This window comes from Lentzea sp. NPDC055074 (assembly GCF_053608005.1).
This window is the reverse complement of the sequence record NZ_JBSGUQ010000032.1, coordinates 1-57,671: the sequence shown is the minus strand read 5'-3', so window position 1 is coordinate 57,671 and position 57,671 is coordinate 1. Positions and strand designations below refer to the sequence as shown.

The window sequence follows — 57,671 nt, the reverse complement described above, 5'->3', positions numbered from 1 at the left end:
TCCGAAGTACGGGCCTCCCTCGAACGCCCTGGTGTGCTCGTAGTTCAGGTTCACCGCGCCGAACACCGGTGCCTCGGCGGGCCCCAGTCCCCTCCTGCCGGTGTGGCGGTCGTCCTTGTCCCGCCTCCACCTCGGGTAGTTGTAGCCCCGCGCGAGATTGGTGTTGACCTGCGTCCACACCGCGAAACCGGGGTCGGACCGCAGCAGGGCGCGCAGGTGGCGGAGCTGGAAGGGCCTCCGGCTCTCGGCAGCGCGTGCCGTGGCCAGCACGCCCAGCGCGGTCGCGTGCAGTCCCCGCAACCGCAGGGCTTCCGGGCTGCCCGGTTCCACCTCCTCCAGCTCGTCGCGCAGGCGATCGACCTCGAACCGCAGCGCGCGGAGGTCGTACTCCGGGTGGTGCAGCGCGTCCAGGCTCTCCGCGTTCACGACCCGCATCGCGACCAGCGCGGCGGGCAGGTACTCGGCACCGTCCTCCAGCAGTGTTGCCGCGGTGTGCTCGTCACCGAAGAAAGTGCTGCTGTGGAAGGAGATTGTCACCGGCGCGGTCTCGAACCACTCCTCCGCGCGCCGGAGCACGCGGGCCGCCGTCGCGGTGTCCACGCCTCCGAGCACCGGTCGCAGGAGCTCGACCAGCTCGTCCCTGCGCTGCTGCCCGGTGGGCGTCGACCGGACGCGCCGCACGTGGTCGTACTGGGCCGCGGTCAGGCCCGGCGCCGTCACGGATCCGGGCGGTGGCACGGTGCCCGGCGGGTGCAGCCGGCCGCGGGCGAGCACGAGGTCGGTGTCCGTGAACGGGACCGGGTGGTCGGGCTCGGCCCTCGCCACGTCGTCACCGGGAACGGGAGCCTGCCGGTGCGCGGGCCGCCGCGTCGCGGCCAGATCGGTCATCTCGGCGAACTTCGCCACCGCGAAGTCGCTGAGCACGCGGTCGAGCGAGGTGGCGGGAGCACCGTCCTCCCTCGTGCGCACGACCCGTTCGAAGTAGTCGGTCGAGATCTCGCCCGGCAGCTCCGCGAGCCAGAAGTTCCCCTCCGCGTCCGGGTCCCGGTGCACCTCTCCCCGCTCCACCTCGTCGGAGGTGTAGGACAGCATCTCGGCCTCGTACCGGCGTTGCAGCAGGTCCACGACCACCGGAACGTCGAGCCCGGCGCGTTCGGCGACCGCGTCGATCCGCGTGAACGCGGCCGGCAGGTCGATGTCACCGTGCAGGAACGCGGTCAGGGGGTCGTCCGACACCAGCGCGACCGCCACCCGCACCGCCTGCGGCGTCCCCAGCGAAGCCTGGTGCGCGGTGAGGATCCGGCGGGCGATCACGGGACGCAGCAACGGGTCGTTGAACGACTCGGCGACCGCTCTCGCCACGTTCTCGGTCACGGCGGCGAGCTGGAGTGCCTCGCGGTGCACGGGATCGCGGAGGGCGCGGAAACCCGTGCGGACGCCGTCGCCGGAGCCCGCCTGTCTGCCCGCCAGCACGTCGAGGACCCGCACGACGTGCTCACGCACGGACTGCTGCTGCCAGATCCTCACGTCGAGGGCGTCGAGCACGAGCCGTGCCACCGGGATCTCGCCGCGCACGAGGTGGAACACGGCTCCTTCCCTGGACGACGCGGGGTCGTCCGGCTCGGGCGGTGCGACGTCGTCCAGCACCTCCGGTGTGGTGAGCTCGACGTCGTGCCCGGTGGCCCACTCGGCGAGCCGTTCCGGTGTGAGCAGCACGGGGTGGGTGCCCTGCCCGTCGTCCACGAGGAACAGCGGGCCGGAGGCACCCGGCACCGCCCGCAGGCGCGTCACGTGGCCGTGCACGAGGATCTCTGCACCGTCCGTCCGCGCGAGCGCCTGCCAGAACCCGTCCCGCTGCCGGGGTGTCGCGAGGTGCGCGGACAGCGGCCCGTCGGCGAACCTTTCGCCATGGCGAGCGAGTTGTGTGGCGATCGCGCCGCGCGTGCCCGCGGCGGTTCCGATGGCCGCCAGCTTCCGCATCTGCTCGTGCACCTGCTCGGCGACCTCGCGCCAGTCGTCGACCACTCTCGGGTCCGACGGGTCGTAGCGCACCAGGTCGACCGCACGCCGTTCGACGTGGCCGAGCTCGTCCAGCACCTCGGCTACGGCGTCACGGCCGTGCCGCGCCCCGGCCGCCCTCGCGGCGGTTCTCGCGAGGTGCAACGACGTCGCCGGCGTGCTCCCGCCCGTCTCGCCGTGCTCCGCGGCGGCGAACATCGACTCGGCCACCGTCGCACGCCGGGTCACCAGCGCGACGAACACCGGGCTGTGGAGCACGGCGTCACGCGCCTGCGGGCTGAGGTTCACGAGCCCGAGGTGGGCGAGGCGCACCGGCAGCGAGGCGGCGGCCGGCACGAAGAGCCCTCGCAGGGCCGAACCGGGCGCCGTGAACGGGTCCGTCTGGCCGGTCACCGCCGACGTCAACTCGGCGAGCAGCGCCGTGAGCCCGGCCGCGGTGATCGGCCGGATCTCCTGGCGGTCCACCTCCGTCCCACCGCCGTCCCGCACGAAGACCACCCGCTGCCGGACGGGCACCAGCGCCGCCGCGAGCACGGCGTCCTGGACGACGTCGCGCGCCTGCCGCACGACCGCCTGGTCGCCCTCGAACTCCGCGAGCGCGGTGTCCAGCGCGACCAGCTGTGCGCGGATGTCCTGCGGAAGCTCGTGACGCTCCAGCGCGCCCGTCCTCGCCAGCACGCCGTACTCGGCGACCGTGTGGCGCACGGCCTCGTCCGGGAGCTCCAGGTGGGACAGTCCGGCGAACGCCGACAGATGGCCCGCGGTGACCTCGTCGACGAGCGCGGCCTCCGGCGAGGTGCTCGCGGTCGAGGACTCGCCCGCGGACCGAACCGCCTCGGGCCGGGAGTCCCGCGCACCTCCCACCAGCCCGGTCAGCCGGGTGATGCCGAGGTAGCGGACCAGCTTCGGCACGAGCGCTCCGGCCGCGTCCGGCCCCTGCCTTCGCAGGGTGTGCGCGACCACGTCCCTGGCCTCGTCGAGCTTGCGCTGGAGCTCCAGCTGCTCGGGGGTGCGGGTCTCCGCGCCGATGAACAGCAGCCCGGCGGGTGAGGGCACCATGCCGATGACCGTGCGCGTCAGCTCGGTGTGGTCGTCCTCGGCCAGCTTGCCGAGGAACCTGCGGGCCGCCGCGACGCGGTCGGCCCACTCGACCGCGGACGGCGGGTCGCCGAGCGGGTCCGGGTCCGGCGCCGGTTCCGGCAGGCGGCCGAGGACGTCCCGCACGCGCTGGTCCGCGTCGCTCCTCTGCTGTTCCGACTGCGCTGACGCGAGCTCCTCGCGCGCGGCGAGCAGGTCCGTCCACTCCGGACTGTCGCGCGCCAGGTCCACCGCGGCCAGGACGACGTCGCTCGTCAATGGCGCACCCGGCTGCGGGGTGCGCCGGTCCGTGGTGACCGGGATGCCGTGCGCCGCGGCGAAGGTCTCCACACGGGCGCGGACGTCGTCCGGCAGGTCTGCCGGCGGCAGGGACAGCTCGGCCACGTCGCGGTCGAACCGCAGCCCGCCGAAGACGTGCGTCTCCAAGAAGAGGAACCCCTGCGGTGTGATGCCTTCGAGGCCCAGCGCGTTGCGCAGCACGGCCTCGACCATCTCGTTCCTACCCGCGAGGTACATGTCGTGCAGCAGGTCGGAGAGGTGGATCCTGGGGACGCCGCTCGAGTTCACCGAGTAGTAGGCGCGCTGCCTGATGTCCTGGCGCAGCAGCAGGTGGCTCTCGCCGTAGTACTGGGCCCCCTCGAACGCCCTGGTCTGCCGGTAGTTGAGGTTCACCGCGCCGAACACGGCGTTCTCCCCCGGCACGAAGCCCTTCCTGCCGGTCGCCAGGTCGTCCTTGTCCCGCCGCCACCTCGGGTAGTTGTCGCCCCGGTACGGATCGGTGTTCGCCTGCGTCCAGAACTTCAGCGACGGGTCGGACTCCCGCAACGCCGCGAGGTACCGCGCCTTGCTCGGCCTGCGCGACTCGGCCTGCTCGGCGGACCGCAGCGTGGCCCTGGCCCTGAGCAGTCGCTGCCACGTGCCGGTCGTCACCGCCATGTCCCCGGCGTACCAGGCATCGGCGTAGGCCGTCTCCAGGCGCGCGGCCTCTGCGCGCAGCACGTCCAGGTCGTGCTCGGGCTCGTCGAACGACGTGCCGGCGTCAACGTGCCGCACACCGAGCCGCGAGGCGGGGAGGTACTCGGCACCGCTCGCCGTGAGCGACTCCGCCTTGTGGTCGCTGCCGAACAGGGTGCGCGCGGCGAAGGAGATGGTGATCGGCGCCGTCGCGAACCACTGCTCCGCGCGGGCCAGCACCCGCGCCGCCGTGCCGGCGTCGACCACGCCCAGCGTGTGCTGCAGCCACCAGACGACCTCGGCGCGACGCTGTTCGTCGGGCGGCGCCGACCGGACCTCCTTCAGCCGCTGGTGCTGTTTCGCCGTCATGGCCGCGGCCCTCGGGATGCCGGGGGGAGCGATCGCGTCGTCCGCCGTCCGCAGGCGGTCCGCTGATCCCGTCAGGTCGTCGTCGCCGAACCCGATCGGCTGCCGCGAGCGTCGCGCGACCTCCGGGTCGGCCGGCGGGGACGGCTCGGCGGTGTCGCCGTGCGAGACCAGGTCGCGCAGGGCGGCGATCCGTGCCGCCGCCTCGTCGGTCAGGGTGAGGTCGAGCGTGGTGCCGGGCCAGGCGGGACTCTCCGGCTGCCGCACCACGCGCCGGTAGTACTCGGGCGAGATCTCCCCCGGCAGGTCCGCCAACCCGAAGTTGCTGGTCGTGTCCGGGTCGGGGTTCAGCACCCCGTGGGCCACCTCGTTCTCCGTGTAGGAGAGCATCTCCGCCTCGTAGCGCCACGCCAGCAGCTCGACGGTCTCCTGCGGCGTGAGTCCCGCACGTTCGGCGATCTCGGCGACCCGCGCCGCCGCGGCGGCCTCGTCGATCCCGCCCCGCAGCAGGGCGTCCAGCGGATCGTCCGACACCAGAGCGGCGGCGACGCGCACGACCTCGGGCGAGCCGAGGTCGTCGGCGTGCGCGGTGATGATCCTGCGGGCGAACAACGAGGTGAGCACCGGGTCGTTGAACGACTCGGCGGCCACGCGTGCCACGACTCCGGCCACGACGGCGAGTTTCAGCGCCTCGGCGTGCGCGGAGGGCTTCGTGCCGCCGGACCGTTGTGCCGGGTCCGGCAGGTCCGCCTGCCTCCTCGCGACCCTCCCGTCCAGGACGTCCAGTCCCCGCACCGCGTGCAGGTGCGCGGTCTGGCCCTGCCGGATCAGCGCCTCGTCGTCGAACACCTGCCGCGCCAGCGGTATGGCGAGAACGCGGTCGAGCACGTCGCGCTGCTCGGGCGCGTTCGTCTCCTCCTCCTGGCCGTGCACCTCGGCCGCCGACGACGACTCACCACGTTCTCCCTCCACAGTGGATTTCTCCACAGTGGACTCCTCGTGCGGCCTGACGCCGCCGAGACCGAGGGCACGGGTGCGCCGGAGGTCGAACCGCTGCCGCAGTTCCGCGCCGCGTTCCTCGGCGACCTCACGCCCGTGCTGCACGAACGTGTGCGCCACCACCGCTCGGACCTCGTCGACGAGCTGTTCCCGGTCGAGCTGCTCGCGCGTCTGCCGTCCGATGAACAGCGAGCCGTCCGGCGGTGGCACGATCCGCCGCGCCTCGGCCTCCGCCCTGGCCCGGTCGGCGACGGGCAGGCGGGGCAACAGGTCGAGCGCCGAGTCGACTTCGGCTAGCCAGGCCTCGGACAGGTCGTCGGCCTCGCTCGCGAAGGGGCGTTGGTAGATCCGCACGCCGTCGCCGGTGACCGTCACGCCGGGCGCGGTGAACGTCTCCGGGTCCGGCTGGGCCGGTTCGTCGGTGCCGTCGGTGGACACCGATCCCGTCTCCAGCTCCAGCCGCAGTCCCGTGATCGGCTCGCCGTCCGCGTCGAGCACGAGCGCGTACACGCCGAACATGGCCGGGTGGACGTGTCCCTCGGCGGGCTCGACGGTGCCGAACTGCGGGTCGACGACGTAGACGGTCCCGTTGTGGTTGACGAGGTTCCAGGCGTGCCCGTTGCCGCTCACGGCGTCGCCGAGCACCAGGGCGCCCGCGCCGTGACCGGCCTCCCGCAGCGCGCCGATCACCTGGGCGAGCGCGCTCGGACCGCGGCCCACCCACTCCGGGTGGTGGCCGAGGTTCTCGCGGACCATCTCGTACTGGACCTTGGCCCCGAGCTCCACCACGCCCGCGCCCGCCGTGCGCGGCCGTCCCCGCCACGTCTCGAGGAACGCGATCGCGCAGTCCACGCAGTTCTCCAGCCGTCCCGGCTGGCCCAGCACCGAGCCGTTGATCAGGCGGGCGAACGTGCCCGGCTCGGCGAACCGGGTGCCGGGCGGGACGGTCGAGTGAAGCAGGTCGGTCAGCGCCCGCGGCGCCGGGTCGAGTTCCGGGGTGAAGGCTTCGGTCATCTGCTCGGCCGCGGTGTGGCCGTAGCGCGACGAGTCCGCCCAGCCCGGTTGCCGGAACAGGGCGAAGTCGCGCGAGGTGTCCGAGAGCTCCGAGCCGGAGGACACCGTCTCCTCGTCCTCGTCCAGCCCGGAGTCGACGCCGTGGTCGACGGCGAAGTCGGCGACGGCCTGCCGCGCCTGCCGTCGCCCGAGCACGTCGGTCCAGAACGCGGCGACGTCGCGCAGCTCCTGGTCCGCCGGGCTGCCGAGCGCGTCCGCCACCCGCGCGGCACCGTCGTCACCGCTGGTGAACATCAGGTCGCCGACCCGGTCCGGGTCCAGCCGGGCGAGGTGGGCGCGTGCGCCGGCGACGACGTCGTCCCACGCCGGGGTGAGGTCGTGGGTGACTCCCGCGCCGAGGTCGGCGGCCAGCCGGTCGCGCCACCCGTCGTCCGCGGCCTGGAAGTGGTCGTGGAACAGGCGGCGCCGCGACGGCGTCATGGCTCCGGACAGTTCCGCGAACAGCTTCCTGCCCTCGGCGGTGAGCGAACCGTGCCAGGCGTCGAACCGCGCGCGGGTCCGCGCGTCCCCACGCGCCGTGTCCATCCACGGTGGACTGAACGAGGAGGCGTCCGCGATCACGAGCTCGGCCCGGACGGGCCCGTAGCTGAACTCCGGCATGACCGGGACCTCCGACAGGTCCCACTCCACGAGCCGGTTCGGGTCGCCGTCGGACAGCTCCACGCCGTGCGCGGCCGTCCACTGCGCCACCGTCAAAGGCTCTGCGGGGCTGACGGCCGGGTCCAGCACGAGAAGGCCGTCCGGCGCTGTGCTGACGGGCACCGCGAGCGCGGTGTGCGTCCGCTCGCCCACCAGGAACACGCGCTTCACCCCGGTCACCCCGGCGTCGGTGAGGGCGTTCAGCCACAGGTGTGCGTCCGCGTCCGAGTCGGTTCCCGTGACCGGTGTCGCGGCGAGCCTCGCGAGATGGGCGGACGCCTCGGGTGGCGCCGACCGCGCGGTGGCCCCGGAGGGGGTGCCGCCGGAAGGCTGGGCGGTGCGCCGCGACGAGGACCGGACGGCCCGGCTGAACCTGCTGAACGGCCCCCGGTAGCCGGTGAGGCCGTGGACGTCCCTGAGTTCGGCGGCCAGGTCGACGGCGGCCTGCCGGCCGCGGGCGTGGTGCTCACCCGCCACCACGGCTCGGATGTCGTCGTGCAGCCTGACCCGCTCTTGCTCCGCAGGGGTCCGCCAGCGGCCCTGTGGTCTGGGTGGCGACGGCACCAGCTTGCGCACGGCATGGTCCACTTCGTCGTACAGGTCCGCCTGGACGGTGGTCCGGGTGTACCGGCTGCGCGAGTCATCGGCCTGCTGTCTCAGCTCTTCAGGCGACCACGTCGACGCGACCGTGGTACGCGGGGTGCGGCGCGGCGCACCGGTCGAGCGCCCCTGGTTCACGCCGTGGCCGGACGAGGTGCCCCCGCGCGAAGTGGTCCCGTGCGAAGCACCGCCCTGCGAGGTGCCCGGGAGGGTGTGCGCGCCACCAGACCCGACCGGGTTGCGCACGATCGTGAACGACGCGGGCGCGGTCCCCGGCGCCGCGACCGGACGAGGCGCGGCACCGGACCCGACCGCCTTGCGCCGGATCAGGCCGGCTGCGGGCGGCGGAGGAGGTGGGGGCGGAGGGAGCGGCGGGGGCGCGGTCGAGAGGCCGAGCGCCACCTCTTCCTGGAACTGCAGCGCGGCGACCTCCGCCGCGTGCCGCTCCCTCGCCTGCCACCAGTCGAGCTCCGCGGTCTGCAGGGCGGCCTGCGTCGCGTTCTCCTGCTCCAGCGCGGTGATGTACGCCGACACCAGCCCGTCGGTACCGGCCGCCGTGAGCGTCGCGCGAAGGGCGGTGCGCTGGTTCCTCGCGGTGGTCAGGCGGACCCGGGCCTGCTCCAAGTCGGTGAGCCTCGACGTGGACTCGGCCGGCGCGGCGCCCGGCGTCGTCCTCGCGCGCTCGTACTGGCCGAGCAGGATGTTGTACGCCCTCCTGCCCAGCTTGACCTTCAGGTCGAGTTCCCTCAGCAGGTTCGCGTCGGCGAGCATCGCCGTGTCGAGTGCGCGTTCGCGGGTGCGGAGCTCCGCGGTCGCTCCGAGCGCGGCTTTCTCCGCGTCCACCCACGCCTTGCCCTTCGCGGCCAGGTCGGTGGTGGCGGTGACGAGGGTCGCGGACAGCGTCGTGCCGGTCATGGTGGCGGCTTCGGTGTCCGACATCCGCAGGGCGTACGCGTCGTCGACGCGCACGTCCTGGTAGCTCACCAGGTCGCGGTGCAGCAGGGACTTCCTGCGCCTGGCGACGAACCGGAACTCGACGTCCGCGAGCACGGCGCGCGTGACCTCGTCCTTGGTGCTGTGCGCGGAGCCCAGCACCGGGTCGGACACCGACGACTTGTCGGACCTCTCGCCCGCCAGCTGTTCCGCGGAGGGGCCGGTGAAGTTGGTGCGCTGGTGCTGGGCCGTGCCCGCCCGGTCCTCGAACGCGCCGCGCAACGGCGGCGGCGCACCCGCAGGCTGGCTCGCCGTGTTCGACTCGCCACCGGTGCCGAACGGCGCCGTCTCGATGACCTCGAACTCACCGCCGGTCTTGAGCTCGACCTTCTCCTCGGTGGTGTCCTTGCGGCCCGAGGTGACCTCGACGTTCGCGCTGGTGCTCGCGAACCGGGGCCTCTCCGGCAGGCGGAGGTGGATCTCGAGGTCCCTGGCCAGGTTCCTCGGCAGCGGGAGCTTGAACGTGCCGTCGGCGCCCGCGGACAACGCCGCGCGCAGGCTCGCCGGGGTGATGGCGGCCTTGATCGCCCGCTGGACCTTGGGCGTGATCTTGACGCCGGAGTGCTCGAGCACCTCCTTCGCGTGGGTGTGCAGGGCCTCCACGTCACCGAAGAAGTGCTCCGCCCAGAAGGTGCCGAGACCGGGCAGCTGCTGCGCGGGCGTTCCCGGGGTCACCGTGGTGCGCCAGGTCGTGAGATCGGCCTTGCCGAGCCTGCCCCTGCGCACGCCGCTCGCCGGCTGGTGGTGGCCCAGGCGTCCGCCGGACTTCGGCTTCGGCAGCGACTCCTCGGCGATCTTGGTGAGGTCGACGTCCTGCGTCTGCGTCACCTCGGCCAGAGCCTTGCCGTGCCGCCGGATCCGCACGGTCACGTCCAGCTGCCCGCGGTGGACGGCGGCAGGACCCTTCAGGGAGGCGGAGTGCGTGTACTCGGACCCGGTCTCGACGGTCTTCTTGCGGTCGCGGATCCCCTTGACGAACTCGACGCCGAGCCCGGCACCGATCTGTCCCTGCGCCCGGCCGTTCTCCGTCGCGGGCCCCTGCCTCTCCCGGATGGCGAGCGCCGGACGGGCGGAGGCGATGAGGGTGAGCAACGCCCGCACCCTGCTCTTGACCGTCTCGCCCCCGAGCTTCGCGGTCACCGACACCTTGAGCTCGGACAGGTTCTTGACCTCTCCGCGGTCGGGGGTCGCGGTCAGGTTCGCGTCCACGGTGAGCTCGTAGGTGCGGCCACTGGTCCTGTCCTCGAGCCGGATCGCCATCGTGGTGTCACCGTTGAGGAGGCTGTTCATCATCCGGTTCGGGTCGGACAGGAACGCCTTGATCTCGGCGATGTTGGGGTTCTTCTGGTCGAGCGTGCTGTCGGGCAGCAACCGGTCCGCCAGGTCCTTGCCCACGTCCGGGTGGGCGGCGAGCTTCATCCGCAGGACGTCGATCGTGGCGGTGAGGTCGATCGGCGCGAGGACACCGCCGAGCCCGAGCGACGGTTTGGTTGTCTCCCCCGGCCGCAACGACCGCGGCGGTTCGACGCTCGTGACGAGGTCCGGCGTCCTGGGAGCGGGTGTGGTCGCCGCGCCGGTGCTCAGCTCGGCGAACTGGTCCTCGGTGAGCCACACCAGCATCGACTCGGGGAGGTCCAGCACCTCCCCCGCCGTCCTGGAGGGATCGGGCTTCGCGGCACCGAAGCTCAGGTTGCCCTTGTGCTGGGCCTCGGCGACGACGGTGGCCTCGACGTCGAGACGGGCCAGCACCATGCGCTGCGGCCCCGTGCCGACCTTGAGCTTCTCCCCGCTCTCCAGCTGGTCGGACTTCGCGTTGCCGCGCGTGATCCCGTACGGCACCGCGACGAGCACGAAGACACCGCGCGCGCCGACCTCGTTCACACCGCCCGCGGCCGGCGTGTACTGGCGCTGGGTCAGCACCGGCACCGCGACCACGTAGGCCCTGAGCTGATCGGTCGTGCCACCGCCGCCCACGGTCTTGTTCGAGCCCTCGAGCTCCTTGACCTGTTCCTGGAACTCCTCCGCGGTGACCTGACGGGCCGACAGCTTCGGCTTGAACGACACGCCCAGCGACGCGAACAGGTCCTCGGACCGCCGCTCGTACTTGAGCTCGCCGGAGTCGATGACCGTGGTGCGGTTGAACAACCTGGCATCGCTCTTGAGCGCCTCCGGCGAGAGGCGGGCGTTGATCGCCTGCGCGATGGCCTCGTTGCGGGACTTCACGATCGGGTCGTCGTCGGAGGCGTCCCCCAGCACGTCCGCGGCGGACCGCTGGAGGTCCTCCGCTCCGGTGAAGGACACCACCTCGACGTCGTCGAACGACCGCGGCATCGCGGGTGGCAGCGCGTGCGGCTTCAGGGCCAGTCCCGCCAGCGGCCGGGTCGGTGCCGGCACCGGTGCCACGTGCGGGGCCGCCGCGGGGCCGACGTCGGAGAGCAGCACCTCGGGCACCAGGATCCGCGCGTCGATGGGCGGCAGCGTCGTCGAGGCGAGGTTCTGGGTGGCCGGTGCGTGCCTGCCGCGGCGGCCGAAGCTGAGCTTGCGGATCTTCTTGTTGTGCCGCTGCCGGTACTCGACGTCGCCGGTGATCGTGACGGTCGCCTTGAACTGGCGCACCTGGTGGTCACCCAGTTTGCCGTCCTGCTTCAGCGTGTCGCCCTTGCGGCGGCTGGTGGAGCGCTTGCCCTCGATCGTCTGCGCGACCTCGGAGGTCCAGGCCCGCGCGCCGCGGACACCGAGCAACAGGACGCCGAACGGTGTGGTGGTCGCGGGCTGGCCCCCGAACGGGGCGAGGGTGCGCCCCTGCGGCCCCGTGCCGAGCTCGATCTGCCTCTGCTGCTTGTTCTCCAGGCTGATCACGTCGTTGTTCTTGTAGATGCCGACCACCTCGTCCGCGGTGAGCACCGGGCCTTCCTCGAGGTTGCCGACCGAGGCCTTGAGCACGACGGTGACGTCCCGTTCGTGCGTCCAGCCCTCCTGCTTGAGCGGAATGGCGAGGCCGGGCCCGGCCATGTGTTCGACCAGGAGCGTCAGTTCCGCGTCGGACAGGGCGTCGGACAGCTTGGCGCCGGTGGCGAGCGCCTCGGCGACCTTCCCGGTCAGCTTGCCCTTGTCGATGTCGGGACTGCCGAACCTCTGGACGAGCCGCTGCTTGTTCTCCTTGCGGTGCGCCAGGTGCTGGGCGAACTTCTTGCGGTCGAGGTATCGGCCCTTCTGGACGGGGTGCTTGGCCAGCAGGTCCGTGAACGCCTTGTCGACGATGCCGCCGCTGTCGAACTCCAGCGTTCCCAGCAGCGCCTGTCCGTTCTCGAACTCGGAGGGCCCCTGCTTGGTCCTTGCCCCGTCGGTGACGAAGGCCGGGGCCGGGGCCGTCCTCGTCACGATCCCGGCGTCCTCCGCGTCCTGCTTGCCCGTCCACTGATGGACGCCGACGGCACCGTCGAGTGTCCACGGCGTGGTGGTGCCGAGCCGCCGGACCTGGATGTCGTACACCAGCTCGTAGCGCACGACCTCGCCCTTGACGTCCAAGCCCTGCTTCACCGCCGACGACCGCGTGAACTTGGAGGAGGCCGTCTTGTCGACGGCCGCGTTCCCCGTGAGGCCACCGGCGACGAGCGTGGCGGGAGCGATGTCGGCACCGCCGCCGACGAACCCGCCGAGGCCCACGCCCCGCGACACGCTCGACTCCCCGGAGTGCTCGTAGTGCTGGTGCTGCTTGGAGGTCAGCTTCCTGGTCTGCGTCGAGTCGGTCACCTTGACCCAGCGGGCGACCGCGCGCATCTGCACCTCGGTGGTCTTCGGCAGCAGCTCGAAGCCACCTCTGTTGCGGCCCTTGAAGAGCGGGTCCGACGTGACCCAGCCGTGTTCAGGGTCCGCTCCGCTGTGGACGGCCATCTTGGGGAGGTTCGACGCGATCTTGCTCTCGCCGAGGAACTCGTTGAGCGCACCGCGCCCGTCGGTGCCGACCGCCGTCGCCTTGCGGTAGTCCTTGCCCAGCAACGTGATGACCTGGTCGGCGAACGGGGGCGGCTGCGCTGTCCCCGGCGCGTTGTGCCTCTTGACCACGACCGCCTCGACGACCCGGACCCTGGGCGGGGCGGCGTTCACCTGCGTGACGTTCTGCCTGGCCAGCTCGGCGGTGCGCTGGGCCGCCGGGGTCCGTCCCGCACTGATGTCGTCGTCGACGGAGTTCAGCGTGCTGAGGGCTCCGGACGTGACCAGCAGGTCCTTCGACACCGCGAGCCCGACGCGGGCGGTGTCCGCCGTCAGCACGGTCGAGTTGTCCGGCTTGACCAGCCTGAAGTCCACCCGCACGGCCACGTCGACCTCGACCGGCTTGTCGAAGTCCATCGAGGACGAGCTGCCGAGCTCCCGCTTGCGCTCGCCCTTGTCGTCCTCGTCGGGCGACACCTGGATGCGCGGGATCGCCTGCACCACCAGGCCCGGCAACGCGCTGCCCTGCACCGTCGGCACGATCGACCCGGTGCGCTTGGTGCTCGCGGCCTCCTCGGTGGTCCGCTTGTGCTTGCCCTTCGCGGTGAGGTCGTAGTCACCGTCGGCCTCGACCGTGAGGTCGTCCCACCGGAAGGTCGACTTCACCTGGAGCTCGTGGTACTTCCCGTCGCCCTTGAGGGTGAGGCGCAGGCCGCCGTCCGCCAGCGTGTCCCCCACCGACACCTTCAGCCTCGCGACCGCCTCGTCGACGCCCTCCCACTTCTTGACCTCCGGCGCGAGCCTCCCGAGCTGCCGCAGGAGGTCCACCGCGTTGCCCCGCACCTCGGTCGCCTGCTTCGAGAGGCCGAGTGACCGGCTCTCGGTCAGGTACTCGGGCAGGGCGTTGCGCACGTCGTCGGGTGTCGTCGTGCCCGTGTAGACCTTCGGCGAGGGCGTGCCGGCGGGCAGCTCCGGCGTCACCGTGTCGTCCGCGTACAGCGACTGGTCCCGGCTTCCCGTGCCGGTGTCGTCGATGCCGATGGTGCGTGCCAGCACGTCGACGTAGCGCTGGGGCATCCGGATGTCGTCCTGGGGTTCCAGGTCACCGTCCTGCCCGCGCACGACATGACGCCCCATGAGCGTGCCCTCGACGTCGATCGCTTGTGGACGGTTGCCGTACTCCTCCACGAGCCCGACCATGTGCCCGAACTCGTGGGCGGTGAACGCGGCGAACTGCCCTGGCCGCCAGTGGTTCTGGTCGACCTCGGCCTCGGGGTCGAGGTGCACGACGTGGTGCACCGGGTCGTTCTCGCCCGCCTGCAGGATCCGGAACCGGAGCAGCTCACCGTTGCGCAGCCTCAGGTCCGGCCGGTTGAAGAACTCGTCCACCGCGTGCTGGGCGTCCTCCACGGCCTGGTGCCGGACCTCGGCGCTCTGCCGGTGCTCCGGGTCGACGTCGACGAACACCGTGACCTCGACGACGTCGTCGTCACCCTGCCGCGCGCGCCGCACCTCGAAGGCGGAGCGGACCGGCGCGGGCCAGCCGGGCGCGACCTGGGTGCGGCCTCGCTGCTGGGCGGGGACCTTCGCGAGCTCGTCGCGCGGGTAGCCGTTCTGGGGCGTTGCCGGGGCGGGGGTGCTCTGGTGGGCGGGAACGCTGTCCACCTCGCGGGTCAGGGGCAGGCGGTGGCTCAGCGGCTCGGTCGCGGGATTGGTCGCGGGCTCGGCCGGGGGTTGCGTGGTGACCTCGGCCGGGGGCGTCGTCTGCTCCGTCACGGGGAACTCGAAGCGCGGCGCCTCGACGGAGGTCGGCACCACCGTGTTGGCCCGGGCGTCGAGGTCGGGCCGAGTCCCCGCGCCCGACTGGGCCACGGGACTGATCTCCACGGCGTCCCTGCCAGTGCCGTTGGGCCCGCTCACCGGCTGCGGCTGCGGACCGACCGGCGCAGCGGAACCCTGCGTCACATCGCTGAAAGGCGGCTCGACCGTCAGCGGAACGTTCCCGCGCACATCGGAGACAGGAGAGATCCCGCCCGGCAGAGGTGATCCCGTGGTCTCCGGCCGTGCCGGCGCGTGCGCGACCGGTTGTGGCGGCGGCGCCGTCGTGTCGGCGGAACCGTCGGCGGGCGACTGGTTCGTGAAGTTCCCGTTCACCGGGGTCGGCGGCACCTCGACAGGCCGGTGTCCCGGCACCTGCCCGCCGGGTGGGTCACCGTCCGACAACACACCGTCCGACAGCACCCCGCCCGGCGGGTGCGGCACGGGCTGGTGCGTCTCGGGAACTCCACCGAGCGACCTGTCCGTGTGCGGCGAGTCCACCCCCAGGACCTCCCCGGCGGGTGGGTTCACACCCGGCACCTCGATGCCTGGCTGCTGCGTCACCGGCACCTCGACACCCGGCTGCTGTACCGGCACCTCAGCGCCCGGCTGCTGCACCACCGGCACCTCGACGTCCGCGAGTTCCTGTCCCGGCCGCACGACGCCCTGCACCTCGTGCTCCTGTCGTGGCGGCGGGTCCACCACCGGCACGACACCGCCGACGTCGACTCCGTCCGACGTGCGCGGGCCGGAGAACCGGTCACCGAGCACCTGGTCGCCTGGGTCTCGCGGTCCTGGCGTGGTCAGCACAGGTCCGTTGTGCGTCAACGGCTTGTCCAGCGCCAGCGGCACCGGCGGGATCACCACCCCGCCGGACCCGTGATCACCACCGAGATAGTCCACACCGGACTCGACGTCGGAGAGATCGCCCACGGGGGGCGGGAGATCAGTGGTGGGCGGAACGACGTCGCCCTCGACCGAGCTCGGCACCTCCCGCACGGGAGGGTCACCCACACCGCCGTCGATCCCGCCGACCTCGTCGTCGCCACCGCCAATGTCGTCGCCACCGCCGAAGTCGTCGCCACCACTGAAGTCGTCGTCACCGCCGAACCCGCCCCGCCCGCCGTCGGTCTCCCCGTGCGGCCCGCCCTCGAACTCACCACCGACCTCGTCGTCGGGCCCGTCGTCGAACCCGCCGCCAGGACCGCCTCCCTCTCCCCCGTCAGACCCGCCTCCCCGCGGTCCCGGCGTCACGGGCGGGGTGAAGGCGTCGAGATCGGGCAGCGTCACATCGCTGTTGACGATCGAGTCGATCTTGTCCCCGATGTCGTCGAACCCCTTCTGCACGCCGCCGCTGAAGGTGCCGCCGATCGCGCCGAAGCCCGCGTCGCTGAGGTCTCCTCCGGTGGCACCGGCGACGCCCAGCCCGACGATGCCCTCCGCGAAACCTTCGGTGATGCCGTGGAAGAGCATCGTGTTCTCGAACTTGGGCGCGTACTTGGCGCCGGTGAGGTGCGCGACCGAGATGAGGCCTCCGGCCGCCATGCCGGCGATGCCGCTGATCACGGTGCTCATCTCGTCCCAGGACTTGCGGTTGCCCTCGATGAACTGGGTGATCTGCACCAGCGCGTCCTGCGCGATCTCGCTCGCGCCCTCTTCGAGGATCTGCCTCAGCACGAGCACCCACGCGCCCAGCCGGTCGAAGATCTCCTTGATCGCCACGCGGGCACCCGTGACGAACGACGGCACGAGCGGCGCCGTGAACGGGCTCGCCAGCGCCCAGATGATCGACGCCGCGAAGAACGCGATCTCCAGCATCATCGAGTAGTTCGAGGACTCGACGTTCAGCGCGAGGTTCTCGAGCGATCCCGCCTGGTTCTCCGCGAGTGCCGCCAGCGCGGGGCCGTGCACGGTCAGCTGGTCGACGTTGCGGCGGAACGCGCTGCCCACGTCGCCGCCGATCGCCTCCTCGATGACCGCCGCCGCGGTGTCGAGGGTGTAGAGCAGCTCCTGCAGCGTGACGCCGTTCTGCCGCCAGGTGTCGGCCAGGTCGCGGGCCGCCGCCACGTCGACGCGCGGGGCCTTCTGGCCCACCACGAGGATCCAGAGCCAGTCGAACGTGGGATCGAACTGGATGTCCATCCCGTCGGACGAACCCGCGACCGCATCGCCGTCATCTGACATACCGGTCCCCGGACGCCCTTCGGTGGTGGGTGAGCAAGCTGGTCGGACGAACGCCGGTCAGGACCGGCGCGGCTCGCCGTCGGGATCCGGTGGACTGTCGGGCTCGTCCACCACGAGGGACTGCCCCGCGGCCGGGATCGGCACGTCGACCGTGACGAGCGTCGCCGGAACGGCCTCGACACGCTCTCCCAGGGTGGCCACCAGCATCGGCGAGGCGCGCTGGGGCTCCGCCCAGTTGGGCAGCGCCTCCCCGCGAGGTCCGGGCGTGAGCAGCTCACCGGGCTCGGACCCCAGCTCCGCGGGAACCAGCGGGCTGAGGGGCTCCGCCGGTTCGGACCACTGCATCGCGAGCGACAACCGGCGGAGCTCGCCGGGAACTTCTTGCTGTGGGGCGACATCGCGCTCGACCGTGAACATCATCGCCGTGGAGAGCGGGGTCTCCTCCTGCGGAGGAACGGCGTCCCGTCTCGTCGCCACCCTCATCGCCCTGGTGGCCCTCGGCTGGTCGACCGGCCCCTCCTGCTGGGGATCCGGCCCACCGAGGTACGGCTTGGGCCGCGGCAGCGGCTCGTCGTCCTCGCCGCCGGCGCCCCTGTCGTTGAACAGCAGGGCACCGAAGCCGATCTGCTCGGCCGCGTCCTCGGTGCCGCTGCAGAGCTGCGCGTACAGGAGCACGCTCTGGGCGAGGGTCTGCCCGGCGGTGGACAGGCTGTTCGCGAAGTCCAGAAAGGCGGTGGCACCTTTGACGTAGCCGGGTTCGAACTTCTCCCAGGGGTCGTCGGGGTCTCCGACGAGCGGCCGGTAGGTCACGATGTCGCTGTTGCCGGAGGCGAAGGTGCTGATGTGATCGGCGATCTCCTGCAACAGGGCCGCGCCCCGGTGCTGGGCCTCGGTGTCGACCTCGAGGTGACCGCTGAGGCCGGGGTAGCTCTCCGGTGCGGGCAGCCCGCCTCCCTGCGGGTCGCCGCCGCCGGAGTCGCCGCCCGTGTTCGGTTTCGTGGACACGACGTCACCTCCTCGTCTCGCGCTGGGTGGCCTTCAGCACCGCCTGGAGGTCGAGGTCGCCCGAGAACATCTTCTGCGCGTCGACCCCCTCGGGGAGCGTGGGCGCCACGATGGCGGCGGCCTGGCCCGCGGCCTGCTGCTGCGCGTCGGTGATGGTCCTGACGATCGCCGCGGAGAGCTCCGCGGGAGTCAGGCGCTTGTAGGCACTGCTGGGGAACTTCACGTCCCGCACGACACCGCCGTGCCCCACGGTCACCGTCACGACCTGGCGCGGTGAAGTCGCGCTGCAGGAGATCTCCCGCAGGCGCCGCTGAGTCTCCTGCAGTTCGGCGAACTGCTCGCGGTACTGCGCCACGAGGCGTTCGAGCTGTTCCGAGCGCGGACCCGACACGTGCCCTCCCCACCAGCCGCCGGCGTTGGACCGGTGCAACAGGAGTACAAGGCACGCGGAAGCCTCCGATCAACGCCGCAGGTGGGGAAACAGGGTGGACGTGAAGACACCCCTGCCTCATCACCCCGGAGTGCGGCGCGCACCCGGCCGCCCGTCAGGCTCCCGTGCTGCACTGGGCACATCCCGCCGAACAGGAGGTGACACCGGTGACTTCCCCTCTCCGCGCACTGGAGGAGACGGCGAACTGGTACCGCGACCAGATGGCGTGGCCGGTCGTGGTCACCGGCGACGAGGTCGTCCTGCCGCTCGGCAGGGGCGTGGTGGCGCTGGACGTGCCCTCCGACCTCGCCGGCAAGGTGCGCACGCGTCTAGAACGGCTGCACGGCAACGACTTCTGCACCCCCGTGTTGCTGCTGACCGCGGGCGAGCAGGCCCGCGCGGTGTTCCTCGCCGCGGCGGACGACGTCGTGCTCGGCCAGTTCCAGATGCCGCACGGTGTGCGCTACCTGGGGGCGGAGACCGCACTCGTGCTGCCCGCCCGCGGGATGACCGCAGGCAGGCACTGGCCGTGGTTGCGCGCCCCGGATCCCGGCGACCGCTGGCTCTTCTCCGCGGCGGCGGTGCTCGCCGCGGTCAAGGACTCCGCTCCGCGCCAGTATCGATCCTCTGTGGACAGTACAAGCAGGTCACCGGCGAGCAGGCGTTTGCTCATCGGGTGACGGAGAAGGGGCGGCGCGCTCTCCCCCGCGCCGCCCCGCCCCGCCCCGCGACAGCAGCCGGGAACGGGCCCGAGGATGGTTGCTGCCGAGTGAGCGTTCGGCGATCGGTCATACTCCTCGGGCACCGGGTGCGGGCGAGCCGCGCCAGCACGCGCCTCACCTCGACCGGAACCCACTCACCGGCGTCCGTCCAAGATGGACTGTGATGTGGACCGGACGGGCAATGTCCGCCGGATTTCGGGCACCGAGCGCCGACGGCGGCTTGCCTCCGCCATCCCGCCGTCGCACCGTTGACCGCAGTCACGACGGACAACGGGGCAGCACGGACCGATGCGGGAACCTGAGCGCAGGGCGTTCGAGAACAAGGTCGTCGCGCTCGTCAACACGATGCGCGGGCGGCGGGGCCTGACGGCGCTCGCCACCGACGACCGGTTGCGCAGCTCGTCGCGCAGGCACTGCGCCGACATGGCCGCCCGCCGGGTTCTCGCGCACCGGCTGCCCGGCGGCCCGAGCCCCTTCGACCGCATGGCCGCGGAGGGATTCCCCGCTCCCGCTGGGGAGAACGTCGCGTTCGGCCAGGAGACGCCGGCGCGGGTGGTGGAGGCCTGGCTGCGCAGCCGGCCCCACCGCGCGAACATCCTGCACCCCGGTTTCCGGGTCATCGGTGTCGGCGTGCTGCGCACCACCGACGGCCACTGGTGGACCCAGAACTTCGGCTACTGATGCGGACCGTCACAGCCTGACGGTCTCGGCCCCCGCCAGTTCCACCGTCGCGGAGCCCACCGCGACCCGCACGACCCCGTTCGCCAGCGCGGTGACCGCGTGGTCCGCGCGCGACACCGGGCCGCACACCATCCCGCCCCACGTGTCCAGCACCGTGCGCAGGCCCGACCGGTCCTCCAGACACACGCCGTCCGCCCACAGCAACGCGGTGCCCTCGTCCTCGAACGGGCTGACGCTGACCTCGAGGATGCCGTCGACGGTGCGGGCGGCGGTCACGGTGCTCGCCCCCGTCATCACCCTGCCGTCCGGCGTCACGTACCAGTCCTCGTCGACCGCGCCCACCCGCACGCGGTCCTCCTTCACGACGAAGTCCTTGCCGTCCCAGAGGACGCGCACGTCCTGACGACAGATCACGCGGAGCCGTCCCAGGTCCGCGACCGCTTCGAGCACGCCGTCGGACCACCACACGCGGATGCCGGGGAAGGCGATTTCCAGCACGCCTCCCGTCCACGTGGCGTCCAGCACGGCACCGCACCCGGCGCAGGGTTCCGCGGCTGCCGGACCTCCTGCCGCCGACAGGGTGCTGTGCCGGCAGGGCACGACCTGGAGCGCGCCGGTGCGGCTGTCCCACACGACCGCCGTGGCCGCGCCGCCCACAGGTTCGAGCACGACCAGCGACGCGGAGGCCGTGACCCGCCAGCCCGACTCGACGCACCAGACGTCGAACCCGGCGGGCGAGACCTCGGCTCTGCCCGCCGCGCCGCTGATCACGGTCCTCCCGACGTCGGGGGCGAGCGCGAACGTGGTGGCGCCACAGCGCACCTCGGCGTGCCCGGCGGAGGTCACCCGCGCGTCCACGTCACCGAGGACCTGCACGCGGGACGTTCCGCCGCCGACCTGGGCGAGCGTCTCCCGCCCACCCGCGCGGACACGCACCTCGTGGGTCGCCTGGCGGTAGACGGCCTCGCTGTCCGCGCCGACCGTCTCGACACACACGTCGAACTCGCGCCGCCACACCTCGATCAACGGGGTCCGCACCCGGATGCCCGCATCGGCGAAGTGGACCAAGAGGTCGCCCGCCGGCGAGGCGGGGACCGGCTCGTCCGGCGACGTCGAAGTCATCTGGATTGCTCCCCACACGGACCAGGGCTGGTCAGGGCCACGCTACTGACGGAAGGAGGGTGTGCGAAGGTCAGGACCGATCCTCACACCGATCGGCCACCGTTAGGTGTTCCAACGGGCGGCAGGAGCGTCCGTCCGGGCGTCTCAGTTGGCGCGATCGGCCACGGACCACCACGCGGACGTCCTCAAGGAGTCTCTCCCGCACACAGCGGGAATCACGTCGTCAACGCAATCCGGAAGCGATACGAGACAAACTCCTTAAGAAAGCATTAAATAAGTGGGCTCGTTTCCCAATGGGCTCCCCGGGACGCCGCCGCCCACTTCGGTCGCGACACCCCCAACACTCTCCTCAGATCAACACGATCAAGAACTCACCTGCACAAACACCCTCATACTCGACACAGCGAGAGCGCACGGAACGCCCGGCAATAGCCGTCCGGCCGAGGAGAACAAAGTTTCCAGAAGGACCGGCAGGTTTGCGTTCCCCCCAAAGCTGCCGCCCCGGACTCCTGGCGACCGGAGACATCGCGATGTTTTCTATTCGCATGACTTCGCACCTCGCCTGGCCGAGCGACCCGCACCGGTCAGCCACCCTCGCCCAGGCCCGCCGGACGAGCATCCGCTTGTCCGTCCAGGCAACGGACCCCCTGGTCTCCACGGGCCTGGTCGCGATGCTCCGCTCCACACCGGGCCTAGACCTCGTCGACGACGTCACCGACGCGGACGTGATCGTCGCCGTGCCCGAGGCCGACCTCCACACCATCCTCACCAAGGCCGCCGCCCGGCTCGTGCTGATCGCCGACGACCTCCGGCAGTCCGAGCTGTGGACCGCGATCGAGCACGGACTGATCGTGCTGGTGTCACGGGCCGAGGCGACGAACCGGGCACGGCTGCTGCGCGCGATCGGCGACGCGCACGACGGTCGCGGCGACCTGCCGGCCCACCAACTCGGCATGGTCCTGCAGGGCCTCAAACACCTGCAGGAGAACACCCTCGCCCCGCGCGACCTGACGTTCAGCGGCCTGTCCCCGCGCGAGACCGAGGTCATCCGCATGCTCGCGGAGGGCAAGGACACCGGGGAGATCGCCGAGCAGCTGATCTACTCCGAACGCACCGTGAAGAACGTGCTGCACAACATGCTCAGCAGGCTCAACCTCCGCAACCGCACACACGCCGTCGCCTACGCCCTGCGCCACGGCCTGATCTGATCACGGCAGGTCGGCGACCGAGTCGAGGACGGCGCCGGGCCCAGCCGCGCGTTCACCTTCGGCCGCAGCTGCGAGGTCGCGCTGCACGGCTGCCACGACCAGTAGCGACGATTGGCGCGCCCCGGCGGTGACCGGAGCCGTCACGGCCCTGCTGACGCTGACGGCGGTGGCGATCCTCAGCAACGACCTGACAGGCCTCTGGACGGCACTGACGATCGCCAACCTGCTCGTCGCGGCGAGCCAAGCCCTCGCCTTCCGCGGGGAGAGCACACGTCTGCACTCCACCCGAAGAGAGACCAGCGGGCCTGCCTCGAAAGGCAGACCCGCCGGGCAGTGGCGCGTCAACTCACTTCGCGGGAAGATCCCGCACCTTCGAGTCCTGCAGCCAGCACGCGAACTTGTGGTCGACGACGGCCTCACGGGTGTAGATCCCTGGGCAGAAGGACCCGCGGTTCATCAGTTCGGCCCGCACCCGCTTGCCGCCCTCGTAGTACAGGAACACGCCGCTCTTGCTACCCCAGGGCACGTCGAACTTCTCCCCGGTGACCTCCTCGACGTAGCCGGAGTCGGCACCGTCGAGGTCGACGACGTACAGCTCGTCCCAGTCCCACGAGGTGAACTCGCTGAACGGACGGGGCTTCTCCGCCTTCTCGCCGACGAACGTGCGCACCGCCGAGTCGAGATCGGCGTTCGTGTCGACGGCAATGCCGCCGCCACATCCCGCCAGTAGCAACAAGGCCACGGCCAGCAGACCAACGATCCGCACACGGACCTCCTCCCGACAGGCTGCATGGCAGCTGCGAGGGTGCCACACCGCGTCTCACGGGAGTCGCGGATTCGTCGAGCCGGTGACGGCCCCCGGAACCGAGACACATCGTGGCTCAACAGTTGTTGGCTCTCTGCCTGCAGGAGAACCGACACCTCGTCTACCAAGGTTTCCTCGAGCAGGACGGGGAGCTGCTGTTCATCGGTCCATCTGCAGAACAGAAGTTCGGCGGACGGCACTTCATGGACACGATGGCGGTGTTCACCGCTCCACAACAGTTCACTGTCCTACATGGACGCCGCGAGATCGGCCCACCGATCCCGCCCTGTTGAACGAAAAGATCGAAGGGCAGCGGCTGCTTCTCCTCGCCGGCCGCAGCTGGAAGGCCGGCTGGATCGACTGGAAGCGCCGTCGGTGCTTCGTCGAGGAAGCTGAACACGGAGGCAAAGCACGCTGGCATGCACCTGAGATCGGCACCGCCTCGTTCGAACTGACGCGCGCACGGGAGTGGCTTGCGCAGAGGCCGGTCGGGCGGGTGGAAACTGCCGTGGGCGAAGCGTGACGGTCAACCGTTCGTCGAGTTCAGCTGGGACGGGCATGACGAGGGCGATCAGCCCGTTCGACGAACATCGCCCACGAGATCTCGATCGCCTTGGTACGTCCCACAACGGACTCGACAGGCAGCGTCCACTTCAGCATGTATTCGTCGAGGTCACCGCTGATCGCGGCCCCGAAGCCACCGGTGAACGCCACCGCGTTCTCGGCAGTGTCGACGTCGCTTCGAGGCGACCCGCGCGTGATCGGCAGCCGCCTGAGCGACGAGAACGGTCTCGTAGTTTGCTTCGGTCACCTGACAAACACTCAAGTACCGCCGTCGTCATCGACCCGACGTGACTGCTCACGGCTGAGGCGGTTCGTATCTGATCGGCATGCGGCGCTTGCGCCGAGGAGCGTCGGGCCACATGTGACGCGCGATCCAGACGTTCAAGAAGAGGAACGCGATCGCGAAGACGAAGGTGCACAACCAGCCCAGGAATACCTGCCCCTGCGACCGCACGTCCGGCTGCAACGGCCTGCCGTGCCGCACGGTGTGGACGGCGTACTGCTTGCCGATGTCCGCGGGCGTGAGCCACCCCGTCACGGTCGACGTCTACGTCTCTCCACTGGACCTGACCCGGACCTCGGCCCGGCACTCGTAGTAGAAGCCGAAGCCCCGCAGTGCCACCGGGCCGCGGCGCTCGCAAGACTTCGCCGTGGCCACCAGATCGGCCTTTGCCAGATCGCCTGGTTCGACCTGGTTCCAGAAGTGGTTGAAGATCGTGGCGCCGAGCAGGTAGCCCAGCAACGGAACGATCAGGGCGACGAGGACGCGCCGGAGGGCGTTCACCCGCCCCGCTCCTCTTCGTCCTGGTCTGCTTTCAGCTCGCGCCAGTCCTTCCAGCCTCGGTTGTCGACGATCTTCGCACCTTCCTTGCGGAACTCTTCGGCCATGGCGGGGCCGATGTCTTTCGGCAGGCCTGTGACGCCATCAACGACGACTTTCTTCGCGCCGGCTCCCGCATCCCTCAGCATGGCGCCGACGTTGAAGTTCTTCATCTCCCGTGCGATGTCCGCGTTCACGCCCTGCTTCAGCACGGTCACGAAGTCGTCGCCGCGCTTGGCGAGGTTGACGCTCGCGTTGGCGAGGACGTCGTCGAGCTTCTTGAACAGACCTCCCGCCTTGCCGAACGCGCTGGTGAGCTTGCGGCACCACTCGATGCACTTCTGCGCGTAGCGCACCGCGACGGGAACACCTTCGGCGACGGCACCGGCGATACCCGCGCCCAGCGCCGCCATGGCGGGCGCCCAGCGGATGCAGATGCTGATCAGCTTGCCGATCGCCTCGGTGATCAGGTCGCGCACGATGTCGCGGACCACTTTGAGGATCGTCTTGCAGATCGTGATCAGGATCGACATCCCACGCGCCGCCGTGCCGACAGCGCCGTAGGTGTCCGCACGGTCAGCACCGAACTCGCGGTACTTCGCCGAATCCCTGCCCACCCACTGCCCGGCATCGTTGTCGACGGCCTTCTTGAGATCGGTGGAGATCTCGTCGAGGTAGCTCGACACCGACGACCACGTCTGCGCCATTCCGTCGAGTGTCTGCTGGTCGCCGGTCAGCCAGTCAAGCGGCTCCTTGAGGAAGCTGATGTGCTCGAACATCCAGCCGAAGCCCGCGCTGAACAGGTATGCCAGCGGATCGGTCAGCATCTTGCCGATGTCACCCGCCGCGCTGGCGAGGTTGAGCAGGCCCTCGGCCCAGTTGCCATCGGAGAAGCCGCTCACCGCCTCGGTCACGTCGTGGAACAGCCCGGCACCCTCGGTCTTCGGGATGTCCTGACCTTTGCGGATCAACGGGTTCTCGGCGGGGGCCTGAGCAGGCCCAGTGCTCGGAGTGCTCACGAATCGCCCGTCTTGAAGCGGCTGGTCTGCTCTTCCTCGTTGTTCTTGACGTCCTCGCGCCATGCCGTGACCCGCTTGTGGTGGTCGAGCGCGGCCTCGGCTGCGTCGTTGAGGGTGTTCATCGCCATGTGCTGTGCGGCCGAGCAGAGGGCCGCGAGCGGAATTCCGAGCAGGCCGAACGCCTCGGGGTTCGAGGCCGCGTTGCCCGCTCCGATGGCGGTGCCGATGCGCCCGCCGATCTCATCCACACGCTCGGCGTGAGCGTCCATCTCAGCGAGATCGATGCGGTAGTTCATCGCAGGATGCTCCCGTTGCCGAAGTCGTCGTCATCGATCGGACGGTGCTGCGGTGGACGAGGAGCCTGCTGCGGCCGCGGAGGTGGTGGCGTGTCGTCCTCAATAGAACCCAAGCGTGGCTCTGTCGGCCCCCAACCTCCGTTTCCCTGCACGTACTGCTCAGGAGGAGGCGGTGGCTGCGCGCTGCGCAGCTTGTCCATCATCAAGTGCATGGTCTCGGAGTCGGCACCCAGCAGCGGCGCCATCGACTCCTGGACAACGCTCGCAATGCGGCTCTGCGCCGCCTGCAGGGTGCGCATGACGTCCTGCGCGACGGCTGTACCGTCCTTGCGCTGCAACGCCTGGCCGAGCTGCAATGCGACCAAGTTGCCAGCGTCATTGACGGTCACCGTGATCTGCCCGTCAGGACTGCGCTCAGTGACCTGCAGGTGCGCGAGGTTATCGCGGATGGCCTCGCTCTTGGCCTGCGCCTGCGCGAGCTTGCCTTCGTACTGGCTGAGCAGCTGCTCAGGATCGATCATGCGCCCCCAGGGTCACCTCTTACTCAAAGCGAGCAGAGAGTAACGGACCGTGCTAGGCCATGCAGCCCAATCACGTAATCCTGATATGGCGCGCTTCACGACGACTGACCAACGAGCACCATGAACCGCTCAAGTCCGCAGCGATGACCGGTCAGCAGGAACCAGAGTCACGACCGAGCAGGCCACGCCTCGACAGAGGTATCGAAGTTCGTGTTCACCTTTCGAATCGGCAGCACCTGATACCCAACTCACTGGCTGCTTCCCGCAGCACTTCCTCTCGACGAGCACCATCGCCCTGAAGTTCAAGCCGGTGAACCTTTCCAACCTGCCGAACACTTCCTCGACGTGGCGGTACAACTGCGGCGAGTTCTGCTGATCATCAGCGTGATGGGACAGGTCACCAGTGCGCAACTCTCCCCCGGGAACGCGATGCGGCTGCGGGGCGTGCCCTTAACTCCTGTCACGCAGCCAGCAAAAGGGGTCCCGGCCCGCTTCTCAGACGAAGAGACTTCGCCCTGCACACCAAGCCTGCGCGAATGACAACGGAATACAGGCACAGCTATCAGAGCAAAGGGGGCGACGAGCGGCATGCTGGACCTAGCAGAACTCGACAAGATCACAAAAGAGGGCCTCCACAGCTTCTGAGCTGCGAAGACCCTCTTGGCCGTCGGGACGACAGGATTTGAACCTGCGACCCCTTGACCCCCAGGACGCACAGGCGCTCTGACCTGCGAAAACAGTCGACTCCACGAGAAGCTGATTAGTCAGCTCTTGCTGTTTTCTCTCCTGTTGCTGATCTTTTGGTCCACACCTGGTCCACAACGTCACCTGCGGCGTCTTCCAAGGGTGGGCAGACCGCCCGAGACGGTTCGAACGCTGTTGGACTCTTCCTCACGCACACGAACCGTCACATCACTGACCTGCGGTGGCTCCTCTGCACGCTCCAGCGTTGGCACCGCGCCTCCTTCCGCGTCCAGCACCACCGAGGCAGAGGCCCCGCATACCTCCGTGGACTCGGGGATCGGATGGGAGTAGAGCCGTCCCGTGCGTCGGTTTGCTCGCGTCTTCGCGCCACACTGCGAGCACTCGAACTCAACGGAGTCGGGGTTTCGGAACCCTTGACGCAGCTCGGCCACGAAGGTCTCGTCAGGCTCCAAGACCACGGCCCCAGACGCTGCGCATTCGGCTATTCCATCTGGTTGCTTGTGGACGTTGAGCCGCCCCGTTCGCCGATTCGCGAAGGTCCTTCGTCCACAGGCCGAGCACACATGATCAATGGCGTAGGGGCTGCGTCCGTTTGAAGCCATGCGATCCATGGTGAGCCACGATGGGCAGTTGCGCTAGAAGCCCTGCGATGCACCTCTGGGTTTCCCGCATCGGAATGCTTCAACATAGGGGATGATCGCCAGCCGGTCGCCCTCCAGAGCCCCGAACCGGCCGCGCGCAGCCGACTCTGCCAACGCGACCGGCAACGCCGCATAGGCCATCTCAGAGCGCCCTGAGATGGCCGCTCGCGGACGAACGTCACGCAGCCAGGCGGAACTCCTCGGTCGCACTGTCGGCTGCGCGGCCGACAGCGGCCCGGTCGCGACCGAGCTGCGAAAACGTCGGTGACGCAACACGCCCGTCAAGCACCTCGGCTGCTCCGCCCCGCCATGTTGAAGCAAAGACGAAGTCACCTCGGTCGTCACGTCGGTCGCCGGATGTCTCGCAGCTGCGCGAGGTACTCCTCCGCGGCTTCCTCCCCCGCGTACTGGTGCGTCAGCACGTCGGCGAGGTCCTGAGAAGCGATCGCCAGAGAGGGCAACGACTTTCGGTCGCCGGATAGCGCACGGCGGCCGTGGTCGAGTGCCTCATCGAGGTCGCCCTGGCGGGCTGCCGTCACTCCAAGGGTGATCTGCGCTTCGGCGATGCGCATCGGCGCCCGCGCTTTGCCGGTGTAGTCGGTCGCACCTCGGATCACCTCGTCCGCAAGAGCCCTTGCCAGACGGTCGTTTCCGGTGTGGCGGTAACAGTCCATCGCGTAGAAGTCGAACTTCAGCGGGTCCACCACGAAGTGGTTGTCGGTGTTCTCGGGGTACGGCATGCCATCCAACAGCACCCGACCGCGTTCGAGCGTTGTCGCCATCTCGTCTTGAAGTCCCATGCGCGCAAAGGCTTTCGCCTGCTGCGCTACCAGCTGGACTGCCACGCTGTGATTGCCCGCAGCGGCGATGCCGGCGTCGGCTGCGGCCAACACGCTTCGGTAGTCGTTCGAGGTCAGCGCGAACCAAGCGCGCATCTCGTGAGCCCACCCGAGAATGCCGGGGCTGCCAACGTCTTTGCCGAGACTCAGCGCCACCTGCCGAGTCGCTTCCGCAGCGCGCCTGTCCCCCAGGTCGTACTCCAGACACCCGACGAGCAGCGCCAGCCAGCCCGCAAGCTCCAAGGTGTCTCGCCGCTGCCTGAAACTCAACCGTTGTTCCTGCATCTCCACGATGCGGCGGAGCCACTGGCGCCCCTCGGTGATGAGGTCCGCCGCTGGCTGGCTCGCGTACTCCGAACACAGCTTGTCGACCGTGATGCGCAAGCCGTCCATCGTGGCTTCGTTGAGGTCCGACACCTGCAACCGGCTGACGATCTCCAGCGTGTCCATGCCCGTGACGGTGAGCAGGTCAGTGGCCGCCGGCCGTTCATCGGGAGGGAAGATCGCGGCAGTTACTGTGCCGAGGGCGCCCGCGATGAGCGGGGCGTAGCCGTCCTTGCGTGGCTTGTTGTCGCCGCGCTCCCAAGCCTTCCAGCGCCGCTCAAGATGTTCGGATGCGGGCAGCTGTCGATCGGCGTGGCGACGCATGGCCTCAGCCGCGGCTACCTGGGACATGCCGCGTGCCTCGCGAAGTGCGCGAATGCGCCTCGCCCACTCCGGCAGCTGCTCACCCATGCCCGCTCCCCTGCGATCGAGTGCCGTCGCCTCCGAGTGTGGCACCTACGGGAGGGGACACGACCAGTGTCACGGGGTGACACAGCCATATCACCACGTTACGGAACTGACCCCGCTCATGACACTGTGAAGTCGTTTGGTTTCGATGGAACGTAGTAAACGTGAATACAGCAACTACAGCCCACATCAGCACTCAGGAGCAGAGCGCGCTAGCTCTCCCCCAGCTTGCGCTCGACAGCTTCAACTCGGGCGGTCAGTGCCTCGACGGCGCGCTGAAGGTTCGCGATCACGGCTTCGTCGGCGGCCTCAGGAAGTGGCTTGGTACGCACGAACGCCCCCTGCCCCTGCCTCGTCACGATCAAGCCTTCGCTTTGCAGCAAGGAAAACGCGTGCTTGACGGTGCCGACAGCCACGCCGACCTCACCGGCGATCTTGCCGTGACTCGGCAGCTTGTCACCAGGAACCAGGTCTCCTGCCGCGATGACACGGCGAAAGTGGTCAGCGATCTGCTGGAACGGCGCACGCGAGTCGTTCGGGTCGAGTTTCAGCACGTCAGCAAGGCTACAACCTAGCCAACGATGATGACCATGCAGAGCATAGTTGACTACGTTGCCTATGTTAGCTAAGTTCTCCCTTGTCGCGGTCGTCTCAGGCCGCAGAACACAGAAGCCCCGACCGGTGCGGGAACACCAGCCGGGGCGCACATCGGACACGTTGGAGCGCGACGATGCAGGTTGAGACTACCCGGCTGTACCGGGTCAAGGCAGTGGCAGACATGTTGGACGTCTCCCAGGCGACGATCTACCGCGCAGTGGAATCGGGCAAGCTCCGCGCGGTTCGGATGGGTGAGGGCGCAGGCGCGGTGCGCGTCTCCGGCCAGGCCATCAACGAGTATGTGGAGGCGTGCACCATCCGCCCCGTAATTGTGGCGGAGGTGGCCTGAGATGAGCACCGCAACGACGACTGTCAACGGCGTCACCACGGACTTCACCCCATGCACTCGTCCCGGTTACATGGACACCCCGGTTCTGGCGACCGTGGTCGTGTCGGTGCCGATGGACTACGACGACCTGGTCGCGGCGCTGTTCGAGTGGGGCAGCCTGGACGACTCCTGCATCGCGCTCGCGGACGATGACCAGGCTCGTTCGCTGGTCGTGGAGGCGGTCGTGAACGTTGGGCTGACCCGCGTGGAGGCCGTGCGTGACGAGATCGAGGAGATGGGCGCGGGCGACGGCCGCAGGGCGTGGCTGATGCTGTGCCGCAACCGCGTTACGCAGCTGTTCCCAGCCACCACCCCGCGTCCCCGCCGTCGGCAGTGCGCGGCCCCGCGAGAGCTGGTGACGGCATGACCGCGGTGATGTCGCGAGAGACGGCCGTGCCGACCATCACGGTAGCGATGCACAGGGATCCCAAGTTCCGCATGGTCGTTCAGGAGTCGGAGCGGCCCGAGGACGCGTTCGTGTTGCGCTACGTCGCGGAGGTGGCGATGGCGCTCAACCTGAGTGGTGCGTACGTCGGGACGGACGTGGACGCCGGCGAGTTGGCGCGGTTGGTGGTCGCGGGTGTGCGTCGCGTCGGTCTGGCTCGGGTTCAGGAGCTGGCGCTGGTGGACCGGATGGCAAATCTGCTGGACGTGCACAAGGTCGCGCCATCGGTGATGCCCGAGGTCGCCGCGTGGCAGAACGGTGTCTGGAGCGCCGGGCGGGGAACGTCCTGCACGGGCGCCGCGAGTGCGCTGGTGGCCGCCGCCACGCGTGATCACGGCCTGACGGTAGGTGCGTGATGGCGGTCAACGGCGCGGAGTTCGAGTCCGAGGTCGAGCTGCTGGCCTACGAGCGTGAACGGCCGGTGCTGAACGAACACCTCCTCGAGGTGCGGCGCGTGCGGTTCTACGCGGCGGAGCACCGGTGGCCGCTGGTGCTCGGTGACGACGAGATCGCCATGGCGTTGCACCTGGCGCTAGGTGAGCTGCCCGAGGACCCGGACGAGCTGGCGGAGGTCGCGTTCTGGAGCGTGCAGAACGAGGGCCTGGACCGCATCGCCACGATGGCCCGTGAGACCAGGGCGTTCCTTGTGCGGTGCGCTCTGGGCACGGTGACGGAGTCCGAGCACGGCGTGTTCCGGACGCGCTGGAGCAGCGCGGCGCGGTTGCGTGCCTGTGTGCTGGCCTCCGCGCGGCTGTGCGCGTTCGCGCCCCGGTTGCCACGCATGCTCCCGGCCACTGATGGCCCAGCGCCTTGGGAGGTGGCGTGATGACCGCGCTGAAGCAGGCCCGGAGTGCGGCGACCTGGTCGCAGGCCACGATGGTGCGCAAGCTGCGCGCGGTGGCCGCGCGGGAGGGCGAGAGCCTGCCGGGCGACGCCAGCATGATCCGGATGGTGGCGCGCTGGGAGAACGGCGCCGCGCTCCCGAGCGAGTTCTACCAGCGGCTGTTGTGCGCGCTGTACGGGCGTTCGCAGGTGGAGCTGGGGTTCCGGGTAGCTGTCGAGGTGGACCGGGACACGCTGGTGGCGGTGCTCTACGTCGCCCCGTTCGACCCGGCGGCCCGGCCAGTCGAGCAGCTGCGGGCCTATGCGCAGCTCGTGGTGAGCGACCCTCGCTGCGAGGCCGCCACGCTCGCGGACGGCATCCGCCAGGCCCGGCAGTGTCCGGCGATGTGGCTGGACGTCGACCGGTTGCGCACCTGCGAGTCCGTGGCGGACGTCGTGCTGGCCGGCGGGCAGCCGCAGGCCGTTCCGCTGTGGCTGTCGGCGGCGCAGGTCACGGCTGGACGCGTCGCCGCCGCGCTGCCGCAGGAGGTGGCGTGATGCGTGCGCACCTGGGTAAGGACGGTGTCGAGCTCTCGGCACGGTTCCGTGTCAGCGGGCGCGGTCCGACCGTGACTGCGGCGCGGTTCAACATCCCGTTGCGGTTCGAGGACCTGGTCTCGATCCTCTACGCCTCGCCGCTGAACGATGAGCAGCTGGCCGACGCCGACCGCATCCGTGAGACCGTGCTGGACGTCCTGCTCAACGACGGCGCCAACAAGGTCGCCGTCGACAAGGCCCGGCTGGAACGGGCGATCGAGACGCGCGCGGCCGACCTCGACCAGGCTCGGCTGATCACGTGTAAGGGACGCGTCACCGAGCTGTTCCTCGCTGCGGACAACGGGTTGCGGGACTCGCGTGAGCGGTCGGCGATCCTGCGGCGCACGGGCTGAATCGCCGCTCACGCATCGTGATCACGCGCAGGCCCGACGTCAGTTGACGTCAGACGCGTAGATCCGCGCGCACTCGCGTCCTACGCGTGCAGGTGCGTGCGTACGCGCGTCGCGCACGCAAGACGTTGCCTGACAACGGTTCTGACGAACTTGCGTCCACTCGGGACGATCACCCTCGGTCACCTTTTGGAGAGGTCTACACGCATGGCACCGGACCCCGCACTGGACGGGACACCAGCCCCCGAGCCGCCTGCCGGCCGATGGCTGCGTCCCGTCCGGGACACCGGCACCGCAGCGACACCAGGCCTGGACGAGCTGGAACAGTTGGCCGCCCATGCCCGCGAACGCGTCGCCCAGGTGCGGCTGTGGCTACCGCATATCGAGGAGGCGGTGTTCGACTGCTACCTCGGCAACCTGGCCGCCCAGCTCGACCCGCACACCGAAGCCGACCAGATCGGCGTCCTGGCCACGCTGCTCGGTGCCGCCGGGGCACACCTCGGTCCCGGCCCGCACCTGCAACTGGGTTACGAGCGGCACCCGCTGCTGATCTGGCCGATGCTCATCGGGCAGACCGGTGTGGGCAAGAAGGGCACCGCCTACAACGCCGCGAAAGCGCTGCTGTCGTTCACCGACAACGACTTCGTGGCCCAGAACATCCACTCCGGACTGTCCAGCGGTGAAGGCCTGGCATCGGTATTTGCCGCCGAAGCCGAGACCGGTAAGGCGGGCCGCAAGCCACGGTTGCTGCCCGATGGGGACTGTCGCCTGCTGGCCTACGAGCCTGAGTGGGGCACGGTCATGGCCCGCATGCGCCGTGAGGGCAATACGTTGTCCGCGACGCTGCGCGCGGCCTGGGAGGGCGGCAACCTGTCAACGCTCAACGTGGACGCGCGCGTGGCACGTCAGTCCCATATCAGCATCAGCGCCCACATCACCCCGAAGGAGTTCCGCGAGAAGGTCTCCGCCGCCGACATGGCAGGCGGCACCTACAACAGGTTCTTGCCCATCGCCGTGGCGCAGTCCAAGCTGCTCGACACGCCCACGCCAGCCGATCCGACGCTGATGCTCCAGCTGGGAGCGTCGCTCTTCGAGCGGCTCCGCCAGGCGGGCGATGTCGGCGCGGTGGGCTTCACCGACGCCGGCGCGCTGGCGTGGCGGCGGCTCTACATCGAGTTCGCCAGTCGCGACGGTGACACCGAAACCCCGGTCGAGGAGTTCATCTCCCGCGCCGCACCACACTGCCTGCGCATCGCCGCCATCTACGCCCTGCTCGACCGCGCCGACAGCATCGGGCCGCGACACCTGGCCGCCGCCTCCGCACTAGTCCGCTACTCGATCGCCTCTGCGGCAGCGGTCCTGAGTCCGAACGACACCGTCGCACGCCTGGCCGCCTGGATCGCCGAAGCCGGACCAGAGGGACGTACACGCAAGAACGTCACTATGGACTTCTTTGGTGGCAACGCAAAGCGGGCGGGCGTCGACCCGGTGCACCTGCTCGACCAGCTTGTCCAGAGCGGCCGAGTGGAGCGCATCAACCGCTCACCGGCCAGCGGACGCGGACGACCGACCGAGGTCTACCGCGCTCAACCCTGACGAACTTGACGAACTGACGAACTAGACGCCTGACCTGCGGAAACGCTCTCGACTTAGTTAGTCAGTGACGAACTAAATCACACGCAAAACCGCAGGTCAGGCATTTAGTTCGTCAAGTTCGTCAAGTTCGTCAACCTCTGTTCACATCACCACCCGCAAGCGAAAGGACGTCCGCATGCCAGCCAAGCCACCCATCGGCGTGAAGCTGTCGGCAGACATCGAACACCTGCCCGACCGCCCGACGCCGTACCGCGCCCGCGTGCGATGGACCGATCCGGTGACCGGCAAACGTCCGTCACGTTCCCACTCATGTGAGACCGAGAACGAAGCCGTGGCGTGGATCGAAAGCATGGAGCGCGCCGCAGCCGGCGGGGTCGACCCGACCGCCGCGGTGATGACGCTGGCGGAGTACGGCACACCGGACGTCCTGAACCTCGCGTTGCGCGGCCTGGAGGACAAGACGCTGCCGCCGTACATGTCCGGCTGGAAACTGCGCATCCTGCCGTCGCTGGGACACCTGCCCGTGCGGATGATTACGGCAGGCGCGGTGGACCGCGCAGTGATGGATCCGGAGTCGGGTTGGATCGCAGAAGAGTGCAGCAAGTCCGTCGTCAAGAACACGCTGGCCATGCTCGTTCGGATCATGGAACAGGCGCTTCGCGACGGCATCATTGATCGCAACCCAGCACGGATCAAAGGCTGGCAGAAGCAATACGCTCGCGTAGAGGACGAGCTGGATGACCCGCGATCACTCGCGCTGCCGGACTGGCCCACCCTTCTACGTCTCGCTGACGCGCTTGCTGCTCGTTCGGCTGGCGAGTACGACGGCTGGCGTGACGTCGTGTTGTTCGCTGCGTGCACTGCCGCGCGTATCGGCGAGGTCTCGGGCTGCCGCGTGCGGGACATCAACCGCGACAACTGGACATGGACGGTTAGGCGTCAAACGACGACCGCGCCGGGCGGCCTGGTCGACAAGGGCACGAAGGGCAAACGCGCACGGATCGTGCCGCTGATCGACGAGATTCGCGAGATGGTGGAGCGCCGCATCGCGGAGACGGACGGTACAAAAGACGCGCGGCTGTTCATCGGTCCGCGTGGTGGGCGAGTCAGCACGGCAGTGCTGCGCGATGCAACGCACTGGGACGAGGTCGTAACTAAGCTCGGGTTCGACCACCTGAAGCGGCACAGCCTGAGGCACACCGGCCTGACCTGGATGGCCGATGCCGGCGTTCCCGTACACCACCTCCAGAAGATCGCCGGGCACGGCTCACTGACAACGACTCAGAGGTATCTTCATCCTCATCAGCGGGCCGTTACCGACGCAGGAAAACTGCTGTCCGCACATCTTCAGAAAACGTCACTGAAGCCACAACTTCGCATCATTTAAGCCCATATTGTTTACACTACGAGCTTGACGAAGAGTTCCTCAAATCGATCCAAGGTGTCGCCGTCAACCTGCTCAAGGAATGAATCGAGATCCTTACTGAGCTGGTGGGCGGGACCAGCGTGATCAAACTTCCCACGAGCGACTTCAATACGTCGCAAGATCGGCTCGGGAGTCTGGCGCAGTTCCGACTCCTCCACTGGCGAAAGCGTTCGATTATAGAGCCAGAGGTAGTCTTTAACCGTGAACAAATCCTCGATGTCAGCAGTATTCGGAAGTCCGGGAGTTTCGCCAAGAATCACGACTTTCCTGCGATCAACCCCAACAGATTCCGCGACCTGATAAATCCTAGTCGAAACCTTACTGGTCTCCGCTCCGTCAACGAGAGCACGCACATCGAGACGTCGACCGAATAGAGCAATAAATGCTGGCATGTTGGTGACACCACCGATCGGAATGATCGAGATGCGAGGATCCAGCCCTGTTCGCCCAAGCGACGTCAAGTGAGCAGACATCCTCATCAAGTAGACGAAGTCACTGCTTCCCTCCACAACCAGGTGCGGACCACGACCAAGAAAAAGATGTTGAGCCACGGTGTAACCGATCGCAGCCTCGACAGGAAGAACCGTGCCCCGGTCAGCCGACAGGTCGACAGGCGTGATGACGACACCCAGTTCAGGCTCCTCAGTCGTCGCCCGATCATGCACAGCACGCATCGTCTCGTACTTAGTCGGATCGAGCATGTGCTGCGAGTGCGTGGTGTAAAGAACCTGCTGATGGATGCCCAATTCATCATGTATGTACGACACGAAGTCTCGCTGCGCCTCACCATGCAAGCTTGTTCCTGGCTCATCAAGAAGGACAACTACGCGTTTATCCGAATCCTGATAGACACTGAACGCCGCAAGGAATGAGAAGAACCACTGAAATCCGGCAGAGCGGGTGGCGAAGTTTGTATCAACGTCGTGCCTAGCATCGTGCAGTTCAACCTTTAGGAAACGATGGCGAATATCCCTACCCTCTGGGGTGCGACCAACGATAGGCATATCGGTGTCAAATCGAACCGAAAGGGCAGGGTTCTGCTTCCAGTACTTCATCACCTGACGAGTCAGGTCGGAGCTAGCCGCCTGCAGCTCCGCCTTACGGGTGACATACTCTTCATCAAGGAAGCTCTTGGGCTCCTGACCCGCCAACTCCAGCAAAGCAACCATCGTCTCGTCACCTTGCTCAAGCGTCTCATTCTCGACACGACTTGCCAGCTCTTCCAGGTCGGTCTCACCCTGAAGCAACTCATAATTCGAGAAGTAAAAGAATTTAGGCAGCAGAGCCGCGATATCGTCACGCTGGGATTGAGACAGCTCCCAGTCGTAGAGCAAAACCTGGTACTTTTCCAACTCGGTAGCAAGATGATCCAGCGCCGTGCCCCTAGGAACATTCCCGCTCTGGCGATATGACGCGCTCAACTCTGCGGCACGCGTGTGCACGGCCTTGATGTCCGAGAAAGCGGCAAGATCGGCGATGTCCTCATGATCAACGCCAACCGCACTGCCCGCTATCTCCACGACCTTCGACAACGCGCACTCGACATCGACCCAGAGGTCGTCTCCATAGGTCCGCCCAGCACGCACCTCTGTACCTGCCGGCGGCTCGAACCCAAGGATGCTCGCAACCTGTGCAACCTCGCTGACTTCCAGAGAGAACCAGGCAACGATGGGTTCGACCTCATCGAGCTTGTTCCGACGGCGATCGCGTGCAAGGCGACGGCGCGGGTATTCAACAGCAAGGTCAAAGCTATCGGGACTGTTGGCCGGATTGAGCCGGTGCAGCGCTTTGAGGACCGTGGTCTTACCGGACTCGTTCTTGCCGACAAGGCAAGTCACGTGAGGCTCCACCTGCATCGTCTGCGTATCGGTGAAGTTGCGGAATCGCTCAACTTTGATCTTTTCCAAGCGCATGCGGTGCGTCCTCGTCCTGGATAGCGGCGGCAGGGCGAATACGCTACCCGCCGACCGCGATACGAGCGATCTGATTGGTGCGGAGGCATCAGGAACGTAGATGGCATGCCGCAGCCGCACGACGGACGTGCGCTGGTCCACAACCGGTCCACAGGCGACTCGCACAGCAGATCCAGGCAAGATCAAAGCACAGAACGACGAAAGCCCGTCTGACCAGGCAATTTGCCATGATCAGACGGGCTTTCTTCGACCGTCGGGACGACAGGATTTGAACCTGCGACCCCTTGACCCCCAGTCAAGTGCGCTACCAAACTGCGCCACGTCCCGGCCACACTCCCGGTTTCCCGGCGTGCATGAGAAATCCTACAACACCCCGCACGGAGATCAAAAACGACCCCCGCAACCGCCTGCTAGCTGCGGAAATACGGCGGGGACCCGAAGTTCGGGTCCCCGCGTCCCTCGGTCCGACCGATCCCCCGATCCTCGACCGACACCCAGCACTATGCGGTGGCGGCGTCTCGGGCGCCACCTCCGAAAGTCGACTCTTGTCCGTCAACCTTCGACTTACCGGGCGGTAGGACCGCGGTGACGCTGAAGCCTCCGTCTGCCCTGTAGGAGGTGGTCAGGGTGCCGCCGGCCAGCCTTACTCGTTCGGAGAGGCCGTGAAGGCCTGCGCCACCGCCTTCGGCTGGTGCTGGTAGGTCGCTTGGGCCGTTCACCACTGAGACTCGTACCGGGGTGGCTCTGTCCACTGTCACCGTCACGGAGGCGCCTGGGGCGTGTTTCGTCACGTTGGTCAGGGACTCTTGGACCACTCGGAAGAGTGCTCTGGAGACTGCTGGAGAGAGGGCTGTGTCGCCTGTTTCCGTGAGGGTCACGGAGACGCCTGCTACTCGGGCTCGGTCTATCAGTTCTTGCAGGGACGGGTAGGTGGTGTCGGAGTTGAGGAGGCCCAGGGCTGCCCTCATCTCGGACAGGGATTCCTTTGCCAGCGCTCGTAGACGTAGTGCTGTCTCGCGGACTACGTCGTCTGGGGCGGTGGCGGCCAGGGCTGCCGACTCCACGGCGATGAGGGTGGCGTGGTGGCCTACCGCGTCGTGGATCTCGCGCGCTATCCGGGCTCGCTCTGCTGCACGTGCTGAGGTCTCTTGGGCCTCTAGTTCCGCTGCTCTTGCCCTGCGGGTTTCGTAGAGCGACTGGGTCAGTTCCTTGCGGGTGGTGAGGAGCGCGCCCAGGGCAGTGGGGGCTGCTGCCAGGCCGAAGGCGAAGGCTGTGGCCAGGAGTAGCGGGCCCAGGGGGACGGTCTCGGTCAGGACCACCGGGGCTATCGAGGCGACTGTCAGGAGCAGGACCCAGAAGATCTGGACCGGGATCGACTTCTCCTTGCTGCCCAGGCGGTATTGGGCCACGAGTGCTGGGGCCCAGCCCAGGCCGCCTGCTACCGCTGGGACGCAGAGCAGGGACGCCAGCCAAGGCCAGCGCAGGCGTAAGGGGAGGAGTAACGCGGCTGCTACCGCGGTCCAGAACGACCACACGAACGGACGGTCCTGGGTCAGGAGCACTACGCCTGTGATGGTGCCTACGGTGAGGAGTTCGCGCAGTACCGGCTTCACCAGACACCGACCTGGTGGGCCACGAGGGCGGCCTGCACCCTGTTCTCCACGCCCAGTTTGGTCAGGACCGTGGAGACGTAGCTCTTCACCGTCGCCTCGGAGAGGCAGAGTTGTTCGGCTATCGAGTGGTTCGAGCGGCCGGCGGCCACCAGTTCGAGGACTTGGCGTTCGCGGGCCGAGAGCGAGTCGAGCTGCCTGTTGGCTCGGAAGCCCCGCAGTCTCGGTAGCAGGCGGGCGGTGATGCGCGGGTCCAGGACGGCGCCACCTGCCGCCAGGTCGACCACGGCGCGGACGAGGGCCTCTGGTTCGGCGTCCTTCAGGAGGAAGCCCTGTGCGCCCAGGTCGAGGGCGGTGGCGACGTAGTCGTCCAGGTCGAACGTGGTCAGCACCGCTATCGCGGGTGGGGTGGCCCAGGTTCGCAGTCTGCGGACCGCTTCCAGGCCGTCCACGCCCGGCATCTGGACGTCCACCAGGACCACGTCCGGGAGGTGGGTCAGGGCTGCTTCCACGAGTTCGGCGCCGTCGGCTGCCTCACCCACGACCTCCACTCGTCCGTCGGCTTCGAGGAGGACTTTGAGGCCCCGCCGCAGCAGGGCCTCGTCGTCGGCTAGCACCACTCGTACGGCCACGAACCCAACCAACCGCACCCCATGGCAAAGGGCAACCAGCCGGTCGGGTCGTCACCCGAAGAACTGCGAAGAACGCCGAAGGACTACTTCTTGGACGCGCCGGCCTTCTTCTTCTCGCGCACGCGCACGGAGATGCGGACCGGGCTGCCCTCGAAGCCGAACTCCTCGCGCAGGCGGCGTTCGATGAACCGGCGGTACGACGCCTCGAGGAAGCCCGTCGTGAACAGCACGAACGTCGGCGGGCGGGTCGAGGCCTGCGTCGCGAACAGGACCTTCGGCTGCTTGCCGCCGCGCACGGGCGGCGGGGTCGCGGCGATCAGCTCGGTCAGCCACTGGTTCAGGCGGCCGGTCGGGACTCGGGTGTCCCACGAGTTCAACGCGGTGCGCAGGGCCGGCGCGAGCTTGTGCACGGCGCGGCCGGTCAGGGCCGAGATGTTGACCTTGTCCGCCCACGGCACGCGCACGAGGCCGCGTTCGAGCTCTCGGACCATCTCGTTGCGGCGGTCCTCGTCGACGAGGTCCCACTTGTTGAACGCCAGCACGCACGCGCGGCCCGACTCGACGACCATCGTCAGCACGCGCAGGTCCTGCTCCGCCAACGGCTCGTGCGCGTCCAGCAGCACGACCGCGACCTCGGCGGTCTCGATCGCGGACTTGGTGCGCAGCGACGCGTAGTACTCGGCGCCGCCGGAGAACTTGACCCGCTTGCGCAGGCCGGCGGTGTCCACGAAGCGCCAGATCTCGCCGTCGAGCTCGACCAGCGAGTCGACCGGGTCGACGGTGGTGCCCGCGACCGAGTCGACGACCGAGCGGTCCTCGCCCGTGAGGCGGTTCAGCAGCGACGACTTGCCCACGTTCGGCTTGCCGACGAGCGCCACGCGACGGGGACCGCCACCGCGGGCTCCGAAGTCGTCGCGCGGGGTCTCGGGCAGGCGGTCGAGGATCACGTCGAGCAGGTCGCCGGAGCCGCGGCCGTGCAGGCCGGACACCGGGTACGGCTCGCCGAGGCCCAGCGACCACAGCGACGCGATGTCGGCCATCAGCCTGTCGTCGTCCACCTTAGACGCGCACAGGATCACGGGCTTCTTCGACCGGCGCAGGACCTTCGCGACGGCCTCCTCGGTCGACGTCGCGCCGATCGAGCCGTCCACGACCAGCAGGATCACGTCGGCGGTCGCCATCGCGAGCTCGGCCTGCGCGGCCACGGAGGCCTGCAGCCCGACCGCGTCCGGCTCCCAGCCGCCCGTGTCGACCACGGTGAACTTGCGGCCGTTCCACAGCGCGTCGTACGCCACTCGGTCACGCGTCACGCCGGGCACGTCCTGCACCACGGCCTCTCGGCGGCCGATGATGCGGTTGACCAGCGTGGACTTGCCGACGTTCGGCCGTCCGACCACCGCGAGCACGGGCTGCGGCGGCGCTGACTCCTCGCCGTCACCGCCCTCGAGGTCGTCGAAGGCTGACCAGTCGGCCTCGTCCTCCCAGGTGCCGTCCAGGTCCGTCATCGTCTTCCCTCATCACTCATGCGTTGTCCGTCGAGTTCGGCGACCAGTGTCGCCAGGCGATCGCGCACCTGCTCGGTGGCAACGCCCAGGGCGGCTCGCCCCTTCCCGTCCGGGAGGTGGAACGGCTCACCGATCAGCACGTCGACCTCGGGCCTCCAGCCCTTGGCCTGGTAAGTCCCGCGGCAGGCGATCGGCAGCACCATCGCGCCGGACGTCTTGGCCAGCCACGCGGCACCGTTCTGCGCGCTCGCCACGTCGCCCTCACCGCGCGTGCCCTCGGGGAAGATCCCGATCACGCCACCGGCTTTGAGAACGGACAACGCGCTGGTCAGCGCAGTGCGGTCGGCCTCTCCCCGCTTGACGGGGATCTGCCCGATCTTGGCCAGGAGGTAGCCGACGACGCCCTTGAACATCTCCTGCTTGATCAGGAACGTCACGCGCCGGGGCAGCACCCCGAACAGAATCGGCCCGTCGGCCATGGAGCTGTGGTTGGCGACGACGACCACGCCGCCGCTCAAGGGTACGCGGTCGCGTCCGTGCACCCGAATCCGGAACTGCCAGGCGTAGGGAACCCGCCCGATCCAGCGTCCGAGGTCGAACAGCCAGGGCACCGTCCCCGCGGGAACGCTCACCCGGTCACCCGCAGCCCGCCGCGCTCCACGAGGTCCAGCAACGCCGCGATGGTGCCCGCGAGGTCGAGGTCGGTGTTGTCGAGCACCACCGCGTCCTCGGCGGCCTTCATCGGCGACACCGCGCGCGAGGAGTCGTACTTGTCGCGCCGCTGCACGTCGGCCAGCGCGGCGTCCACAGTGGACTCACGTCCGGCGGCGCTGTCCTGCTTGGTCCTGCGTGCGGCCCGGGCCTCCGCCGACGCCGTCAGGTAGACCTTCAACGGGGCGTCGGGCGAGACGACGGTGCCGATGTCACGGCCTTCGACGACGATCCCGCCCACGTGGTCGACGGCGTCCGCGATGATCGCGCGCTGCTGGGCCACGAGCAGTTCCCGCACGTGCCGGGTCGCGGAGACGGGCGAGACCGCCAGCGACACCTCGGGACCGCGGATGTCGGACGACACGTCGTCGCCGTCGAGCGTGATGCCCGGCCGCTGGGGGTCGGTGCCGACGACCAGCACCGCGTTCTCCGCGACGGCCACGACCTTGTCCTCGTCGGACGGGTCGACGCCCGCGCGCAGCACGGCGAGCGCGATCGCCCGGTACATCGAGCCGGTGTCGAGGTAACGCGCGTCCAGCGCCATCGCGAGGCGCTTGGCCACGGTGGACTTGCCGGTGCCGGCCGGTCCGTCGAGAGCGACCACACCGCGCAACTGACCCTGGCCCACAGCAGCTCCCTCCGAGACACCCACGGCCACATTGTGCCTGGTGCGAACGCTCACACCGGCACCGGGACGGGCGATCACCCTCCACCGCGGGTCCGGGCGCCGCGATCAACCGCGGATCGGGATCGGCCGGCAGTCCTCGTCCCGCTTCTTCAGCGCCGCGCAGATGCCGGCGGACTGTTCCGCGGTCATGGGGCCGAGCCAGACGTAGTAGACGCCTTCGGGGTGGTCGACGCCCCGGAAGTTCGGGCAGGACAGGGCCCAGTCGGTGTAGTGGACGGTGTGCGCGGCGCTGATCGCGGGAGCGACCCGGGCCACGTACGCGGCCTGGTAGGCGACGAGATCGTCGACGTGGTCGCGTCCTTCCGGCCCGAACACCGCTTCGAGGCTCACGACCACGGTGCCGGGCACGCAGGGCATCGGGGGTGGTTGCCCGCGTTCGGTGGACGCGGGCGCGGCGCTGGAGCCGCTCGGTGACGGCATCGCGGCCTGCGTCGGGGTGGTCGCGGCCTCCGGCGCGCCCCGCAGCAGGGCTCCGACGAGAAGGCCGACCAGGAGCGAGGCGGCCGCGAGGTCCATGACCTTGCCCCGCTTCATCGTCCGGGTTCCGGCGCGGAACGCGGCGAGGACGTCGAACAGCGCGGTCAGCTCGTGCAGCCTGCCGCGCTGCCTGATCTCGAGCCGGCCGGTGTCGGCCTCGGCGGAGGCGTCGTCGGGCTCGGCGCGGAACAGCACGTGGGTCCGTCTGCTCAAGGCCGTCCTGCCCGCCACCTTCACGGTGGCGACCACCCGTTCCGCCTCACCCGCGCCCACCACGAACCGCTCCGGCACGTCGACGAGGCGCGGGGAGACAACCGACCGCACGCGCGTCTCCGCCTCTTCCGCGGACAGCACGGTGATCGTGCCGGTCAGCCTGACGTTCCCCTCGTTCACCAGCCACAGCGCGGCCTCGTACTCGCCGTCCTGGCCCACCAGCAGGCTTTCCGCGCGCACCCTCAGCTTCGGCTGAGGAGGGATCACGACGAACATGATCTCGCTGGCCCAGCGGCCGCTCGAGTCCTCGACGTCGAAAGCCTGGATCTGCAGGCGGCAGCGGTTCGCCTCGGGCGCGTCCTTCTCCCGTCGCAACGTCACCGTCGTGCGCGTCTCTCTCCCCGGCTGCAGCAGAACCGTTGCCGTGCCGAGAATCGCGTCACTCAGGCCGACGACCTTGAGGGACAGGAAGTGTTCCTCGTTACCACGGTTCTCGATCACGACGGTCAGGACCCGGACCAGCTCGGTGAACAAGACCTCCTTCTCGTGGTGCACCACCGTCACGACGACGCGCTGGTCGCTCGACTGGGAGAAGTAGACGTCGCCGTAGAACGCTCCCGCCTGGACGACGTGCTCACCGGACGCCCTGAACCTGAAGTTCGACGTCGCGTCCCCGGCGGTCGTCACTCGCGCTCCCGGATCAGACGGTCGACCCGCCTGCGCAGATCAGCCTGTCCCGCAACGAGATCGGCCAGCGCGTGCAGCCGCGCCACCTCCCCCGGCCGCGCGGCGAACCCGTCGAACTCCCGCATCACGAGCGGGAACAGCTCGCCGTCGAGCCGTCCCGCACGACGCGCGGCCAGCAGTGCCGTGCGCAGGTCGGCGACCTCGTCGGGGCGGCCGGCCGGCATGTCCTGGTTGACGTGGACGCCGCCGTGCACGACGCCGGTCTGCAGCACGAACCTGTGGTTGCCCGACGCGACGTTCTTGACGCTGGTCACGTGCCTCATCGGCGCGGCCGCGACCCTGCGGTCCCCCTGGTCGTCGAGGTCGGCGACGAGGGCGATGGCGAACGCGGCGGCGCTCGTGGCGGCGCGGACCTGGGAGCCGTCGCGCTTGGTGCGGTCCTTGTCGCCGTTCGCCGCGTCGCTGATGCCCCGGACGGTGAACGTCGGCGTCGCGTTGTTGAGGTGGCCGGCGCCGGCGACGCCCGCGCTCTCCATCTCGATGGCGACGGCGTCGTTGAAGTGGGCGCGCAGCATCTCGCCCAGGTCCGAGTCCCGCTTGTCGAGCACGACCTCGCCGGCGGCGACCGGTTCGAAGTGCACCTCGGGGCGCTCGCCGTTCTCCGACGGCCACCAGTCGCCCTTCCTCCTGGTGTGCCTGGCGAGCTGCTCGATGTGGTGCGGTGCCTCCCACGCCTTCGGCCTGGCGTTGAAGCCCGCGTCGTTCACGCGGCCGCCGTGGTAGCCGTAGACCTTGGTGGCGACGACGACGTCGCCGATGCGCAGCCAGTCGCGCAGGGCTCCGGCGATGCCGACGAAGAACACGGCGGCCGGGCCGAACTCCACGATCGCGCGCTCGGTGAGCGTGGCCGCGGAGTTGTTCCCCTTGCCCACCAAGCCGATCGCCACCTCGCAGGACCTGTTCCCGGTGACGGCGCCGACCTCGAACAGCGTGCCGGCCGGGGTCAGGTGGGGCTTCAGGTCGGAGAGATGGGCGCGCACGGCGTCGTATTCCAGGTCCAGCGCGGTGAGGACGACGATCATGGACTCGCTCCGTCCGGTGGTGGATGCGCCAGACGGTAACTTAAAGTCAGGATGACATCAAGTTTTGAGGCGATTATTCCCTTGAACTGAGCCAATTGTCATGTTGAAGAAAAGTGGTCAGCGAGTGGACACCGGGCGCGTCATCGGCGGCTCCAGCACCGTCGCGTCACCCGCCCGGTAGAGGACCGACGGCCGTCCCGCGCCGGACGGCCGCTTCTCTCCCGTCTTCTCGACGAAGCCCTCCGCCTGCGTCACCTTGCGGTGGAAGTTCGCGCGGTCGACCGGATGCCCCCACACGGCCTCGTAGACGTCGCGCAGCTCGCCGATCGTGAACTCCGGCGCGCAGAACTCGACCGCGATGGTGCTGTGCTGCAACGAGGTCCTCGCCTGCTCCAGCGCGTCCCGCAGGATCTCGCCGTGGTCGAACGCCAGCGACGCGGCGACGGCCTCGTCGACGGGCGTCCAGTGCGCGGCGCTCGCGTCCGAGCCCGCGGTCGGCCACGGCAGGTCCGGGGCGATCGCCAGGAACGCCGTCGTGATCACCCGAACCGGGCGCGGGTCGCGGCCGGGCGCGGAGTAGACGCCGACCAGTTCCAGGTGGAGGTCGTCGCCGAGCCCGGTCTCCTCGGCCAGTTCGCGCCGCGCCGTCTGCTCGATCGACTCCCCCTCGCGCAGGAACCCTCCCGGCAGCGCGGGCAGCCCGCGGTACGGCTCGTTGCCCCGTTCGACGAGGAGCACGTGCAGGCGGGCGTCGCGGATCGTGAAGATCACGAGATCCGCGGTGAGGTTCACGAGGAGCGGAGGTCGGCTTGCCACTGCCGCAGCCTACTTTATGTCAGGGTGACTCAACCTCGGACCGCAGCCGTTGACGGACATATCAATGTCACCGTTTGCCAACTCGTGGACTTTCACCCAAAAGTGTACATACACACCCGAACGAAAGCTCCCACTGGTGCTACGCTAAGTTTTCCTTTCCGTTTGGACAGAAAGGAACAATTCCAGTGGTTTCCAAAATATGGCAGCCTAATTCTTCCGCCAATTTTTCCCGTCGCCTCGGAATTCCACCCCAGGCGCCGGGAAGCGGCGGCGACGGAAACGAGACGGCCAGCGGTGGCGAGTCGTGCTGCCCCGACATCTGGGAGCTCGACAACGGCGATGTCGCCGTGATCGGCCGGGATCTGACGCCCGACTACGCCGCACGCCTACCCGAAGGCGTGAGCATCGGCTCCGACGAACGACTCGTCGTGCTGCCCAGGGGAATGGTGATCGCGGCAAAGGCGGACATCCCCGATGCATGACCTGATCGACAACGACCGGGGCGTGCGACTTCTGGGTGACGAGTACTTCAACCATTTCGACGAACGCTTCTGGCGAATCGGCCCCACGGGATTCTGGAAGCTCGAACGGCTGCAGCACTTCGAAGAGCCGTCGGACGAGAGCTGGGTCGCATTCGACGCAGGTGATTGGCGGAGATCCATCGCCTTGCTCGACGAACGCAGATCAGCCCTGCGAGCCCACTACGACAGGATCGCGGCCTCGGGCTTCACGACGTGGCGCGTCCGCGTGGTCGAGCGCCCGCTCACCGAGTACCTGCAGTGGGAACTGCACCTGCTGCGCCTCCGCGACGAGCTCGGCGGCCACACGCGCGTGCTGCCCGCGGACCAGGTCCAGAGGTTCGAGACGAACAGGCTCCTGCCGGAGCTGATCACGCTCGGGGACGACGTGATGTACGAGATCCTGTACGACGAGCGCGGCCTGCTGGAGGGCGCGATCCTCCACACGGGGCGCGAGATCGTCGGGCAGTGCCGCGAGTTCGTCCGGTTCCTGTACGGCCAGGGCGAGCCCATCGGCACGTACTTCGAGCGCGAGGTGGCCACCCTGCGGCCGCCGCTCAGGAACACGTGACGCGCCCGGAGGAGCCCCAAGGCCACGACGAGCTGCGCGTCAGCTCGGACGTGTCCGGCTCCGCGTTCGACGTCGTGCAGGCGCGCGACGTCCAGGGTGGCATCCACTTCCACGGCCAGCGCGGCCCGGAACGCCCGAGGCCGAGCCAGCTGCCGGGCGGGACGAGCGGTTTCGTCAACCGCCTGCACGAACTCGCGAGGCTCAACGAGGTCCTGGACGCCGACGGACACGAGTCACCTGTCGGCGTCTACCTGATCACCGGCACGGCCGGCGTCGGCAAGACCTCGCTCGCGCTGCACTGGGCGCACAGCGTCCGGCACCGCTTCCCCGACGGCCAGCTGTACGTGAACCTGCGCGGCTACGACCCCGGCACGCCGGTCACGGCGGAGCAGGCTCTGCACCAGTTCCTGCGCGCCCTGGGCGTCCCGGCCGCGGCCGTCCCGGTGGCGCTGGAGGACCGGGCCGCGATGTACCGCTCGCTGCTGGCCGACCGGCGGGTGCTCGTCATCCTCGACAACGCCGCGAACACCGCCCAGGTGCGGCCGCTGCTGCCGGGCACCCCGACGTGCCTGGTGCTCGTCACGAGCCGGAACCGCTTCTCCGGCCTGGTCGCGCGGGACGGCGCCCGGCGGCTGGTGCTCGACATGCTCACCGAGGACGAGGCGGTCAGGCTGCTGAGCACCGTCACGGCGGGCTACCGGGAGAACGACGAGGCCGACGACCTGGTCGAGCTGGCCCGGCTGTGCGCACGGCTGCCGCTGGCGTTGCGCATCGCCGCCGAACGCGCGTCCAGCAGGCCGTTGATGATGCTCAACGAACTGATCGGCGACCTGCGCGACGAGTCGGCGCTGTGGGACGCGCTCACCGCCGACCAGGACGACGAGTCGGACGCCGTGCGGACCGTCTTCGCCTGGTCCTACCGCGCCCTGCCCACCCCGGCCGCGCGCCTGTTCTGCCTGCTCGGCCTGCACCCGGGACCGGAGTTCTCCGTCGCGGCGGCGGCCGCGGTCGCGGGCATCAGCGTGCCGGCCGCCAAGAAGCAGCTCGACGTGCTGATCGGCGCGCACGTCCTCGAACAGCACGCGCCGGGCCGGTTCCAGTTCCACGACCTGCTGCGGGTCTACGCGGCGCAGCAGGCGTTCCACCACGAGGAGGCGGCCGCGCGGCACCAGGCCGTCGACCGCGGTCTCGCCTGGTACCTCCACACCCTGGCGGGCGCCACGGCCGTCATCGCGCCGCTGGACCGGCGGATCGAACTGGCGCCGGTGCCGCCGGAGGTGACCCCGGCGCGGTTCGAGGACAGGGCCGCCGCGTTCGCCTGGTACGAGGCCGAACGTGCGAACCTCGTCGCCGCGGTCCGCACCGCCGTGTCGGTGGGACGCGACGACATCGCGTGGCAGCTCCCGGTGGTGCTGCGCAGCATCTACGTCAGCCAGAACCCGTTCGAGGACTGGGTCGAGACCGGTCTGGCGGGCCTGGCGGCGGCGGAACGGGCGGGAGACCTGGCGGGCCAGGGCGAGGTGCTCGACAGCCTCGGCAAGGCCTACCTGCAGTCGCAACGCCTCGAGCAGGCCGAGGAGTGTCACACGAGGGCGCTCGAGATCCGGACCAGGATCGGCGACCGCTACGGCGAGATGGTCTCCGTCAACGCACTCGGTCTGCTCGCTTGGCGGCGGCGCGGACTCACCGGCGCGGTCGAGCTCTTCCTGCGGTGCGCGGCCATCGCGGGCGAGCTCGGGGACCGCCGCTGGCAGGCACTGGCGACGACGAACCTCGGCGCCGCCCAGTTCGACCTCATGCAGATCCCGGCCGCGGTCGAGACGCTGAGCCGCTCTGTCGTCATCTACCAGGACATCGGCGACCGGGCGTACGAGGGCAACGCGCTGTTCTACCTCGCCATGGCGCAACGGGAGAACGGCGACCTCGACGCGGCGACGGTGTCGATCGACAAGGCGCTCACGATCGCCGAGGAGGACCACCACGTCGCGTGGGAGGCGTTCTGGCTGGTCGAACTGGGACGGATCCAGCGTGCCAAGGGCGACGTGGCGGGCTCGCTGCTCTCGTACCAGAGATCGGCGATCGTGCAGCGGCAGCTCAGTGACCGCAACCGGGAGGCGCAGGCACTGGACGGGGCCGGGGAGGCGTACCGGGAACTCGGCCGGCCCGAGGAGGCGGAGAAGTTCCACCGCACCGCCGTCACCGCGTTCCGGGAGACGGCCGACCGCTGGTCACTCGCCCGCGCGCTCACGAACCTCGCGCTGTCGTTGCGGGAGTCCGAACGCCAGGACCAGGCCGTCGCGGTGGGACTGGAGGCCCTGACCGCGCTCACGGAGTTCGAGGATCCTCGCGCCCAGCACCTCGCCGCCCTGCTGCGAGCCGGGTGACCGTCCGCGGTATCGATCGGTGGAATCGGCACAAGGCGCGCTCGGCGCGCGCCGATCTGGTGTGCGCATGACCCGATTACTCGAAAGGGCTCCAGTGACCACCATCGAACAGCACAGCGCCGTCGAGGAGCTGCTGCGCCGCACGCTCGCCGAGCACAAGTCCATGTTCCTCGCCACGGCGGGTTCGGACGGCTCGTGGGTGAGCGGCGTCTACTTCGCCGAGGACGGGCCGCACACGCTCGTGCTCGTGCTGGAGGAGCGCGGCCGGACGCTCAAGGCGATCAAGGAGAACCCCGAGGTGGCGCTGGTCGTGTCCACCGGGTCGCCGATGGAGCCGTTCCTGCAGGCCCGCGGCACGGCCGTGGTGGTCGAGGGTGCCGAGGACGAGGCCGTGCGCCAGCACCTCGTGGCCAAGGTGCCCGAGGTCGCGCCGTTCCTCGCCACGCCGATCCGCACGGTCAAGGTCACGGTGCCGACGTGGCGCGTCACGGACATCCCCAACGGGTGGCTGCCCGGCAAGGACTTCAGCGCCTGAGTCACCCTCGTCCGGAGAGGAGTTCCGCCAGCCGGTGGAACTCCTCCTCGGAGATCGGCAGCGTCTCCCCGTCGAACGAACCGCTCCAGAACTTCCAGCCTTCCGGTGTCAGGCGCTCGTACTCGAGCTCGTACGGGTTCGACAGCCTCCGGGCCAGGAAGTGGACCTTGGTGAGGTCGTAGACGTCCTCCCTTCGGCGGAAGACCGCCTGGTAACTGTGGGCCTGGCCGCGGAACCTGTCCGACCTCGCCGAGAGCACTCGGACGTAGCGCACGCTGCGGAAACCGCGCTCGCCCAGCTCCTCGACCAGCCAGTCCGGCTCCAGCCGCCCGAGCACGTCGGCAGGCCGCCAGCCGAGGTCGTCCACGGCCTCGTCGGTCGTCCCGGTGCGACGGACGACCTGCCGCCGCGTCCTGTCGCCGAGCTGGACCTCGAAGTACCTGGTCCCGGCGTTCGACCTGAGCCGGGCGAGGTGGTGGGCCTCCTCGCGGCCGACCGGCAGGACGTGCTCGTTCCACGGCTCCTCCCCCGGCACCCACTCGTCCTCGTTCAGGAGGACCTCCCACCTCCCGTCGCCCTCGGCGGGACAGCGGATCAGGGAGTGCGCCCGGTCGAGCTCGACGAAGTCGTTCAGCGCGTCGAACTTGGCGAAGTAGTGGTGTTCGTTCACCGGTTCGGCGCGCCGCCGGGCCGCGAGGAGCACGATGATCGCCGCCAGCCTGTCCCGCTCGAAAGGCGCGAGCGACACCGCGAAACGGTGTTCCGGCAGCACCTCGTCGACCACGGCGTACGCGGAGCGCAGGTCGACCATGTCGGCCTCGTCCCGGAACACCGCGAAGCCGCCGCCTTCGAACCCCTCCCGGCGCGTCTCCCGCAGGGGCTCCCGGTCGTCGGCCAGCCGCCTGAGCCTCTCCAGCTCGACTGCGCTCACCTCGCGGTAGTCGTCGTAGGAGTCCCGGTCACCGGCTCTCGACAGACCGTCGCTCGACGCCCACACGCCGTGGCCTTCGTATTTCTGCTCGTCGCGGGCGCCGAGACTGCGGTACAGGCCCTCGGCGTTGCCGACGTCGGACATGCCGTGCCCGTCTTCGAACAACGCGTAGTAGCGGTACTCGGCCAGATAAGGCTGGAACACGCGATCACCCCCAGTGACCAGCTCATTTTACCGGGCGGAACCGGCATTCCGGCCGCACACTGGGCCCTCCGGCCTGGAGGCACCCCGATGACGCAGCTGCCCCAGCTCGAAGCCCCGCTCTTCCTCACCGACGGCGGCGCCGAGACCACCCTGATCTTCGACGACGGCATCGACCTGCCCGACTTCGCGGCGTTCCCGCTGCTCGACGACGCCGACGGCCACGCGGCGCTCACCCGGTACTACGAGCGCTACGCGGGTATCGCCGAACGGGACGGCGCGGGCATCGTCCTCGAGACCGCCACCTGGCGCGCCAACCCGGACTGGGCCACGCGGCAGGGGTACGACCCGCAGCGCCTGGCAGCGGCCAACCGCAAGGCCGTCGACCTGCTCCTCGACGTGCGGCAGCGGTTCGCGATACCGGTCGTCATCAGCGGCTGCGTCGGGCCTCGCGGCGACGCCTACCGGCCCGAGTCGATCATGACTCGGGCGGAGGCCGGGGACTACCACTCGGCGCAGGTCCGGATGCTCTCCGGCACCCCCGCGGACCTGGTCACCGCCATGACGCTGACGAACATCCCCGAGGCGACCGGGATCGTCGACGCCGCGAAAGCGGCGAACGTGCCCGTCGTCATCTCGTTCACCGTCGAGACGGACGGCCGGTTGCCGGGCGGGGACTCGCTGGGCGACGCGATCGAGGCCGTCGAACGCGACACGGACGGCTATCCGGCCTACTACATGGTCAACTGCGCGCATCCGACCCACATCGCGCCGGCGCTCGACCCCGGCGCCGCCTGGGCGCCGCGGCTGCGGGGGCTGCGGGCCAACGCGTCCAAGCTCAGCCACGCCGAGCTCGACGAGGCCGAGGTCCTGGACCGGGGCGATCCCGAGGAGCTCGCGGACGACTACCGGCGGCTCAAAGCGAGTTTCCCGCAGCTCACGGTGCTCGGCGGGTGCTGCGGCACCGACCACCGGCACGTCGACGCGATCAGCCGCGCGTTCAGTGGTTGAGGTCGGTCCGCAACGCCGCCGCCCCGCGCAGGTAGACGTGCTTCACCGACGACCGCGGTAGATCAGTCTCGACGTGCGCCAGCAACCGGATGACGCGCGGCATCGCCCCCGGCACCGCGATCTCGGTCGCGGACAGCAGCGGCACGTCCGAGAGCCCCGCCTGGCGCGCGGCGTAGGCGGGGAACTCGGAGACGAGGTCGGGTGTCGCGGTGAGCACCACGCTGATGAGGTCGTCGGACGTCAACGCGTTGCACGACAACACCTCCCGCACCAGCTCGGCCGTGGCCTCCAGCAGCAGGTCCCGCGAGTCCGCGTCGATCTGCGTGGCTCCCCTGATCGCTCGCACCGCCATGTGATCGACCCTAGCAGCGGTCCTCAGTGGACTTCAGTGGCCGACGACGATGTTGGGGAACCTCGCGCTCAGCCCCAGCAGGTTCACGACGTAGGCGCCCCAGCCTCCGCCGAGCAGCACCAGGCGCCGTTCCCCCAGCGCCGACGCCGCCTCGATCAGCACGTGCAGGCCGCTCGACCCGATGAACGTCAGGCCGGCGAAGTCGACCACCACGTCCCCGTCACCGGACGCGCGGGCGAGCTCGAGCGCCGCGCGCAACAGGTCGCTGGTGTTCAGGTCGACCTCGCCGGTGAGCGTCACCACCGCGCCTTGGCGACGTACCTCCAACAGGCCTGACCGGGGTTCCATCGTGAGTGCCTCGAGGGTCGTGATGCAGCAGGTCGCGCACCGGAGGTTCGTGCCGCCGCCGCGAACCTGGTCCCCTCACCATGAGATGTCAGCGGACCGGTGACCGCCAGTGCCGGTGGACTCTGAAACGGCTCCTCCGGTCCTCGTCCTGGGCGAAGTCCAGGACGAGGACCTGGCGGTGCGCGGACCCGCTGAGACCCCATGATTCTCACCGCGCGTCCGACGGTCGGCCAGGGCCGAACGAACCCGCCGGGCAGGGCCCTACGGTGACAGGTCGGCCAGCAGGAGCCCGCTGCGCGGCTTCGGGGTGAAATAGGTGCTCTTGCGCGGCATCTTGGTGCCCGCCAGCACTTCCCGCAGCGGCACCGGTGCGATCAGCAACACCGCCTCGGCCTCCACCGACGGGTCCACGACCGCCCGCACGCACGGGCTTTCCGGATCGAGCCCGAGCGCCTGGTCCAGCAGCACCGACTCCACCACCGCGTGGTCGATCCCTTTCCCGGCGGGCAGTTCGACGCGCAGCACCTCGTCCGGGCACCGCACCACGACCACGCCCGGTTCCGGATCGACGACGTACGGCAACGACGACACCGCCAGCCCCGCTCGTTCCCACGCCTCCACGAGATCGGCCGCGGTCAGCCCGCTGCCGACGATCGCCCGGTGGATCGGCCCGACCCGCAGTCCCGGCCCGGACGTGACGAGCGCCAGCAACCCGGCGAGCCCCGCCTCCCGCGCCGCCGCGACCCGGTGGTTGCCGTCCGCCACGAGCAACGGGTGCGCGCCCGCCGCCGCGACGAACGCGTCCTGCTCCGGCCCCGGCCCGACCAGCCACACCCAGTGCCGCCGCCCGCCCGAGTCCACGAGGGACACCGCGGGCTCCCCGGTCATGCCGAGCACCAGGTCCGTCAGCCCGTCGTGCGGGGTGATCGGCACGAGCATGGCCGCGCTCGTCGCGATGCCAGCACCTGCCCGCGTTCGGCGACGACGTCCGGGTAGACGTCCTCGGTGTGCTCGATGCCGTCCGGGTCGACGAGGCACAGCAGCCCGCACGCCGTCCCGTCCGGACCGTCCACCCGGTACGGCGCGACGACGTCCGTGACCTCCGTGTACGCCCGGCGGATCAGCGCCGCGAGCTCGGACTTGGCGTGCGGCAGCGCGTCGAGCAGGCCGGTGCCCGCGGCCAGTGCGGCAGGCGTGCGGTGGGGGTGCTGGACGGCGAGCAGCGTGCCGTGCGGGGCTCTCGCGAGCGCCCCGATCACCTGGCCGGGTTCGGCGAACTCGTCGACGTCCGGGCCGGGCACGCGTTCACGTACCACCCAGCCGCGACGCACGGGGCGTACGCGAAGTGACATCCACGTATCATCATCTGTGTGAACGTAGAGATCACGCCCCTGCCGGGCATCGGGACGCGCCAGGACTTCACCATCCGCGCCGGACGTCGAGTAGGCGTGATCACGTACCGGGACGGACGGTTCGAGCTGATCCTGTCCAAAGCATCGGATCCCGACTCCTGCGCCGCCTCGATACCCCTCTCGCCGGAAGAGGCGAGCACGCTCGCGGGCCTGCTCGGCGCGCCGCAGCTCGTCGCCCACCTGCGCGAGGAGACCCGTGACATCGCGGGCATCACGACCCGGCAGCTCCCGGTGACGGCGTTCGCGAACCGCACCCTCGGCGAGACGGCCCTGCGCACGCGGACCGGTGCGTCCATCGTGGCAGTCGTGCGCGCCGGCAACGCTCACCCGTCGCCCGGCCCCGACTTCATCTTCGAGAACGGTGACCTCGCGGTCGTCGTCGGCACCGCGGAAGGCCTCGACGCCGCCGCTGAGATCCTCCACGGCGGATAAAGACAGTGCATGAGACAACGATTGCCATGATCCAGCTCGGTGCGGTCTTCTTCGGCCTCGGCCTGCTGGGTCGTGTTGCCAGACGCGCCGGAATCTCCCCCATCCCGCTGTACCTGATCGGCGGGCTCGCGTTCGGCGACGGTGGTTTGGTCCCGTTGCACGGCATCGAGGAGTTCACGCACCTCGCCAGCGAGATCGGCGTCGTGCTGCTGCTCCTGCTGCTCGGCCTGGAGTACTCGGCGTCCGAGCTCACCACCGGGCTGAAGAAGTCGTGGATGGCGGGCGTGCTCGACCTGGTGCTCAACGCGGCGCCGGGCGCGATCGCGGCCTACCTGCTCGGCTGGGGCACGGTCGGCGCGCTCGCGATGGCGGGCGTCACGTACATCTCGTCGTCGGGCATCGTCGCGAAGGTGCTCGGCGACCTCGGGCGGCTCGGTAACCGCGAGACGCCCGTCGTGCTGTCGGTGCTCGTGTTCGAGGACCTGGCGATGGCCGTCTACCTGCCGGTGCTGACGGCCGTGCTGGCCGGGGTGAGCTTCCTCGGCGGACTGACGTCGGTCGGCATCTCGTTGCTCGCGATCACCGTGGTCCTGGTGGTGGCGTTGAAGTACGGCCGGTTCATCTCGGCCATTGTGGACAGTCCCGACCACGAGGTGTTCCTGCTCAAGCTGCTCGGTTCGGCACTGCTCGTCGCGGGCATCGCCTCGCAGCTGCAGGTCTCGGCGGCGGTCGGCGCGTTCCTGCTCGGCATCGCGATCTCCGGGTCGACGGCCGAGAACGCGACCCGTCTGCTCGAACCGCTGCGGGACCTCTTCGCGGCGATGTTCTTCGTCGTGTTCGGGCTGAACACCGACCCGCGCTCGATCCCGCCCGTGCTCGGCATCGCGGTGGCGCTGGCCGCCGTCACGACCGCGACGAAGGTCTTCACGGGCTGGTGGGCGGCGAAACGTCAGGGCATCGGCAAGATGGGCCGCATGCGTGCGGGCGTGGCACTCGTGGCGCGCGGCGAGTTCTCCATCGTCATCGCCGGGCTGGCCGTGGCCTCCGGCCAGGTGCACAACGACCTGGCGGCGCTGGCCACCGCGTACGTGCTGCTGATGGCGATCCTCGGGCCCATCGCGGCGAAGTACGTTGAGCCAATCGGTGAATTCTTTCAGCGCAGACGGCAAATGGCCTGAAACAACTGCCCCGATGTGACGACTCTCTAGTGAGGGCTAGACGGAGAGTAGGGGCGAAGCGTCATGACCGAACCCGCGGAAGTGGAGACCACAGGCCGATTCCTGGTGCTGTTGCAGGAGGACGCCGTCGAAGAGGGCCTGGCCGAGCTCGGCGCGATCGCCGGGTTCAACCCGAACACCGGTGAGATCGGCTCGGACACGCTGCAGGTGTTCCCTGAGCTCGGCGTCGCCGTGGTGTCCGGGGACCCGAACCTGCTGGGCGAGCTGCACGGTGCCGTGGAGGGTCCCGGCGCCGTGCAGATCGTCGAGCCGGAACGCGTCGTGCACGTGTTCCAGGACGACGCCGCACCGGCCGCGGAGGCCGACGTGCAGGCCGTGGACGAGTCCGTGCTGACCTGGGGGCTGCAGGCGGTCGGCGCGGACGTCAGCACGGCCACCGGCAAGGGCGTCAAGATCGCGGTCCTGGACACGGGCTGGGAGAAGAACCACCCGGACTTCGCCGGCCGCGCGATCACCACGAAGTCGTTCATCACCGGCGAGGACGTGCAGGACGGCCACGGCCACGGCACGCACTGCATCGGCACGTCCGCGGGCCCGCGCAAGCCCGCGACCCTGCCCGGTTACGGCGTGGCGCACGAGGCCGAGATCTTCGCGGGCAAGGTCCTGTCGAACGCGGGCTCCGGCTCCGACGGCGGCATCCTCGCGGGCATCGACTGGGCCGTCGCCAACGGCTGCGCGATCATCTCGATGTCCCTGGGCGCCGACGTTCCCGCGGGCACGCCGTACTCGCAGATCTACGAGACCGTCGCCCAGCGCGCGATGGCCAAGGGCACGCTGATCATCGCCGCGGCGGGCAACGCGTCCTCGCGCCCGGCCCGCGTCGCGCCGGTGGGCCACCCGGCCCGCTGCCCCAGCATCATCGCGGTGGCGGCGATCGACGTGAACCGGGCGATCGCGTCGTTCTCCTCGGGCTCGGCGGACAAGATCGGCCAGGTCGACGTGTGCGCACCGGGCGTGGACGTCTACTCGTCGTTCAAGCTCCCGCAGAAGTACTCCCGCCTGCGCGGCACGTCGATGGCGACGCCGCACGTGGCGGGCGTGGCGGTGCTGATCGCGGAGAAGACCGGCGCACGGGGCTACGAGCTGTGGGCGCGTCTGGCCGGCACGGCGCTGCGCCTGCCCCTGCCGTCCACCGACATCGGCACCGGGCTCGTCCAGGCGCCATGACCGCTTCGGTGGACCAGGTGATGGTCTCCGTGGCGGACGGCAGCCTCCCGCAGGTCCTCGACGACCTGCGGGAGGCGGGCCTGGTGGTCGACACGGTCCTGGAGGCCCTGGGCGTGGTCACCGGCACCGCCCAGGTCAGGGCCATCCCGGCCCTGCAGGCCGTGCCCGGCGTCATCGACGTCGAACGGCAGTGGCGCGTGCAGCTCCCGCCGTACTGACTAGGCTTTGCGCTGACCCCATCAACGGCTGATCGAACACGTGTTCTATGCTGTGCGCGGGGTCACGTCGTTGCGCAGAGAGGAAACCTGATCGTGTCGGACACGCTCACCGAGGTGCAGGCAGTCGAGGAGACCGTCGTGGAGACGGCGGCCCCCGAGGCCGAGGCCCCGAAGCCCGTCGAGGCGCCCGCGCCCGCCGAGGCGCCGAAGGCGGAGGCGCCCAAGGCCGAGGCCCCCAAGGCTGAGAAGCCGAAGGCCGGCCGCCCGAAGAGCACGGCGAAGAAGACTCGCACCGTCGAGCTCACGCTCACCGTCACCGGCACCGCCGAGGGCGAGTGGCAGGCAGACCTGGTCCACGGCACGCAGCGCGTGGTGTCGGGCCTGGTCATCCCGGCCATCGCCGTCGCCAAGGCGGCCAAGGAGCTGCACGAGGACATCGCCACGGGCATCGAGTCGGTGCTCGAGGCGGCGCGCGACCAGCACCGCACCCGCATGGAGGAGCTGGAGGCCGAGCTGGCCAAGGTGAAGGCCCAGCTGGCGGAGCTCTCCGAGTAAGGCTTGCTCGCAGGAAGGGCGGTCCGCTTCGCGCGGGCCGCCCTTTCGCATGTGCGGGGTGGGGCAGGGAAGGCGCGCGCAGGTGCGGCGGGCAGGACTGACCGACGAGGCTGGCCGAGGGGGCTGGCCGAGGCGGGTCGGAGGTGCTGGCCGGAGTGAGCGAGGCAGGGCGGGTGAGCGGGGGCGAGGCCAAGCAAAGCGGCAAAAGCAGGGCGGGCGGCAAAGCGAGGCGGGCAAGGCGGAGCGGGCAAGGCGGAGCGGGCAAGGCGGAGCGGGTCCGGTAGCCATCTCACCGCGCGATGCCGAAGGCGAGCCGTCCTCCCGCACGCGAAGCCGAAGGCGAGCCGTCTTGAGCAAGCCCGAGGGGCGGTGGGGTCCCATCACGAGTCGCGCCACAGCTCTTGCTGCATCAGAGAAGGGGTGTCAAACCGCCACGCTTTTCGGCGGTTTGACACC

Annotated in this window: 51 protein-coding genes and 1 tRNA gene (1 of these 52 running past the window's edge); 23 read left to right on the top strand and 29 right to left on the bottom strand. The window is 69.4% G+C overall.

The features are described 5' to 3' along the window. The 3 genes in view from ACWF7A_RS42475 to ACWF7A_RS42465 are tightly spaced (at most 57 nt apart) and all read right to left on the bottom strand, a layout consistent with a single transcriptional unit that may run on beyond the window. Positions 1–16,677: the 5' portion of a toxin glutamine deamidase domain-containing protein gene (locus ACWF7A_RS42475; RefSeq protein WP_452256132.1), read on the bottom strand. 3,177 nt of this gene lie to the left of the window's left edge; 16,677 of the gene's 19,854 nt are visible here — the first part of the coding sequence; its start codon is at positions 16,675–16,677; its stop codon lies beyond the left edge, outside the window. 57 nt (positions 16,678–16,734) lie between these two features. Continuing rightward, the gene (locus ACWF7A_RS42470) at positions 16,735–17,682 is read right to left on the bottom strand and encodes a hypothetical protein (protein WP_452256131.1); all 948 of its coding nucleotides are present in this window, start codon (positions 17,680–17,682) and stop codon (positions 16,735–16,737) included. Positions 17,683–17,686: 4 nt separating this feature from the next. Beyond that, on the bottom strand, positions 17,687–18,073 hold the full coding sequence (locus tag ACWF7A_RS42465) for a YbaB/EbfC family nucleoid-associated protein (RefSeq protein ID WP_452256130.1): 387 nt from the start codon (positions 18,071–18,073) through the stop codon (positions 17,687–17,689). Between the two features lie 206 nt (positions 18,074–18,279). Between ACWF7A_RS42465 and ACWF7A_RS42460 the strand changes: the two genes are divergently transcribed. Next, on the top strand, positions 18,280–18,792 hold the full coding sequence (locus tag ACWF7A_RS42460) for a hypothetical protein (RefSeq protein ID WP_452256129.1): 513 nt from the start codon (positions 18,280–18,282) through the stop codon (positions 18,790–18,792). Between the two features lie 330 nt (positions 18,793–19,122). Continuing rightward, a complete protein-coding gene (locus tag ACWF7A_RS42455) occupies positions 19,123–19,515 on the top strand; it encodes a CAP domain-containing protein (RefSeq protein ID WP_452256128.1) in 393 nt (130 codons plus the stop codon). 9 nt (positions 19,516–19,524) lie between these two features. Here ACWF7A_RS42455 and ACWF7A_RS42450 read toward each other — a convergent pair whose 3' ends face one another. Beyond that, a complete protein-coding gene (locus ACWF7A_RS42450) occupies positions 19,525–20,637 on the bottom strand; it encodes a hypothetical protein (protein ID WP_452256127.1) in 1,113 nt (370 codons plus the stop codon). Positions 20,638–21,182: 545 nt separating this feature from the next. Here ACWF7A_RS42450 and ACWF7A_RS42445 point away from each other — a divergent pair. Continuing rightward, entirely contained in the window at positions 21,183–21,845 is a 663-nt protein-coding gene (locus tag ACWF7A_RS42445; RefSeq protein WP_452256126.1) for a response regulator transcription factor, read from the top strand. Here the strand turns inward: ACWF7A_RS42445 and ACWF7A_RS42440 are convergent, their stop codons facing one another. Then, positions 21,846–22,067 carry a hypothetical protein gene (locus ACWF7A_RS42440; RefSeq protein WP_452256125.1) on the bottom strand — a complete coding sequence of 74 codons (222 nt, stop codon included), beginning with the start codon at positions 22,065–22,067 and terminating at the stop codon, positions 21,846–21,848. Positions 22,068–22,191: 124 nt separating this feature from the next. Beyond that, on the bottom strand, positions 22,192–22,611 hold the full coding sequence (locus ACWF7A_RS42435) for a hypothetical protein (protein WP_452256124.1): 420 nt from the start codon (positions 22,609–22,611) through the stop codon (positions 22,192–22,194). Positions 22,612–22,721: 110 nt separating this feature from the next. On the opposite strand from ACWF7A_RS42435, the gene ACWF7A_RS42430 reads away from it, so the two are divergent. Both ACWF7A_RS42430 and ACWF7A_RS42425 read left to right on the top strand, forming a co-directional pair. Beyond that, complete coding sequence (locus ACWF7A_RS42430) at positions 22,722–22,943, top strand: hypothetical protein (protein ID WP_452256123.1); 222 nt, start codon at positions 22,722–22,724, stop codon at positions 22,941–22,943. Next, entirely contained in the window at positions 22,940–23,173 is a 234-nt protein-coding gene (locus ACWF7A_RS42425; protein WP_452256122.1) for a hypothetical protein, read from the top strand. Before ACWF7A_RS42430 ends, ACWF7A_RS42425 begins: the two co-directional genes overlap by 4 nt. 20 nt (positions 23,174–23,193) lie before the next feature. Here the strand turns inward: ACWF7A_RS42425 and ACWF7A_RS42420 are convergent, their stop codons facing one another. The 8 genes from ACWF7A_RS42420 to ACWF7A_RS42385 form a co-directional block, all read right to left on the bottom strand. Continuing rightward, positions 23,194–23,364, bottom strand: a complete 171-nt coding sequence (locus ACWF7A_RS42420) for a hypothetical protein (RefSeq protein WP_452256121.1) — start codon at positions 23,362–23,364, stop codon at positions 23,194–23,196. Positions 23,365–23,509: 145 nt separating this feature from the next. Continuing rightward, positions 23,510–23,752 carry a hypothetical protein gene (locus ACWF7A_RS42415; protein WP_452256120.1) on the bottom strand — a complete coding sequence of 81 codons (243 nt, stop codon included), beginning with the start codon at positions 23,750–23,752 and terminating at the stop codon, positions 23,510–23,512. Positions 23,753–23,761: 9 nt separating this feature from the next. Then, positions 23,762–23,998 carry a DUF6346 domain-containing protein gene (locus ACWF7A_RS42410; RefSeq protein ID WP_452256119.1) on the bottom strand — a complete coding sequence of 79 codons (237 nt, stop codon included), beginning with the start codon at positions 23,996–23,998 and terminating at the stop codon, positions 23,762–23,764. Continuing rightward, the gene (locus tag ACWF7A_RS42405) at positions 23,995–25,053 is read right to left on the bottom strand and encodes a hypothetical protein (protein ID WP_452256118.1); all 1,059 of its coding nucleotides are present in this window, start codon (positions 25,051–25,053) and stop codon (positions 23,995–23,997) included. The genes ACWF7A_RS42410 and ACWF7A_RS42405 overlap by 4 nt, the downstream gene beginning before the upstream one ends. After that, positions 25,050–25,349 (bottom strand): hypothetical protein, encoded by a 300-nt coding sequence (locus tag ACWF7A_RS42400; protein WP_452256117.1) that lies wholly within the window; start codon positions 25,347–25,349, stop codon positions 25,050–25,052. The genes ACWF7A_RS42405 and ACWF7A_RS42400 overlap by 4 nt, the downstream gene beginning before the upstream one ends. Further along, the gene (locus ACWF7A_RS42395) at positions 25,346–25,870 is read right to left on the bottom strand and encodes a YbaB/EbfC family nucleoid-associated protein (RefSeq protein WP_452256116.1); all 525 of its coding nucleotides are present in this window, start codon (positions 25,868–25,870) and stop codon (positions 25,346–25,348) included. The genes ACWF7A_RS42400 and ACWF7A_RS42395 overlap by 4 nt, the downstream gene beginning before the upstream one ends. A 1,687-nt stretch (positions 25,871–27,557) precedes the next feature. Continuing rightward, positions 27,558–28,790: an XRE family transcriptional regulator gene (locus ACWF7A_RS42390; protein ID WP_452256115.1), complete on the bottom strand. Its 1,233-nt coding sequence runs from the start codon at positions 28,788–28,790 to the stop codon at positions 27,558–27,560. A 209-nt stretch (positions 28,791–28,999) separates the two neighbouring features. Then, the gene (locus tag ACWF7A_RS42385) at positions 29,000–29,341 is read right to left on the bottom strand and encodes a GntR family transcriptional regulator (RefSeq protein WP_452256114.1); all 342 of its coding nucleotides are present in this window, start codon (positions 29,339–29,341) and stop codon (positions 29,000–29,002) included. A gap of 176 nt (positions 29,342–29,517) precedes the next feature. Between ACWF7A_RS42385 and ACWF7A_RS42380 the strand changes: the two genes are divergently transcribed. From ACWF7A_RS42380 to ACWF7A_RS42345, 8 genes are all read left to right on the top strand, one after another. After that, on the top strand, positions 29,518–29,733 hold the full coding sequence (locus tag ACWF7A_RS42380) for a helix-turn-helix domain-containing protein (RefSeq protein ID WP_452256113.1): 216 nt from the start codon (positions 29,518–29,520) through the stop codon (positions 29,731–29,733). 1 nt (position 29,734) lies between these two features. Next, complete coding sequence (locus ACWF7A_RS42375; RefSeq protein ID WP_452256112.1) at positions 29,735–30,139, top strand: hypothetical protein; 405 nt, start codon at positions 29,735–29,737, stop codon at positions 30,137–30,139. Continuing rightward, on the top strand, positions 30,136–30,573 hold the full coding sequence (locus ACWF7A_RS42370) for a hypothetical protein (RefSeq protein WP_452256111.1): 438 nt from the start codon (positions 30,136–30,138) through the stop codon (positions 30,571–30,573). The genes ACWF7A_RS42375 and ACWF7A_RS42370 overlap by 4 nt, the downstream gene beginning before the upstream one ends. Then, positions 30,573–31,043 carry a hypothetical protein gene (locus ACWF7A_RS42365; protein WP_452256110.1) on the top strand — a complete coding sequence of 157 codons (471 nt, stop codon included), beginning with the start codon at positions 30,573–30,575 and terminating at the stop codon, positions 31,041–31,043. Before ACWF7A_RS42370 ends, ACWF7A_RS42365 begins: the two co-directional genes overlap by 1 nt. After that, positions 31,043–31,597, top strand: coding sequence for a hypothetical protein (locus tag ACWF7A_RS42360; RefSeq protein WP_452256109.1), 555 nt, complete (start codon positions 31,043–31,045; stop codon positions 31,595–31,597). The genes ACWF7A_RS42365 and ACWF7A_RS42360 overlap by 1 nt, the downstream gene beginning before the upstream one ends. After that, positions 31,597–31,989, top strand: a complete 393-nt coding sequence (locus ACWF7A_RS42355; protein ID WP_452256108.1) for a hypothetical protein — start codon at positions 31,597–31,599, stop codon at positions 31,987–31,989. The genes ACWF7A_RS42360 and ACWF7A_RS42355 overlap by 1 nt, the downstream gene beginning before the upstream one ends. 204 nt (positions 31,990–32,193) lie before the next feature. After that, a complete protein-coding gene (locus ACWF7A_RS42350; protein WP_452256107.1) occupies positions 32,194–33,582 on the top strand; it encodes a DUF3987 domain-containing protein in 1,389 nt (462 codons plus the stop codon). A gap of 175 nt (positions 33,583–33,757) precedes the next feature. Further along, complete coding sequence (locus ACWF7A_RS42345) at positions 33,758–34,969, top strand: tyrosine-type recombinase/integrase (protein ID WP_452256106.1); 1,212 nt, start codon at positions 33,758–33,760, stop codon at positions 34,967–34,969. 11 nt (positions 34,970–34,980) lie between these two features. On the opposite strand, the gene ACWF7A_RS42340 is transcribed toward ACWF7A_RS42345, so the two are convergent. The 10 genes from ACWF7A_RS42340 to ACWF7A_RS42295 form a co-directional block, all read right to left on the bottom strand. After that, on the bottom strand, positions 34,981–36,921 hold the full coding sequence (locus ACWF7A_RS42340; protein WP_452256105.1) for an ATP-dependent nuclease: 1,941 nt from the start codon (positions 36,919–36,921) through the stop codon (positions 34,981–34,983). Positions 36,922–37,174: 253 nt separating this feature from the next. Continuing rightward, positions 37,175–37,248: transfer RNA gene (locus ACWF7A_RS42335), tRNA-Pro, on the bottom strand. A 173-nt stretch (positions 37,249–37,421) separates the two neighbouring features. Continuing rightward, a complete protein-coding gene (locus tag ACWF7A_RS42330; RefSeq protein ID WP_452256104.1) occupies positions 37,422–38,534 on the bottom strand; it encodes a sensor histidine kinase in 1,113 nt (370 codons plus the stop codon). Continuing rightward, entirely contained in the window at positions 38,531–39,163 is a 633-nt protein-coding gene (locus ACWF7A_RS42325) for a response regulator (protein WP_452256103.1), read from the bottom strand. The genes ACWF7A_RS42330 and ACWF7A_RS42325 overlap by 4 nt, the downstream gene beginning before the upstream one ends. A gap of 83 nt (positions 39,164–39,246) precedes the next feature. Next, the gene (gene der / locus ACWF7A_RS42320; protein WP_452256102.1) at positions 39,247–40,668 is read right to left on the bottom strand and encodes a ribosome biogenesis GTPase Der; all 1,422 of its coding nucleotides are present in this window, start codon (positions 40,666–40,668) and stop codon (positions 39,247–39,249) included. Continuing rightward, complete coding sequence (locus ACWF7A_RS42315; RefSeq protein WP_452256101.1) at positions 40,665–41,300, bottom strand: lysophospholipid acyltransferase family protein; 636 nt, start codon at positions 41,298–41,300, stop codon at positions 40,665–40,667. Before ACWF7A_RS42315 ends, der begins: the two co-directional genes overlap by 4 nt. Next, on the bottom strand, positions 41,297–41,983 hold the full coding sequence (gene cmk, locus ACWF7A_RS42310) for a (d)CMP kinase (RefSeq protein WP_452256137.1): 687 nt from the start codon (positions 41,981–41,983) through the stop codon (positions 41,297–41,299). The genes ACWF7A_RS42315 and cmk overlap by 4 nt, the downstream gene beginning before the upstream one ends. 129 nt (positions 41,984–42,112) lie before the next feature. After that, the gene (locus tag ACWF7A_RS42305) at positions 42,113–43,444 is read right to left on the bottom strand and encodes a hypothetical protein (RefSeq protein ID WP_452256100.1); all 1,332 of its coding nucleotides are present in this window, start codon (positions 43,442–43,444) and stop codon (positions 42,113–42,115) included. Continuing rightward, positions 43,441–44,526: a 5'-methylthioadenosine/S-adenosylhomocysteine nucleosidase family protein gene (locus tag ACWF7A_RS42300; protein WP_452256099.1), complete on the bottom strand. Its 1,086-nt coding sequence runs from the start codon at positions 44,524–44,526 to the stop codon at positions 43,441–43,443. Before ACWF7A_RS42300 ends, ACWF7A_RS42305 begins: the two co-directional genes overlap by 4 nt. 117 nt (positions 44,527–44,643) lie before the next feature. Continuing rightward, complete coding sequence (locus tag ACWF7A_RS42295) at positions 44,644–45,342, bottom strand: NUDIX hydrolase (RefSeq protein WP_452256098.1); 699 nt, start codon at positions 45,340–45,342, stop codon at positions 44,644–44,646. Between the two features lie 185 nt (positions 45,343–45,527). Between ACWF7A_RS42295 and ACWF7A_RS42290 the strand changes: the two genes are divergently transcribed. From ACWF7A_RS42290 to ACWF7A_RS42275, 4 genes are all read left to right on the top strand, one after another. Continuing rightward, the gene (locus ACWF7A_RS42290) at positions 45,528–45,824 is read left to right on the top strand and encodes a hypothetical protein (protein WP_452256097.1); all 297 of its coding nucleotides are present in this window, start codon (positions 45,528–45,530) and stop codon (positions 45,822–45,824) included. Then, the gene (locus tag ACWF7A_RS42285; RefSeq protein ID WP_452256096.1) at positions 45,817–46,431 is read left to right on the top strand and encodes a DUF6879 family protein; all 615 of its coding nucleotides are present in this window, start codon (positions 45,817–45,819) and stop codon (positions 46,429–46,431) included. Before ACWF7A_RS42290 ends, ACWF7A_RS42285 begins: the two co-directional genes overlap by 8 nt. Beyond that, positions 46,428–48,815 (top strand): ATP-binding protein, encoded by a 2,388-nt coding sequence (locus tag ACWF7A_RS42280; protein ID WP_452256095.1) that lies wholly within the window; start codon positions 46,428–46,430, stop codon positions 48,813–48,815. Before ACWF7A_RS42285 ends, ACWF7A_RS42280 begins: the two co-directional genes overlap by 4 nt. A gap of 94 nt (positions 48,816–48,909) precedes the next feature. Continuing rightward, the gene (locus ACWF7A_RS42275; RefSeq protein ID WP_452256094.1) at positions 48,910–49,350 is read left to right on the top strand and encodes a pyridoxamine 5'-phosphate oxidase family protein; all 441 of its coding nucleotides are present in this window, start codon (positions 48,910–48,912) and stop codon (positions 49,348–49,350) included. Between the two features lies 1 nt (position 49,351). Here the strand turns inward: ACWF7A_RS42275 and ACWF7A_RS42270 are convergent, their stop codons facing one another. After that, complete coding sequence (locus tag ACWF7A_RS42270) at positions 49,352–50,485, bottom strand: hypothetical protein (protein WP_452256093.1); 1,134 nt, start codon at positions 50,483–50,485, stop codon at positions 49,352–49,354. Positions 50,486–50,572: 87 nt separating this feature from the next. Here ACWF7A_RS42270 and ACWF7A_RS42265 point away from each other — a divergent pair, with 87 nt between their 5' ends. Continuing rightward, on the top strand, positions 50,573–51,493 hold the full coding sequence (locus ACWF7A_RS42265) for a homocysteine S-methyltransferase family protein (protein WP_452256092.1): 921 nt from the start codon (positions 50,573–50,575) through the stop codon (positions 51,491–51,493). On the opposite strand, the gene aroH is transcribed toward ACWF7A_RS42265, so the two are convergent. The 4 genes from aroH to ACWF7A_RS42245 all read right to left on the bottom strand — a co-directional run bounded on the left by aroH (position 51,483) and on the right by ACWF7A_RS42245 (position 53,545). Beyond that, positions 51,483–51,845, bottom strand: a complete 363-nt coding sequence (aroH, locus tag ACWF7A_RS42260; RefSeq protein ID WP_452256091.1) for a chorismate mutase — start codon at positions 51,843–51,845, stop codon at positions 51,483–51,485. The genes ACWF7A_RS42265 and aroH overlap by 11 nt on opposite strands. A gap of 33 nt (positions 51,846–51,878) precedes the next feature. Beyond that, positions 51,879–52,145, bottom strand: a complete 267-nt coding sequence (locus tag ACWF7A_RS42255; protein WP_452256090.1) for an STAS domain-containing protein — start codon at positions 52,143–52,145, stop codon at positions 51,879–51,881. A gap of 309 nt (positions 52,146–52,454) precedes the next feature. Beyond that, positions 52,455–53,132 carry a DUF1015 family protein gene (locus ACWF7A_RS42250; protein WP_452256089.1) on the bottom strand — a complete coding sequence of 226 codons (678 nt, stop codon included), beginning with the start codon at positions 53,130–53,132 and terminating at the stop codon, positions 52,455–52,457. Further along, positions 53,099–53,545: a hypothetical protein gene (locus ACWF7A_RS42245; protein WP_452256088.1), complete on the bottom strand. Its 447-nt coding sequence runs from the start codon at positions 53,543–53,545 to the stop codon at positions 53,099–53,101. Before ACWF7A_RS42245 ends, ACWF7A_RS42250 begins: the two co-directional genes overlap by 34 nt. Before the next feature lie 18 nt (positions 53,546–53,563). On the opposite strand from ACWF7A_RS42245, the gene ACWF7A_RS42240 reads away from it, so the two are divergent. The 5 genes from ACWF7A_RS42240 (at position 53,564) to ACWF7A_RS42220 (ending at position 57,215) form a co-directional block, all read left to right on the top strand. Beyond that, a complete protein-coding gene (locus ACWF7A_RS42240) occupies positions 53,564–54,037 on the top strand; it encodes a cation:proton antiporter regulatory subunit (RefSeq protein ID WP_452256087.1) in 474 nt (157 codons plus the stop codon). A 26-nt stretch (positions 54,038–54,063) separates the two neighbouring features. After that, the gene (locus ACWF7A_RS42235; protein WP_452256086.1) at positions 54,064–55,215 is read left to right on the top strand and encodes a cation:proton antiporter; all 1,152 of its coding nucleotides are present in this window, start codon (positions 54,064–54,066) and stop codon (positions 55,213–55,215) included. A 63-nt stretch (positions 55,216–55,278) separates the two neighbouring features. Then, positions 55,279–56,442, top strand: a complete 1,164-nt coding sequence (locus ACWF7A_RS42230) for a S8 family peptidase (protein WP_452256085.1) — start codon at positions 55,279–55,281, stop codon at positions 56,440–56,442. Next, complete coding sequence (locus ACWF7A_RS42225) at positions 56,439–56,660, top strand: hypothetical protein (RefSeq protein ID WP_452256084.1); 222 nt, start codon at positions 56,439–56,441, stop codon at positions 56,658–56,660. The genes ACWF7A_RS42230 and ACWF7A_RS42225 overlap by 4 nt, the downstream gene beginning before the upstream one ends. Positions 56,661–56,753: 93 nt before the next feature. After that, positions 56,754–57,215: a DUF6319 family protein gene (locus ACWF7A_RS42220; protein WP_452256083.1), complete on the top strand. Its 462-nt coding sequence runs from the start codon at positions 56,754–56,756 to the stop codon at positions 57,213–57,215. Positions 57,216–57,671: the final 456 nt, after the last annotated feature.

Excerpts from the sequence above, each read along its gene's own strand:
- ACWF7A_RS42455 (WP_452256128.1), top strand. The coding sequence starts at position 19,123 with ATGCGGGAACCTGAGCGCAGGGCGTTCGAGAACAAGGTCGTCGCGCTC.
- ACWF7A_RS42450 (WP_452256127.1), bottom strand. The coding sequence starts at position 20,637 with ATGACTTCGACGTCGCCGGACGAGCCGGTCCCCGCCTCGCCGGCGGGC.
- ACWF7A_RS42445 (WP_452256126.1), top strand. The coding sequence starts at position 21,183 with ATGACTTCGCACCTCGCCTGGCCGAGCGACCCGCACCGGTCAGCCACC.
- ACWF7A_RS42400 (WP_452256117.1), bottom strand. The coding sequence starts at position 25,349 with ATGAACTACCGCATCGATCTCGCTGAGATGGACGCTCACGCCGAGCGT.
- ACWF7A_RS42395 (WP_452256116.1), bottom strand. The coding sequence starts at position 25,870 with ATGATCGATCCTGAGCAGCTGCTCAGCCAGTACGAAGGCAAGCTCGCG.
- ACWF7A_RS42390 (WP_452256115.1), bottom strand. The coding sequence starts at position 28,790 with ATGGGTGAGCAGCTGCCGGAGTGGGCGAGGCGCATTCGCGCACTTCGC.
- ACWF7A_RS42380 (WP_452256113.1), top strand. The coding sequence starts at position 29,518 with ATGCAGGTTGAGACTACCCGGCTGTACCGGGTCAAGGCAGTGGCAGAC.
- ACWF7A_RS42375 (WP_452256112.1), top strand. The coding sequence starts at position 29,735 with ATGAGCACCGCAACGACGACTGTCAACGGCGTCACCACGGACTTCACC.
- ACWF7A_RS42370 (WP_452256111.1), top strand. The coding sequence starts at position 30,136 with ATGACCGCGGTGATGTCGCGAGAGACGGCCGTGCCGACCATCACGGTA.
- ACWF7A_RS42365 (WP_452256110.1), top strand. The coding sequence starts at position 30,573 with ATGGCGGTCAACGGCGCGGAGTTCGAGTCCGAGGTCGAGCTGCTGGCC.
- ACWF7A_RS42360 (WP_452256109.1), top strand. The coding sequence starts at position 31,043 with ATGACCGCGCTGAAGCAGGCCCGGAGTGCGGCGACCTGGTCGCAGGCC.
- ACWF7A_RS42355 (WP_452256108.1), top strand. The coding sequence starts at position 31,597 with ATGCGTGCGCACCTGGGTAAGGACGGTGTCGAGCTCTCGGCACGGTTC.
- ACWF7A_RS42350 (WP_452256107.1), top strand. The coding sequence starts at position 32,194 with ATGGCACCGGACCCCGCACTGGACGGGACACCAGCCCCCGAGCCGCCT.
- ACWF7A_RS42345 (WP_452256106.1), top strand. The coding sequence starts at position 33,758 with ATGCCAGCCAAGCCACCCATCGGCGTGAAGCTGTCGGCAGACATCGAA.
- ACWF7A_RS42340 (WP_452256105.1), bottom strand. The coding sequence starts at position 36,921 with ATGCGCTTGGAAAAGATCAAAGTTGAGCGATTCCGCAACTTCACCGAT.
- der (WP_452256102.1), bottom strand. The coding sequence starts at position 40,668 with ATGACGGACCTGGACGGCACCTGGGAGGACGAGGCCGACTGGTCAGCC.
- ACWF7A_RS42300 (WP_452256099.1), bottom strand. The coding sequence starts at position 44,526 with ATGATCGTCGTCCTCACCGCGCTGGACCTGGAATACGACGCCGTGCGC.
- ACWF7A_RS42285 (WP_452256096.1), top strand. The coding sequence starts at position 45,817 with ATGCATGACCTGATCGACAACGACCGGGGCGTGCGACTTCTGGGTGAC.
- ACWF7A_RS42265 (WP_452256092.1), top strand. The coding sequence starts at position 50,573 with ATGACGCAGCTGCCCCAGCTCGAAGCCCCGCTCTTCCTCACCGACGGC.
- aroH (WP_452256091.1), bottom strand. The coding sequence starts at position 51,845 with ATGGCGGTGCGAGCGATCAGGGGAGCCACGCAGATCGACGCGGACTCG.
- ACWF7A_RS42250 (WP_452256089.1), bottom strand. The coding sequence starts at position 53,132 with ATGCTCGTGCCGATCACCCCGCACGACGGGCTGACGGACCTGGTGCTC.
- ACWF7A_RS42245 (WP_452256088.1), bottom strand. The coding sequence starts at position 53,545 with ATGTCACTTCGCGTACGCCCCGTGCGTCGCGGCTGGGTGGTACGTGAA.
- ACWF7A_RS42235 (WP_452256086.1), top strand. The coding sequence starts at position 54,064 with ATGATCCAGCTCGGTGCGGTCTTCTTCGGCCTCGGCCTGCTGGGTCGT.
- ACWF7A_RS42230 (WP_452256085.1), top strand. The coding sequence starts at position 55,279 with ATGACCGAACCCGCGGAAGTGGAGACCACAGGCCGATTCCTGGTGCTG.
- ACWF7A_RS42225 (WP_452256084.1), top strand. The coding sequence starts at position 56,439 with ATGACCGCTTCGGTGGACCAGGTGATGGTCTCCGTGGCGGACGGCAGC.